The following is a 42,072-nucleotide window of genomic DNA, read 5'->3' on the forward strand; positions in this document are numbered from 1 at the left end:
AAAGCAGGAACAGTGGCCGAATGTCGCAGGAATCGCGGCCGGATGTGACAGGAATCCTGCCCGGATGTCACAGGATTAGTGCCCGGATACGGCGAGAGGGCTGGCCGGATGGCGCAGGAATACTCAAGATACTATTCGGACAATTTCACTTTCTACAAGAAACCGGCACCATAGTGCCAGTGCCGGAACTTCCGCTTCTCCCGGTCGTTTTAGAGACCTGCTGGAAGGACTGTGGAGAATACTGTTTCTGCGTCCGTGGACTTACCGGTGGATACACGTCCCCGGAGGTTGTAATTGGCTAGCCGTAACAACTCATGACAGCAAGAGGCGGCGACCGGCAATGCTCCGGTGGCCGCCTCTTGCCCTTGGCTTGTTGATATTAGAGTTCCTCTTTCTTTATTGTTCGACATAAGGTACCGTGGTGTTGGCGTTGGGCATGACCAGGATCTTGGCGTCCGGCCCCAGCTTTTGCAGCGCCTTGGCCACTGCTTCCTCCACCGTGGCGGCCGGTTGGAAGAAGCATTTTTTCACCGCTTCATCGGGCATGCCGGAGACTAAAATGCCTTCTTTTTCTTTCAGCACCTGGCAGATGACCACGGCCTTGTGGGCACCCAAGACGAATTTTTCCTGCACCCACCGGATAGGATCGTCAATGCTTTGCGCCCGGTTAATCCAATCCTCGAAAAGGGGTTCCCCGTAACCTTCCGGGCATTCCGCCACCAGGATGATGATGCCGCCCTTGCGCACGGCATAGCTGGCGTTTTCAAAACCTTTCTGGGCCTGGTACAAGTTGATGTCTTTCGGACTGCCGCCGCAGCTGGCAAGGACGATGTCCGCCGGCTGGGAAACGGGGCGCTTGTACATCTTGTCCACCCATTTAACCCCTTCCCGGTGGGCTTGAATGGGATGCCCGGCGACGGCTTTCACGATTTCCTTCTTGGAATTGAGGACCACGTTGACGATGAATTTCACGCCGGCCAGAGCCCCGGCTTCCTCAATATCCTCCCGCATAGGGTTGCCCTCCAGCCTTCCGGCTTCCGTACCGGGGAGAAGCATGGCCCGGTGATTAGCCTCAATGCTCTTTTGGCTGCAGGCGCCGGGGAAGAGGGCTTTGTTGCCGGCGGTATAGCCCGCATTGTAATGGAATTCGATGTTACCGGTGGCAATTAACAGGTCCGCTTCCGCTACCGGCCGGAAAACCTCTACCGGTGTTCCCCTGGAAGTATTGCCGATGTGGATGCAGTCATTACGGTCATGATCGATGCACTTCAACCGGGCAAACATCTCTTTCCCAACCAGCCGCTCCTGTTCCTCTTTGGTATGAGAGCGATGAAAGCCCAGGCCGAAAACCACGGTAATCTGGTCGTCTTGCACGCCGGCTTTATTCAATTCCTCGACGATGGGCGGCAGCATTTTATAGCTGGGCGAAGGGCGGGTGATGTCGCTCACCAGGATGACCACGTTCTTCTTGCCTTGAGCCATCACTGATAAAGGTTCGGCGCCGATGGGATTGGCCAAAGCCGCCCGGATTTCCGCCGGCTCGTCCGGCACACCAGGCAAATCCGCCGGCTCTAAGATCCCCATCAAATTCTCTTCCGGCAGTTTTACAGTTAAAGTGCTTGACCCGTACTTGAGAGAGATGTCCATAAGAATCCCATTCTCCTTTCTCTTTGTTTTTTTATTATCTCTTTTGGAGCCGCCGGTAAGTTGGGAAGAATTGTGCCAATATTCTGTCTGGCGTTCTTCTTATTAAATCATATCGCAATCATGGACATGTTGCACTGGGTTTTTGCATTTTGTTGCAGTTTGGGCGTTAGAAGCATGAAAACTTGTGCTTCACCAGGTTCACAACCCCCGGCCGGCGTTTTGGGTTCACCGCCGTGGGCCTTGGGAGTTCCGCCGGGGAAACAAACAGGCATGGTAGACAGTGTGTGCTACCATGCCTGATCCTCTTTTATTCAAATCCAGAAATAGTTTAAGGCAAAATAAGCGCTGAATACCAGTAAAAGGGTGAGCCCTTGAGCTTTAGTAACCACTTCTCTGCCCTGCCTGGTAAAGTGACGGAATAACAACAGGATAATAATTAATGTGGGAAACTGCAGTTGGTAGTAATTAGCAGGCACCGCTAACCCGTTGCCGGAGACGGCCGCTGCTCCTCCTATGACCAGCAGTACATTGAGAATATTGGCTCCGGTGACATTGCCGATGGCTAATTCCCCGTGTCCTTTGCGGACTGAGGTTATGGCCGTAACCAATTCCGGAACACTGGTGCCAAAAGCGATCAGAGTAGCGGCGATAATACTCTGGGGAATGCCTACCCTGATGGCTGTAAGTTCCACAGCCGGTACCAGGGTCCTTGAGGAAGCTACAACCAGCAGGATGCCCAGGGCCATTTTGACCGTGGCGCCGAGGGATGACCGCCAGGTCCTGTCGGTACAGCCGGTCTCTGTCCCGGACAGGCATACCCCGTCTTCTCTAGACCAGCGCAGGGAGAGAAAAACGTAGAGCAGGAGCAGGAACAAGAAAAAGAAGCCGGCGGCTTGACTGACTTTCCCCCCTGGCTCCGGGGATAGGAAAGGTAAGCTGAGGATGGTGACCAGTAAAGCGGTGGCAACCTGGATTTCTCCTTGCCGCTTCACTGCCTTTTGGTCAATCAGCAATCGCCCGACCACGGCTGTCAAACCGATAATCAAGCCGGTATTGACAATGATGGAGCCGATGGCATTGCCCAGTGCCAGATCCGCGCTTCCGTGGATGGCTGCCATCACTGACACGCTGGTTTCCGGTAACGTGGTGCCTAAGGAGACGATAGTGGCTCCAATAATCGTTTTGGGAATACCCCATAGCAATGATAAATTGACTGCTTCATCCACCAGCAAGTCGGCTCCTTTGCTTAGAACATACAAGGAAACCACGATTATGACGACCAGGGCCCAGGTTGAAAGGTTATGTAAATAGGCGAGCATGATCTCTGTCATGAGTTACCTCCCCGCCGACCAAAAATTAGGGAAAAAAGCAATGGAATGGTTGGCACAAACAACAATATAGCCAAGAACCAGAATTTTGTCAATCTATGCGGCAATTGAGAATAAGCTCTACCTGCATCAACAGGTATATGAGGGTGCCGGGGTGACGAAAAACTCGCCGGTTTCCGGAGGTCCGGTACCGGGAGATAGGACACTGGTTAGGGCTCGGGTGGGGAAGCCCGCGGGAGTATTCCGTTAGCCTGGTGATTGAGGGCAAAAGTGTCCGCTCTTACCTGACCGGGGGATTTGTTTTTTGTACACGAAAAAATGTCGGAAAAGATGTGTATGAAATTATCCGTGCCGGCAAACTTTACATAAAGGGAGAATACCGTTCCGTTGAAGCCGTGACGCCGGAACAATTTTTCGAAAACTTGCTGACTGATCAGGCAAATCATAATATAATATAGATTGTGACCGCAATCACGAATCGATCCTGATGGAAGAAAGGAAGGACGAGATGGAGAACACACTGCAAAAGAGGTATGGTTTGCCAACGGCCATTGCCATGGTAGTAGGAATTGTCATTGGTAGTGGGGTCTTCTTCAAAGCGGAGGCGGTGCTGAAGGCTACGGGGGGCAATATGCCCCTGGGGATTGCCGCCTGGGCTCTGGTGGGGCTGATCATGATTATCTGCGCCTATACTTTTGCTATCCTGGCCACCAGGTATGAAAAAGTGAACGGCATTGTGGATTACGCGGAAATGGGCGTAGGGGAAAAGTATGGCTATTATGTAGGCTGGTTCATGGCTACTATTTACAATCCAACCCTGACCTCCGTGCTGGCCTGGGTTTCGGCCCGCTATACCTGTGTCCTCCTGGGCTGGGACATTACCGGCGGAGCCTGCATGACCATCGCCGGTTTTTACCTGGTGGCCATTTTTGCCATGAATTCCTTATCTCCTATCATAGGGGGCAAGTTTCAGGTGACCACTACCGTGGTTAAACTGGTTCCCCTGGTCTTAATGGCCGTGGTGGGCATGGTGGTAGGTTTGTCTAACGGACTTATCGTACAGAATTTTACCCATGTTGTGGATGCCACCGTCAACACCGGCAGCGGCCTTTTTGCTTCCGTGGTGGCAGTAGCTTTTGCCTATGAGGGATGGATTATTGCCACTTCCATCAATGCCGAGCTGAAGGATGGCAAGAAGAACCTGCCGCGGGCACTGGTGCTGGGCTCATTGATTGTCGTGGCCGTTTATATTACCTACTATGTGGGCTTGACCGGGGCCGTGACCACCGAGACTCTGATGGAGAGCGGTGAGGCAGGGGCTAAGCTGGCCTTTCAAAACATTTTCGGCCAAATCTGGGGAACTTTGATTTTTGTGATCGTCATTATTTCCTGCCTAGGTACCCTGAACGGGCTTATGATGGGCTGCACCCGGGGCATTTATGCTTTGGCGGCGCGGAACCGGGGCCCGGTGCCGGCCGTATTCCGGCAGGTAGATGCGGCCACTAATATGCCTGCTAACTCTTCCATTATGGGATTATTGCTGTCCAGCTTCTGGCTCCTTTACTTCTTCGGGGCCAACCTCACAGACCCCTGGTTTGGTCCTTTCTGTTTCGATACTTCAGAGCTGCCGATCGTCACCCTCTACGGAGCTTATATCCCCATTTTCATTATGATGATGAAAAATGAAACTGACTTAAGCGTATTTAAGCGGCTGGTGATGCCGGCCCTGTCCGTGGTCGGCTGTGTATTCATGGTCATTGCCGCCTGGTTTGCCCACGGTATGGCTGTGTTCTATTATCTCATCGTATTTGCCGTGATCATGCTCATTGGTGCCCGCTTCCGGGGTAAGAATGAGGGCTATTCTTAAAGGCCTTCCTTGGGCCCTGGTGGGCACCGGTTTTTATCTTTCGGGTCGAGATCATTTTTTGGACCGTCCCGCACAAGACTTTTTCCCGGTCCAGGTGGTCCCGCGTCGTGGGGACCCCTGCTTACCAGGACATCACCATTTTAAACGCCAACACCACCAGGAAGCTGCTGTCCTTGGCATTACGGGAAGAGCAGGGGTATCGTTCCTCCTTATTCCCGGGAGCGGTTTCATCACCCATAGGTGCCGCGGGGATCATGGATTTCATGATCCGGGTGAACGGGGCAAAGCGTCACCTTAAATCCTTCTGAGGAATAATTATGATCGAAAATCATTCCTTAAGGGGAGAGCCTATGGGTTACCACGTGCAGGTACATGAGGTGAAAATCTACGTAGAGGATTTAAACCCGGCAGGAGCCGAGACCATCGTATTCTTACACGGCTGGCCGGGCAGTCACCGGCTCTTTGAGTACCAGTTTGACCGGCTGCCGCAGGTGGGTTACCGGTGTATCGGCATTGATACCCGGGGTTTTGGCGATTCCGATAAGCCTTTTGACGGGTATGATTACAACAGCTTATCCGATGATGTGAGAGGCGTGGTGGGGGCCCTGGGTTTGCAGGACTTTACTTTAGTGGGTCATTCCACCGGGGGAGCCATCGCCATTAGGTACATGGGACGTCATCAGGGCCACGGGGTCAAAAAGCTGGTGCTGGTGGCCGCGGCGGCCCCCAGTTTAATACGTCGTCCCGGTTTTCCTTACGGGGTGGAAAGGGAGAGTATTCTTAGGATCATCGAAGATACTTACCGGGACCGCCCCCAAATGCTGCGGGATTTCGGTAACCGGTTTTTCTTTCAACACACTTCCCGGGCCTTTCAGGACTGGTTCTTCCAGCTTGGCTTGCAGGCCGCCGGCTGGGCTACGGCCAAAGTGGCCCGGACCTGGCTTGACGAGGTCCTGTTTACAGACCTGGCGACCATTCAAGTGCCGACATTGATTATCCATGGCATTCACGACCAGGTGGTTCCTTTCCAACTGGGGGAGATCCAGCAGCGGATGGTGGGCCGGGCCGACCTGGCACCTTTCCGGTTTTCCGGGCATGGGGTCTTTTACGACCAAAAGGAAGAGTTTAACCAGGTGCTGGTGCAGTTTATCGAAGGCTGAGACCGGGGTTAGAAAAACGGTAACCTGGGGTTATTGGTAAAAAGAGAGAGAAATTTGGATGGGACAAAAAAGAGAGCCGTGGCGGGATGGCAATGGCTCTCTTTTTTACCGTTATGCAATTTGTTCCCTTTACTCCACAATTAATTTCCCCCGCAGCTTCGGGTGGGCCGGGCTGCAGACCACGCTGCAAACATAGCTGAATTCACCTTTTCGTTCCGGTACGAATTCAACGGTGACCGGTTTGCCGGGTTTAATGATGCCGGCATCAACGCCCAGTTCCCCGATGATAAAGCCGTGGGTGACATCTTCGCTGATGAGGCGAAGTCTTACCGGTTGGCCTTCTTTCACCCTGATGGTCTTACGTGAAAAACCGCCTGCTTCATACTGCCGGATGACGATATCGATGGTTTGGGGGTCTTTGAAAGCATTTTTGGCTAAGGTAGCCCCGACGGGAATGCCGATGACAAAGACAGCGATCAGCAGCGCGGCAACAAGTTCTTGTAGTTTACCCACTTCGCCACCTCCTTCTACATGTGCAGGTAAAGGAACAGGGCCGCTACCCCGATTAAGAACACCGTCACCGGGAGCAGCAGTCTCATCTTTTGCGCACCGGTTAAGGAGTACTTCGCCACCAGTTTGGCTCCTACCTTAGTGGAGTAGAACAAACCGGCCAGCAGAATGACGGCTTGGATGATGGGATAGACCGAGGAGGCCATGGGCTTCCAAGGTACGGATTTCAAGCCGATTAAATCCCAGTGCCAGCCGAAGGGATCGCTGAGCACGTGTACCACATAAACACCGTTGGTAAAGATGAAAGAGATGCTGAATGCCATCCAGCAGGCCAAGCCCATCGGTACCAAAACATAAGATAGGTTCACGAAGAGCTCGGAGAACGGGATACCTTGTTCCTTGTTTTCCGTCGCGGCTGCGGTTTCCGCGGCTGCACTGCCGGCGGTGGCTTGTTCTTTGGTGCCGAAGATCAGCCCTTTAGTGATGACCAACAGCTGCTGCACCGGGTAGAAGATATACTTAACCCCCGGGAATTGCTTTTCCGCCAATCCCTTGCCTACCCAAACGGCCAGGGAGAATAACACCGGTGTGACCACCAGGTTGGTCAGCAGGAATCCGATGGCATAGGCGAAGAAACCGGGCATTTCCAGGTTGGCCCAGGATTTCACGTCTCCCCAAGCGCTCAGGAAGACCAGCGAATAAACCAGCGAGCAGGTCAGCATGATAAAAGCTTTGTAAGCTTCATCCAATTTCTTGCCTTTGTCTACCAGCAAGTCATTGCCAAATCCGTGCCATACCAGCCGTACGTTGTTCTGGGAGCAGGTCTTGAAACATTCGGTACACAAACCGCAGTAAGCGTTGCGCCGGAGATTCCAGGGCACTTCCATCCAAGGGCATCCATAACCCTTGTCGCTGCCCATGATGCATTCTTTTTCTTTGTGAGCTCGGCAGACTCCCGCATCTTTAATTCTAACCCCGAAAGGAGCCAGCAGGGAGTACAAGCCGATAAAGCCGCCCACTGGGCAGACATAGCGGCAGAAAATGCGGCGACCGTAGATCAGGCTGAAAATGATCGCTAGAATAATAAATAGGGACAGGACTACCGCCGTGGCCAGGGGTCGCGTCAGGATGATGCCGCTGAACAGGGCCACCAGCAGGAAGGACCAGTTTTGCAGCCAGATATTCTGGAAGCGCTTCGGCCATTTCAAGGCCAGGTTACGCGGTCTTTCGCGGCCCTTCACGATAAAGGCGCGGTGGTCCAGCCATTCTCCCGGAGCCGGCAAGGGGCACATGGCGCACCAGATGCGGCCGCCGAGGGGCAGGAGGATTAAGATTAACAAAGCCCACCAGACGAACCAGACAAAAATAATGGCAAAGTTGGCATTACCTAAACTCGTACCTGCATAGCCGGCGAAGAGAATGATCACGAAGAATAAGGTGTTTACGGCAATCAAGGAAAACTGGAACCAGCGCTGCTTCAACAAGGTATAAAGCCAACCGAATTTAGAGGTGAGATCAACAGGTTGGGATGACTGAGTCCCTTGTTCCAGGAGCCGGTTTCTCTTCCGGTAGATATAGCCCAAACTGCCAAACCCTACAAAAACGGCCAGCGCCAGGCTGATTGGCGTCGTGGTATTGGGTTCCACCACCAGCCGGCCGACCATGAAAGGATGCATAGGGCCGCAAACTACACTACAACGGAAAGGAAAAGTGCCGGTTTTGTCAGCCACGAATTCCACCGTGGCGAATTCAGGGTCTTGCGGTTGGTCCTCCAGGAACAGGTCATATTCTTCGATATATAAACCGTGGGTTACGTCTTCCGCAATCAGGTTGATGCGGACCCGGTCACCCTGGCGCACCTTGATGACATTTGGTTCGTATTCAAATTGCCTGGCATGGATGTTGATTTCCACTACGTTGTCAGCTCTGGCTTCTTGACCGGTGACAAGAAAAAGGCCTACCACCAGTAGCACCGAGAGGACACAAGCAAGCAGTCGCTTCAATTATGTCACCGCCTTTTCGACATCCGTGTTTCTATATTCTCTATATTCTGTTGAACAAAGTCGCCTTAAAAAAGGCGACTTTGTTCAAAAATAAGGAGAGGGAAGCTCAAATTGAAGCTCAGATTAAGGTAAAGCAGGTTCTTCTACAATCGGCAGTGTGCCGCTGAGGGACTCTAAGAAAGCTACCAGATCAGCTTTTTCTTGGTCTGTTAAGTTCAGCGGCTGCAGCAGAGGACTCTTGTTCGGATGCTCGCCTCCGCCGTTGTTGAAGAAGTCAACTACTTCTTCCAGGGTCTTCAGGCTACCGTCATGCATGTAAGGCGCAGTATGTCCAATACCCCGCAGAGCCGGTGTCTTGAACTTATCGGTATCTTCAGGGTTCCCGGTGAATTCGGCTCTACCCCTGTCAATGGAGGGATCGTTAACGATACCGACGTTGTAGAAGTTGTTGTCCGTTAAGCTGGGTCCATTATGGCAGTTGACGCAGCCGGCTTTGCCCACGAACAGGTCCAATCCTCTCTTAGCTTCCGCGGAAAGGGCTGCATCATCACCGGCTAAGTACTTGTCGAAAGCGGAATCGTTAATGACGACGGTCCTTTCAAAAGCCGCAATGGCTTTGGCCACATTTTCGGGAGTAATGCTGTCGGGTCCGAAGACTTGCTCGAATCTTTCCACGTATTCGGGAATAGCGCTCAACTTAGCCACCAATTGATCCAGGGGCAAGTTCATTTCCACTTCGCTCTGAATCGGCCCTAAGGCTTGTTCTTCCAAAGTCATGGCCCTGCCGTCCCAGAACTGGCTGCTCAGGTAACCTGCGTTGATGATGGTCGGGGAGTTACGATGACCTTGATGCCCTTGGAAGCCCAAGAAAGTTCTCCGGTTGTCGCTCCATCCTTTCGCAGGTTCGTGGCAGGAAGCGCAGCTAATGGTATCGTCGCCGGATAAGCGCTTGTCAAAATAGAGCATTTTACCTAACTCAATTTTTTCGGGAGTCATCGGGTTGTCCACAGGAATCGGCATGTCTCCTAAAGGTCCGAACACCACTTTGGGATCGAGTTTCACCGCTGAGGTAGTGGCGGGCGGAGTTGTGGTGGTTGAGCCGCACGCAGTCACCAGTAGGGACAGGGCTAGAATCCCTACGGCCAAAATCAAACCCTTCTTTGACATGTTTCTGTTACCCCCCATAAATGCTCTTCTTTACTCTTCGACAATAAACTTCATCTTAATCCAGGGATGGATTGTACACGTAGGTTCGTACTCGCCCGGCGTGGTGGGAGCCGTCCATAATCTTCTCACCGTTTGTGACGGGTAGACGAGGATTTCGGGCAACCCGGATGCTGCATCCAAGAAATTGTGTTCACCGTCCGGGTCAGTATTCTTGATCACGAACAGGATCTTCTCGCCAGTCTTCATGGTCACTTCGTTAGGAATGATGGTCTGAGGCGTAAACTCCAGTTCGATGACCCGGGCATCTTCAGCACCTTCCGGCACCGGTTCATCTAACACGTAATCGACGCCGGCTTCGGGAGCATCAGCCACCTCGTCCTGATTCCCTCCCCCACAGGCAGTCATGGTCAAGGCTACCAGCAGGCACAGCAGGAGGACTAGAAGCCGCTTCATTTCCCCTCTCACCCCCTTTTTCAGTAATAATATTTGTAATAATTCCTGATAAGGATCATATCAGAATATTGTATTATGTGCAAGTTTTCTTTTAATGAATTTCGCTCCATAATAAATGCGCTTTTTCGCATGAATACTAGGCTTCCGCGGGTCTATAAAAAACGTTTTAGAATTGCTATAGATATCTTCTTAAGAAAAGTATTAAGAATTTTGTGATTATGATTGCCAGAGCAGTTAGGATGAGGTATAATGATAACCAGTATTAACAATTATTATTATTAAAGAGGCGGTTTTATGAAACGAATTTTATCTGTCGTTGTCATTCTTGGTTGCCTGTTTTTGTCGACTGCCTGCGGGACCAGGTCAGGGGGTGATGCCCCGCCGGTGCAGCAGCCTGTCCAGCTAACCAGTGAGAGAAGGCTCTATGTTTCCGCCATGTTTACTGATAAAGTAGTAGTCATTGATTTGGACAGTCTGGCGATTGAAGCGGAGCAAAGGGTGGGGGAAACCCCTTACGGTTTGGCTGTGGACCGGGCCGGAAACCAGCTGCTGGCGGCCTGCTCCCTATCGAATGAAGTCTGGTGCCTGGACTTGACCACTTTGGAGACGAAAGCGGTCATCGCCGTGGACAGACTGCCTGCTTACATAACTATCGATGAAGAAAAGCGGCGGGCTTATGTGGGCAACTCGGGCAGCGACACCGTATCGGTAATCGACCTGGATGCCCACCGGGAGATTGACAGGATCCAAGTGGGCAAAGCGCCGGTGAACCTGGCATTATTGCCGGACCGCCGCCTGGCGGTTACCCTGCATGACGAGGGAACCATGGCCATGATTGATCTGGATAACCTGGAGGTGGTGAGCCGGCATCCCATTGCGGGCAACGCGGTGGGGCTGGCTTTCGACAGCCGGCAGGAACTGATCTATACGGGAGGGCATGGCTTGCTGGAGGATAATAATATAGTACGTATTCATCCCTTGCGGGACCCGGATAACGTGGGGCAGCTTGAGACGCCGCTGATGCCTATTTACCTGGAGCTAACTCCGGATGGGTCCAAGCTACTGAGCTTGCACCACCGGATTAACCAGCTGTTCGTGATTGACCCGGCTACCGGTGTAATGCTAGGTGAAATGAATGCCGGTAAATCGCCTTTTTCCACAGCTATCTGGGACGACGGGCGGATGGCGGCGGTGGCTAATATGGATTCCAATGAGGTCCAGATTGTGGACTTGGAGCATTTTGACACCGTGAAGTTCATCAAAGTGCTGGAAGGACCGGCTTGTATGGTGGTATTGGATTGAGAAACCGTGTTGCCAGGCATGGTGTTGGCATTTATGACTACTCTACGAAAGGAAGGATATCATGGAAACCCGTTGGAAAACCATCAGTATTATTGCCCTGGTTATCGCCTTAGGGCTGGTGCTGGTACCTAAAGTGGTGCCGGTCTGTAGCGCTATGGTGGCTACGGCTTCCGGCGGGCAAATGCCCATGCGCTGCTTCTACACCTTTCGCGCCCAGTCTTTGTTTGCGGTGACGAGTGTGCTGGCTGCCGTAAGCTTGTTTGTGGTTCGCAGTCCCGACGGCCGCAAAACCGTTGGCGCCATGCTGGCGGTGTTAGGTATCATGATGGCCGTCCTGCCCCTGTCCGGCGTCATGGGGATCTGCATGCGCAGCGATATGCCCTGCCACACTACGGCCTTTTGGAATACTGTGCTGGCGGCGGCACAGATCCTCACCGGACTGGTGATTGTGTTTTCCAAGGTACCGGCTCAGGCACAATCCTCTGTGATTAAAGAGATGCCGCGGCCCACGGGAGAGAAGATAAAATGGTTAGATTGATCATCCAGAGCTTGAGGCGCCGGAAATTCCAGGCTTTTGCCAACTTGGTGGGTATCTCTGCCGGGGTTGCCGTTTTAATGGCGGTGGCTCTCTTTTATACCAGTATCGAGCAGGGCGTGGAACTGGGGCGGCAGCGCTTGGGAGCGGACCTCTTGGTCATTCCCAACAATGCCGGGCTGCCGCCGGAAACTGCCCTCTTTACCGGTGTACCGGCCAACTTTTACATGCCCGAGAGCTTGAAGGAACAGGTGGCAGCCGTGCCGGGGGTGAAACAAGTGGCCGCCCAGTTCTATACCCAGACCCTGGATGAAAGCTGCTGTTCCATCGGGGGACCTTACCGCCTCATCGGTTTTGATCCCAAGTCTGATTGGCTGGTGGCGGCCCTGTTAGGCGAAGAGGCGGCTCGCTCCCTGGGGGAGCGGGATATAATAGTCGGGGGCAACATCTCCGCCAGGGCCGGTCAGGAAATCGTGATCCTGGATGAATTATTTACCATTGCCCAGGTGCTGCCCCCGACCGGCACCGGATTGGATGAATCCATTTTGATGCCGATGGGATCAGCCAAGGCGCTGGCTAATACCAGTCCCAGTTTACAAGAAATCTGGCAAAAAGAAGGGCCGCCGGATGCGCTGATTTCAGCGCTGCTGGTGGTGACGGAGAGTGGAGCCGATCTGGAAGCCGTGGCGGCGGCGGTGGAATCTTTAGGTCGTTACCGCGTCGTGCCTACCCTGTCCCTTTTTGCCGCCACCAAGGAACAGTTTACCTTCTTGGTAGCGGTGGTGCTGTTGTGCGGGCTCCTGCTGGTGATCAGTTCTTTGCTGCAGTTGATTGCCAGGCTTTCCGCCATGGTTTGGGAAAGAAAGGCCGAATGGGGTCTTTACCGGGCCTTGGGAGCCAGCCGTTTACACCTCCTGCAACTCATCGCCGGGGAAGGATTGTTTCTCAGCCTGGGTGGTGCCGTCATTGGTCTTGCGGCGGGTGGGATTTTATATCAACTGGCCATAGCCTACTTGCTGTCGAAGCAAGCTTTCCCCCACGTGCCGCCGGATAAAGGTTTCGTCGCCTCTTGTGTGCTGCTGGTTTTGGGGTTTTTCGCCCTGGTCAGCGCAGCAGCCAGTGGGTTTTCTGCCAGGCAAGCCGCCGGTCTGGATCCGGCCGTTGCCATGGCTAAAGGGGACATTGACTAGAAGGGATGGTGCGCCCTGTGGCTTTGCTTGTGGCGGAACAATTGGAGAAGCGTTACGGCAGCGAAATTATTTTCCAAAACGTTTCCTTTGACTTGCATCCCGGGGAAGCGGTTTCAATTGTGGGTCCTTCCGGGAGCGGTAAAACTACGCTGCTCTTCTTGCTGGGTCTTTTGGCCCAGCCTTCCGGGGGGAAGCTGTGGTTGAACGGGATCTTGACCAATGCCCTTTCCGACCGGGAGAAATCCTCATTGCGGAATAAGAGAATCGGCTTTGTGTTACAAAACTCCCAACTGATCGGCACCTTGTCCGTGCTGGATAATGTCCTTTGTCCCGCGTTCTTTGCCAAGAAGTCTGCCGTCAGGGTGGCTAAAGCAAAGGAACTGCTGGCGTTAATGGGGTTGGAACACCGGATGCACCATTTGCCCAGCCAGCTGAGTCTGGGGCAAAGAAGAAGGGTGGCCCTGGCCAGGGCCTTAGTCATGGAGCCCCAGCTGGTCCTTGCCGATGAACCTACCAATGACTTGGACCCGGAACGGGCCGCCCAAGTGGCGGATTTCCTGTTCCGCTTGCCGGAACAAGGTATCTCTTTGGTGCTGGTGACCCATGATCCCGTGCTTGCGGCCAGGGCCCAGCGGGTTTATCAACTGGAGGATAGGATGCTGAAGCCGGCAAAGGAGAACCACGGCTGCCCGGCGCAGCGGGAACCTTAGGGAAACGGGAGGAGCTGCCCTTGGGAAACAAGCGGAGTAGCATGCTGTTCAATTTAATCGCCCCGGTCTACGGTTTGTTTTTTCATCACCAGCGGAAGCACTTTCTTGAGATTGTTGAGCAGGTTTCTCCCATCTTGGATTTATCCGAGTTCGACACCGTGATCGATATCGGCTGCGGCACAGGGGCGCTCTGTTCCGTGCTTAGCGGGAAAGGCTTGCAAGTGACCGGGGTTGACCTGGCGGCCAACATGCTGGCTATGGCTATGAAGCGACCGGAGAACCGCCGGGTCGAATTCTTGCAAGGGAATGTACTTGAGGGACTGCCCTTTGTGGACAAGAGCTTCGATATCGTCATTTCATCCCATGTGGCCCACGGGCTCAAAGCCGGTGACAGGAAGCGCATGTATGCGGAGATGCGCCGTTTGGCCAAGGCACATGTGATTATCCATGACTACAATGAGCGGCGATCCCTTTTGACTTCATTGGTGGAATGGCTGGAAGGAGGGGATTATTTCAATTTTATCCGCGAAGCCGAGGGAGAGATGAAAACCTGCTTTTCCGCGGTGGAGGTTATACAGGTAAGTGAAAGAGCCAATTGGTATATCTGTAAACCTTGAACTGTTCAGCGTTGCTGAGCAGTTTTTTTATAGGTGGCCAAAGTGGTAGCCTACAAATATGACAGTATAATATTGGTACTCTTGCAGGATTTTGCCTAAATTTGGAGAAATATAAAAAATCAGGTAAGTACTTGTAAGCATGGGAGGCTACCAACATGGACCCGCTTGGTTTACCAACCTGTTTATTCGTGTTCATTCCGGAACAAATCATGATCACGGCGCTGGGACTGATGCTGTTCGGCATCAGGTTGAAAGCCAGGTATCTGGTCTTCCTCGGAGTACTGCAGGGCGTCATATCTTATATGCTGGGCCGCCTGCCCCTGTTTTTCGGTTTAAATGTCATTGTCAAAGTGTTTTTAGTCGCCCTGGTAGTCGCCTTAATTCTGCAGTTGCCGTACCGGGTGACTTTGACGGCGATGATGGTCAGCGGGACCATATCGGTCATCATGGAGGCGGTTTTGGTTCCTTTGATGCTAATAATGACAGAATTGCCGTTAACAGAGATCCTGAATAGTGCCAAACTCCAGTTTCTCTGCTTTGTGCCGAAAGGACTGCTCATGTTCATCCTAGTCCTGTTGATCCATCGCCACAACATTAGGCTGTTGGACTTGCATGATTTAGGGATTGCCGGCAATGGGAGGTGGTGGCAGTCATGAACCGGGAAGCCACCTCTGGGACTCTTGCTCTTGTTTTCCAGCTTTTCAACCTGGCGATCCCCATTTTGGGTATTTACCTGGTAGGCAGGCTACTGGTCAAAGCCGGCAGCTGGTTTGCCGGGCGGCGTAAATATGAAGTAGAAGTTATCCGCAAGCCGGCTGAGTTGATTAGACTGCAGCACGGGTCTTTAGAAGATAAAAAGGGTACGTACAGGCGCGGGGGGAATATGGAACGGGTTTCCGGCCAAGAAAAGTACTGTGTTATTAAAACAGCCGCGAGCCATAGGAAAGGTGCTATGGCGCGGCTGTTTGAATTACCGCGAACTGCTGCACGGCGCCGGAGGACAGGGGCATCTGCTGCCGGGATTCAAGCGAGGATATCCCGGTCGGCGAGGTCGAGCATGGCCAGGAAATCCCTATCGGCTATGACGGGAATACCTTTTTCCCTGGCCTGGGCCAGTTTCTTGGGACCCGGGTCCAAGCCTGTCACCAGCAGGGTGGTCCCGGCAGTAATGTTGTTAACCACCCGGGCGCCGTTCTTGATAGCGATTTCCTGCATCGTATGGCGCGGGTACCGGCTGCTGCCGGTAAAACAGATCACCTCATCTTTAAGCCTATCGGTGGTGTCAATAGCTAAATCGATTTCATCCAGGGGCCTTGGCTTTATTCTCGGCATGTAGTATCTCAGGTCCCCGGTGCCAAGGGGGATCCAAGTCCTGGGTTGCACGATTTTAAGAATGCGGTAAAGGTTTTCAATATCAGACATGGCCGTGTGATCTGCTTGGCCGGCCACGTTAAAATACCTGACCAAGTAATCAAGGGCATAGCTGTCCAGGGAGCTGTCAGCGCCTTTGATGGCCTTGATGGAACAGTAAGCCGGGTAATCGGCAGGAAGCCATTCGTAGTAGACCAGGAATTTCCGGTCAAAGGAGCAGTTGTGGGCTACGATGGGATAAGGATACTTTTGCATAAACTCTTTGAACTTGTTTATATACAGGGCATCCCGGCTGATGTTATAAAAACCGAAGCCGTACTTTTTCCTGCCTTTATATCCCGGTATCTCCTTGGCCAGGTAAAGCCTGTCCACGATTTCATACTTTTCCACGGCCAGGCAGGCCACTTCATAAATGCCGGTTTGCACATGAAAATCCTGGGTCTCCAGGTCGATGAGCACCATTTTGTCCAACAGCTTTCACCTCGGCGGCCCGCGTGAAGATGGCGGGCTCATATCTTATGTGCGAACGGGAAAACGAGGGCAAGGCCCGGTTCCCGGTACCGATCATCTAAAGTATATCCCTGCCGGGGCGGTCCAGCAAGAGGTCATCTAAGGCCGCCTTCAATTCCGGGTAACGGAAGGAAAAACCCGCCCCCAGCATTTTGGCGGGTATGACCCGCTGGCCGTGGAGCAGCATTTCCGACATTTGCCCCAGAGCCGTTTTGAGCAAAAACTCCGGCACCGGCAACCAGGCGGGCCTGCGTAAGACCCGGCCGGTGAGCTTGGCGAATTCCCGCATGGTAACGGGATTGGGCGCCGTCCCGTTCACGGGCCCGTTGATTCCTTCCTGTGCCAGGATGAATCTTATCATCCGGATTAAGTCTTGCACATGGATCCAGGATATCCACTGGGTGCCCCTGCCTAAAGGGCCCCCCAGGAAAAAACGATATGGGAGTACCATCCTGGCCAGGGCGCCTTCTTTCCCTAGCACCACACCAATCCTGAGGGTGACCACCCTGGTAGCAGGGTTCTGCACCTGATAGGCTTCTGCCTCCCAGTGCCGGCAGACCTGGGCCAGGAAGTCCGGCCCGGCCGCCTCCTCTTCGGTGATTTTCTCATCGCCGCGGGGGCCGTAATAGCCGACGGCGGAGGCGTTTAATAGAATTCTTGGCTGCATGGTACCGCGGTTAATCGCCGTGACTAAAGCACGAGTGGCATTGACCCTGCTGTTTATAATCTCCTGCTTCACTGCTCCGGTCCACCGGCGGTTCCCGATGGACGCACCGGCTAGATTGACTACCCCTTCGATGTCCCGGAGCTTGTATCCGGCGGCCGGTGCTGCCAGCTCCTGCCATGGGATGAACTCGACCTGCCCGGGTAAAGTCTTGGCTGCCTGGGCAGGATTTCTGGTCATGACGGTAACACGCTGTCCTTCCGCCAGCAAGAACCCGGTCAGGTGCCTTCCCAGAAAACCTGTTCCTCCGGCAATCAGCACATGCATGGCTTGCACCCCAATGTGTTTTTTTGTTAGAGATTCTACGGGATTAGAGTGAAAACCTCTATACCTTTTTAGTAATAATTATTACTTAAAGTCGATTTCTGACGGATGGCGGGGATAATCGTGGAAAACAGGCGATGCCAGGTCTGTGACGGGATATGGACGAACCGCCGGAACATTGTCTCGTACGGCATTTTGTGCTAAAGTGGTTAATAAAGTATTATCAAAATACTGCCAAAGGCGAGAAGCTAGGAGGGATAGTCTTTGAAGCTCAACCGCCGGGAGTTTTTGAAACTTTCAGGCGCCGCGGGAGCGGGGTTGATGCTGGCGGAGTTGGGATTTGACGTGACTCCCGTTAAGGCATCAGCTGGCCAGTTCAAGTTGGACGGGGCCAGGGAGTTTAAATCCGTCTGCACTTTTTGTTCCTGCGGCTGCGGCATGATCTGCCATGAACGAAACGGCAAGCTGATCAATTTGGAAGGAGATCCCGATCACATTATTAATGAAGGTTCCTTGTGCAGCAAGGGTGCCTCCATGTCGGTCCTGCCCAACTCAGACCAGCGGGTGACCACGCCTCTCTACCGGGCGCCGGGCAGTGATCGCTGGGAAGAAATCACTTGGGAAGAGGCAATCGAAAAAATTGCTCAGAAAATTATCAATATTCGCAATAACCACTGGATTAGCGAGGAAACCATCGGAGGCCAGACGTACAAGGTCAACCGCACCGATGCCCTGGCTTTCGTGGGGGGTGCCCAGAATAACAATGAGGAATGCTACTTGTTCACCAAAATGGCCCGTCTCTTGGGCAGCCCTTATGTAGAACACCAGGCTCGTCTCTGACACAGTCCCACGGTTCCCAGTTTGGGAGCTTCCTTTGGTCGCGGTGCCATGACGAACCACTGGCTTGATTTGAAAAATGCTAAGGTGTTCTTAATTGAGGGCAGTAACTGTGCCGAAAACCATCCCATGTCCATGAAATGGATCATGCGGGCCAAGGAAAAGGGAGCCAAGATTATTCATGTGGATCCCCGTTTCACCAGGACTTCTAAAGTGGCGGACATCTTCGCCCAGATTCGCCCCGGCACTGATATTGCCTTCTTAGGGGCAATTATCAATTATGTGTTGGAAAACAAGCTTTATGATGAACAGTATGTTGTGGAGCATACGAATGCCTTGTTCCTCATCCGGGATGATTTTTCTTTTCATGAGGGATTGTTCTCCGGTTATGATGGGGCGGCATTCAAGTACGATACCTCTTCGTGGGGTTACGCTATGGATGCAGAGGGCAAACCCGTGAAGGCGGACAGCCTGGATGATCCCAGATGCGTCTTTAGCAAGTTAAAAGAATTTTTCAAACGTTATGATTTAAAAACAGCCTCATCCATTTGCGGTATTCCCGAAGAGACCATTCAATTAATTGCCGAGACTTATGCCAATAACCGGCCGGGCACCATCTTATACGCCTTGGGCATGACCCAGCACACCGTGGGTGTGCAGAATATCAGGTGTTTTGCCATTCTACAGTTGCTCCTGGGCAATATGGGGAAACCAGGCGGCGGGGTCAATGCCTTAAGGGGAGAGCCCAATGTGCAAGGGGCCACCGATATGGCGGTGCTCTTCCACATCCTGCCCGGTTACTTGAGCATGCCTAATCATGATGATCTGAATTTGGATATCTGGACTTCTAAATACGGCACTTTCCGCCGGACCTTTATGGTCAACCTGTTAAAAGGCTGGTTCGGCGAGCATGCCACACCGGAAAACGATTTCGGCTTCAACTTGCTGATGAAGAAAAACGGTACCGCCAACTACTCCATTTACCGCATTTTTGAGTCGGCATTAGAAGGCAAGATTAAAATGCTGTACGTCATGGGGCAGAACCCGGCGGTCAGTAACCCCAACTTGCATCTCGTGCACGAGGCCTTGGGCAAGTTGGATACGCTGGTGGTAGCGGACTTGTTCATTACGGAAACGGCCGCCTTCTGGGAAAGGCCCGGCGCGGATCCGTCCACCATTGACACGGAAGTCATCTTTTTACCGGCCAAGTCTTTCCTCGAAAAAGAAGGTTCCCTGACCAATTCCGGCCGGATGGTGCAGTGGCGCTATACCACCCTGGATACCCTGGGTCAGACCAGATCCGACTTGGAAATCATTGATATGATTTTCTGCCGGATCCGGGAACTGGTAGCCGGCTCCACCGATGAGAAAGATCAGCCGATTTTAAAGGCGAACTGGAATTACGTCAGGGATAAACACATGGCGGAACAAGTGTTGAAAGAAATCAACGGCTATCACGTGGCTACCGGTCAACCGGTGAACGGCATCGGTGAACTCAAAGCGGACGGTTCTACTTCCTCCGGGAACTGGATTTATGCGGGAGTGTTTGCCAACAATGTCAATTTGGCCAAGCGGGACGACGGGAAAAATGATCCGGGCGGTTTAGGCATTTATCCCAACTTCCGCTGGACCTGGCCCGGCAACATTCACATCCTGTACAACCGGGCTTCCTGCGATAAGGACGGGCGTCCCTATGATCCGGCCCAGAAACTGGTGTGGTGGGATCCCATCCTAGGCCGCTGGACCGGGTTTGACAATCCGGACGTGCCCAACGCTGCCCATGGGCCGGATACCCCCAACGGGCTGCGAGCTTTCCGGATGACCGGGGAAGGAGTGGGACGGCTCTTTGCAGCTCCTTACAAAGACCCGCAGCCGGATACCGTTTTGCCGCGGGATGCTTCCACCGTGCTGGCTGACGGGCCGCTACCGGAGTTTTATGAGCCCATAGAAAGCCCGACGGAAAACATCCTGCACCCGGCGGTACCTAACAATCCATGCTTGAAGTACCCGCGGGTGGCCAGCCTGCAGCCCATCGGCCATGCCCAGGAGTATCCTTACGTGCTGTGTACCGCCACCGTGTCCGAGCACTGGTGCGGTGGAGCTCTTACCAGGAACGTGCCGTGGTTGAATGAACTGGTCAAGGAGACTTACGTGGAAATCCCCGTGACCCTGGCTGCCAAGCTCAATATCAAGAACGGAGACAGCGTCAAGGTTTGGTCAGCCCGGGGAGAGGTACTGGCGAAAGCCATGGTAACCAACCGGATTCATACCTTGATCATTAACGGCAAAGAAGTGGAAACCATTTGGATGCCGTATAACTGGGGCTATAAAGGTTTAAGCCAAGCCGCCAGTACCAACTTAGTGACCATCGATGCCGGTGACCCGAATACATGGATTCAAGAAAGCAAGGTTTGCATGGTCAACATGGTTAAGGTTTAGACATGACAGCGAAGGGGATAGGACATGAAAGAACTGCGTGACGCTATCGAGGCATGGGTGGCTTTGCATCCACATCTGAAAGAAATCGGCCGGTTACAGCAGTTGGTGTTGTGGGTCTGGGATCAACATGCACCGGCAGGGGACTTGAAGGAGCCGGTAGTGAATTGGCATGAAGTGAAGCGGGAACTGCAAAGAGGAAAACCGGCCATCACGGTGGCGGCCTGGCACGAGGTCATGGTCCGGCAGGCCGCGGTACTGCTGCAGCAAATGACGGCGGCCTTTGCTGCAGCGGATTTGCCAGGGGAATTGCGCCGGCAAGCCCAGCGCCTGCAGGCGTTGTTTGAGGACCAACCGGAATTACCCGGCCGTCTCATCCAAGATGCTTTGGCGGATCAGGGGCCTGGCCTGGCTGAGCTGGAGCGGGCCGGAGTAAGTCCCGGCGTAGCCGTATTTTTCCTGTGGAGTGTGCTGCCGCGCCTCTTGCAGCCGCTGATCCAGCAAGTGGAAAGCTGGCAGCAGAGCGGCCAATGGGAAAGGGCCTATTGTCCCGTTTGCGGGCAGCTGCCGGCCATGGCCCACCTGGTGAGAACGGGTAAAGGCCGGGAACGGGAACTGGTTTGCGGTCGCTGCCAGACCCGGTGGCACTATAAACGGATGGGCTGCCCTTATTGTGAAAGCGATGATTACGGGGCCCTTAAAATCCTTGAACCCCATGGGGCCCCCGATTGGCGGATTGACACCTGCGACCACTGCCGGGGCTACCTCAAAACCTATACCGGTGAAGGTAACGAGGCAGTGGCGCTGGCGGACTGGTCCACGCTGCATTTTGATGTAATCGGGCAAAACCGTGGGTTTCAGCGGTTCGGTTTTCAGCGGTATCAAATTTAAAGGGCAGGGGATGATGGCAGTTGATTTATCTTGACAACGCAGCAACTTCTTTTCCGAAGCCTCAGGTGGTGAAAGCCGGCGTCCTGGAGTGGTTGGAAACCGGCTCCGGGTCACCGGGCCGCGGTAACCATGGAGCAGCTTTGCAAGCAGACCGGACGGTGATGGAAATACGCAAACAATTGGCGCGGTTTTTCGGCTTAAGGGACGAGTGGCGCCTGGTCTTCACCTACAGTGCCACGGATGCCCTGAACCTGGCAATTCAAGGCTTTGTCGAACCGGGAGATCATGTGATCATTTCAGGTATGGAGCACAACTCCGTTTTGCGTCCCTTACGCCATTTGGAAAAGGAGGGCATCATCACCCTCACCATCGTTCCCTGCGATGAAGCGGGATATATTAAGCTGCCTGAATTGCTGCAGGCTTTAAACAGCAACACCAGGCTGGTGGTGATCAGCCATGCTTCCAATGTGACCGGGACTATACAACCGGTGGCGGAAATCGGGCGCCAGGTGCGGGAGCACGGTGCTTATTTGCTGGTGGATGCCGCCCAAACGGCGGGGGTTGTACCGGTGGACATGGAGGCCATGCATGCGGACATGATTGCTTGTGCCGGGCACAAGGGACTGTTCGGATTGCCGGGGACCGGCCTGCTCGTGATTGGGCCCCGGGTGGAAAACATTCGGCCTTTGCGGCAGGGAGGCACCGGCTATAATTCGGAATCCGAATTCCAACCGGCCAACTGGCCGGAGGCCTTCGAGGCAGGCACTTTCAACATGCCCGGCATTATCTCCTTGGGTAAAGGCCTGCAGTTTATCGAGGAGCAGGGGCTGAACCAGATTGCCCGGCGGGAGCAGGAACTCTTGGAAATGCTGTGGGATGGGCTAACGCGCATTCCGAACATCCGCTTGTACGGTCCTAAACCCGGCGAACCCCGGGTGGCGGTGCTGTCTTTTAACATCCCGGGATGGGAAGCGGAGGATGTAGCCGCTATCCTGCAGCACAATTACGGGATCCAGGTGCGGGCAGGACTGCACTGTGCGCCCCTGGCCCACCGGACCATGGGGACCCATCCCGCCGGAACCGTCCGGGTGAGCCCCGGGTATTTTACGGAACCGCAGGAGATTGAACAACTCATCCAGGCCGTAAGGAATATCAGCTTCACGCAAGTGAACTGGATGTTAGCTTAAAAGGGTGGGAGAGAGGTCAAATTGTGTGACGGAGAGCGAGAGGAGGAGTCCGATGGAAATAGCCCTATTACAAGATGTTTCCAAGTGTACCGGGTGTCGCGCCTGCATGGTCGCCTGTAAACAATGGAAAGGACTTCCGGCAGATCCGACTCCCTTTACCGGTGCATACCAATCACATCCGGATCTCAGTGCGAAAACCTATACCTTGATCCGGATGACGGAACAGGTGGATAACGGTATCCTACGCTGGCATTTCGTCAAATTCCAGTGCATGCACTGCGCGGAAGCCGCCTGTGTCAAGGCGTGTCCCCAGAAGGCTCTCTACCATGCCGATAACGGTATCGTAGCCTTCGACCGGGATCGTTGTGTCGGCTGCGGCTATTGTGTCAACAACTGTCCCTTTGGCGTGCCCCATTTAGATAAGGCAGCCCACAAGAGCACGAAATGCAATTTCTGCGAAGACCGGATTGCCAAGGGAATGCCCCCCGCTTGCGCCAAAACGTGCCCCCCCGGCGCCCTGCAATTCGGTCCCAGGGACAAAATGGTGGCCGTAGCGGAAGCGAGGGTGCGGCAGCTGCAAGAAACTTTCCCCCGGGCCCAAACCTACGGCATTAATGAGCTGGGCGTGGGCGGCACCCACATGATCTATGTGCTGCAGGATGCGCCGGAAGTTTACGGGCTGCCGGCCAACCCCAGGGTGCCGGTGTCCCTGTACATCTGGAAAGATGTGGTCCAGCCGTTAGGCAAGCTGGCCATGGGAGGGGCTCTGGGCGTAGCCGCCATCAGCTACCTGTACCAGCGGTACCAGCTGGGCGCCCAGCGGCTTGAGGCCGGAGAAACCGGGGTCGATGAGAAGCAGAAAGGGGTGGGTGCCTGATGAAAGATAAGGTTTATCGTTTTTCCAAGACGGCCAGGTTTGTCCATTGGCTTTACGCGTGCTCCTATCTTATTCTGCTCTTCACCGGGCTGCTGTTGTTTACCGACTGGTTCGACTTTCTTGCTCCGGTGTTCGGCGGTTTTAGAGGCGCCCAAATAGTGCACCGGGTGGTGGCCATTATCTTCATCTTGCCGGCCGTAATCTTCATACTGTTTGACTTCAAGAATTTCAGGGGCTGGCTGAAGGAGAGTTTCACCTGGACCAAGGACGATTTCCGAGCCCTGCCCCTGTTGGTCAAGAACATCCTGGGCATGAAGGCGGACATCCCGCCCCAAGGATTTATTAACGCCGGGGAGAAGCTGAACTCTTTGATGGTCATGGTCTTTACGGTGGTGATTATTGTTTCCGGGTTCATCAAATGGTTCCCGGGGCATTTCGACATTAGCTTGGTGCGCTGGGCTTCAGCGGTGCACAGCGGTGCCGTGGCTTTAATGACTCCTATCGCCATCGTGCACATGTACCTGGGTTTGCTGAGCCCCAATTCAAAAGCCTCCCTGTCCGGCATGCTCTACGGCTGGGTGGACGCCACCTATGCCAAGGAGCACCATGAAAAATGGTACAACGAAGTCATGTCTATTAAGAAGTAGGAATTTGAAAGCCCGGTCACGGCATTTGGCCCGTGACCGGGCTTTCTTGGTTCCGGCGGCCTGTGTTTCTTTTGAAGCATACGGTGACAATGATATTCAATTCCATGTGAGCCGGGAAGGATTGTCCGGTGAGTACGATATCTACCTTAACATAGACAACTTGAGATATGATACCAAGTATTCCATAAAACTCTAAAGAGGTGGAAAACATGGCTCTCCAGAGCTTAAGTCCTGATGTTTTTATGGAAAAAGTTTATGAAGGAAGACCCGGCTTTTACCATGTGGATGTGGAAGCCCACCAGGGTTTGTTCCAGCATTTTTCGGCCTGAAAGGGGTGCCCCAAATCCTCTTTTTCCGTGAAGGCGCTTATCAAGGCAAACTGGCCGGGGAAACGAAAGAAGATGAATTGGGAGCGACAATAGCCGGGATCCCGGCGCAAGATTAGCGGGAGGGAGTGATCGGGGTGATAGGAAACTACGATTTAGTCATTATCGGCGGAGGCCCGGCGAAAAAAGGCTGAGGGGTAGCGGTGTGGCCTACTGTGCTATTTGTGATGCGAAATTTTGCGAGGGAGAAGATGCGGTGGTCATCGGCAGCGGGGATCATGCCATTGAAGAAGGCATGTACCTCACTAAGTTTGCTCGCAAAGTAACGGTTATTGTCCTGCACGACGAAGGAGTGTTAGACTGCAACAAGGTCAGCGCGGAAAAAGCCTTCCAAAACGAAAAAATGGAGTTTCTTTGGAACTTCACCATTGAGGCAGTGCTTGGAGAAGAGCAGGATGAAGAAGAAGCTGGCCCGGAAATATGGAGTGGTTCAAGCTCCGGCAGCGCTGGGGCTGGACAAAGGGGAAGTCATGAAACCCTTGGAGTGCATGATGGGAAAAGACCAAATCAAATCCCAGCTGGCTGCGGGGTATCAGGGAGTGTAGACTATCCCGGGTGAATGATGGTGTCCCTTAATGCCGGTCTTGCCGGTCTCCGGCCCCGGGTTTCAGCTGCGCAGCAAAAACTCCTCCCCTTTAGGAAAAGGACTGTCGATGGTCCTATTAGTTCTGGTATCATAGGAGTATAAGTTGATAAACGATGTGCCCAAGCTTGGGTAAAACTGGCGTAAAGGTGGCATGGAGGATGCGGCAGGAGCCGGAGTGGGAAGATAGACCGGATAGTGCCGGTGAACAGTTTACGCCGGAGGAAGAACTTGCACCGGATGGAGCTGGCAGATACCATCTATGGCTACGTTTGGCAGCCTTCATCACCGTGCTTGGCTTTACCGCCATGGTGGCGCTGCCGGTCTGGCAAGCATTTAAAGCCCGGGTTCCACCGGGAGAGCTCGTCGTGGATTCCTTGCGGTTGAAAGAGCAAATTGACCGGGAGCTGCTGGCTGCCGTGGCCAGGATACAAGTGACAACCAGTGAGTTTGAACCCGCTGGTGCTGCAGGGCAAAGATCAGGTACGGGCTTTAACGTCAGCGGCGATGGCGTCGTTATTACCAATTATCACGTTGTGGAGGATGCCCGCAGCATTACCATAACTTTTCCCGGCGGGGAAAACTATAAAGCAAGAAGTTGGGTGAGCGCCCCTGAGTATGACCTGGCCGTCATTAAGCTGGAAAAGACCGGCCTGCCGGCGGTCTCACTAAACCCGGGTATTCTGCCTCAACCTGGAGATACTTTAATGGTAATCGGAAACCCCCTGGGTTTGAATCAACTGGTGGTCGAAGGTACGTTGAGAGATTATGTCATGGTAAAGGATATGTCGGCAGCCTTGCTTTGCATTGATGCTCCCATTTTCCCCGGCAACAGCGGCAGCCCGGTGTTTAACGGTGAGGGGCAAGTGGTGGCGGTAGTCTTTGCCAGCCTGAGGCAGGATGAAGAGGGTAAGCAGAAATACTACGGGCTGGCAGTTCCCATCAAAGAAGTGCTTCGATTACTGGAGAATAGCCGGTAGCCGGTGGAAAAGCCGTCTGTGCCCGGTACCCCCGGCAAGAACTCTTGCAAAAGGAGCGGAGCTGGATGAGTAACGATCGGATCTACAAAATGAGTTTCGCTAAGGTTTATCCTCTTTACGTGGCCAAGGCGGAGAAAAAGGGGAGAACCAAAGCGGAAGTGGACGAAATCATCCGCTGGTTGACCGGGTACAGCCAGGAAAAACTGGAAGCCCAGCTGGAAAAACAGGTGGATTTTGAGACCTTCTTTGCGGAAGCTCCCCAATTGAACCCGGCGCGGAGCTTGATTGAAGGCGTGGTCTGCGGCGTTCGGGTAGAAGACATCACGGAGCCGTTGATGCGGGAAATCCGCTACTTGGACAAGCTGATTGATGAGTTGGCTAAAGGTAAAGCTATGGACAAGATATTGCGGAAACAGTGATGGTGGGACAAGGAACCTGTCCCCGTGTCCCGCCGTGTCCCGCGTGTCCCGCTTGTTATTGATAAGCTACACTTTTTTCGTATAGAACCTCTGGATCAAGATCAGCCTGATTGCACCATTCTATGCTATCAAAACTCACCCGCACAGTTCTGAATACCTTCTCATCCTGTAATTCTTTAAAAATACCTTTGTTTAAGTAGGGCTTCACATCGAATACTCTTTTCTCTCCGTTTTCAAAAGTCAACAAAAGTTTATAGTCCTCTAGAGGCTTAACATCCACTACAGATAAATACACGAGTCATTCCCCCTATCTTAAAGGCTCAATCTTAAACGGCAATTCTCCATTCATTGCCAATTTCCAGTTGGCCAATAATTCTTCCTGCCTTAATTCTGCCCAAGCTAGAACTAACCTAAGCTGTTTTCTAGGCAGGTACCCCTGAATTAATTCACAAGTGTTTATGTCAATGATTGCTTTAAATTCACCGTAATATGCATGAAAGTGCGGTGGATTATGTTCCTCTGGGGCACAATACATCCTGATTATGATTCCATAAAACATGCTAATGGTCGGCATCAAATCAACCGTAATTCTGGTTATAATTGCCCACATTTATTATAACAAAACCGGAGTTTTGTGAGGAAGACATTTTACAGATTCTTCTAGAGCGCCTGGGTGGGACCGGGAACCTGTCACCGTATCCCATCCTAACCCAAAAAGCCGGTTCCCTTGTGCTTGTGGGCGAAAAACAGGGAGAAAACATTGGGGAAACGGTGAGGACAAGAGTCACCGCCCGTGTCCCAAACCGGCCGGCAATGCCGGACCACGGGTGGGCGGCGGTTTCCTTCCTATGGTTGGAAGGCAAGAAGTTTCCCGCCGGTGCCTCTTCAGGGCCGGCCCTTGGCAATCGGCATTAAATAAGCCACAGGATGCGGTGTTGGAACCGCTTCCTGTGGCTTGTTTTCTGGCTCATTCCTGTTCCCAGATTTCTGTCTTAGAGCCGGGGCCGACCATGTGAATGTTCTTTAATTCCGTCACATAATCGTCGATCACCTGGACCTGCAGCATTTCCTTGCCGTGCATGAACCGGAAAATGCCGTTATTGAAATCGGTGCCGGTTTCCTTAAAGAAAATGCCTTCGAACACCACATCCTTGGTATGGTGGAAGGTTAAACGATAACGGTCTCCTTCCTGCACTAGGTAGGCCCGGATACCTTTTTCGTAGAAGTCATCGCCGTCTTCCAAGTACCTGGCTACCGCACAAATGTGGATGTCGACAAAAGGGAGTTCCCGCAGCAGCTGGTTGATGAGGGATCCCTTCGTAATCTCCTCCCAGCGGCTGTGGGCCGTCTGCCCGATGACGATTTGCGTGATGCCTTTTTGGCGGCATACTTCCCCGACGACCTTGACAAAAGGTCTTTTTTCATTATCAATTATTATATATTCCTCCGCCTGGAGTTCCTTGGCGAGTTTTTTCCACTGGTTAATATAATCTGTTTTCTCCGCATCAAATTGATCGATCGGCAGGGGATCCACCGTCAACAAGTATAAAGGGCAGTCGAGCATCGCTGCCAATCTCCCGCCCCTGCGAATGAGCCGCTCCCCGTTGGGACCATAAGAGATGCATACCAGTATTTTCTCGTCCATCCGGGTTTTCATGTTTCCCATTATCAGGTAACCTCCAATTTATTTCGTTCCCCGTGCAATTGGCGTTATTTTTGTTTTATAATGTATAGTATAATACTATCGCTGGGATTTGCAACCTATACCGGGTAGAACATAAAGTGGATTCTATCATTTTAATCATATGTGACAGAGGTGGTTGGGATTTGACGGTCTTGTGTCTGGTGATTCTTCTTCCTTTCTTGTATGCAGTCCTAGTTCCCTTTTTCTATAGACATGTCAAGCGGGTCCATACGGGCTGGTTTGTTTTGCCGGTGCCTCTCATCTTGTTTTTATACCTGGTTCGGAATCTGGGGCTTGCGCAAAACCCTTCTCTGGTGTCCTTGTCATGGATTCCTTCCTTACACATTAACATTACCCTGTATGCCGACGGTCTGGCCGTGCTGTTCGGGCTTTTGGTGACCGGGATCGGCTCCCTGGTGGTGTTGTATTCCGTCCATTACTTATCCAAGGAACGGGAAGAATTGCACAATTTTTATGTATATTTGCTGCTGTTTATGGGAGCCATGCTGGGGGTAGTCTTCAGTGACAATGTGATGGCCCTGTACCTGTTCTGGGAGCTGACCAGCATTGCTTCCTTCCTGCTCATCGGTTTCTGGTACCAGCGCCGGAAATCCAGAGCCGGTGCCCAAAAAGCCTTAATGATTACTGTTTTTGGCGGGCTGTCCTTATTTGCGGGTTTGTTGATCCTAACCAATATTACCGGTAGCTTTAGCATCCGGGAAATGATTGCCAGGGGGGACCAAATTGCGGCCCACCCGCTGTTCCTGCCTGCTCTGGTGCTGGTCCTGCTTGGAGCATTTACCAAGTCGGCGCAGGTTCCCTTTTTCATCTGGCTGCCCGATGCCATGGAGGCGCCTACCCCGATTAGTGCCTACCTTCACTCCGCCACCATGGTGAAAGCAGGCATCTACCTGATTGCTCGTTTGACGCCTATTTTCGGCGGGAGTTTTGCCTGGTTCTGGCTGGTGTCCGGCATAGGACTGGTGACTCTTTTGTGGGGCTCTTTTTCCGCTGTCAGGCAGACCGACTTAAAAGCCATGCTGGCTTACTCCACTATCAGCCAGTTGGGTATGATCATCTGCCTGCTGGGGCTTGGTTCCGTCGCTCTATACTATGGGCCCGGGGCGGCCGCCGTTCCTTTTACCGCGGCCGTTATGGCTGCGATCTTTCATCTATTTAATCACTCCATTTTCAAGTGCTGCCTGTTCATGGTGGTGGGTATCATCGACCACGAGACGGGTACCCGGGATGTGCGTAAACTGGGCGGTTTAATGAGCAGTATGCCTTTGACTTTTACCCTAGCTGTTATCGGCAGTTTCTCCATGGCCGGGCTTCCACCCTTCAGCGGCTTTCTCAGCAAGGAAATGTTTTTTGCGGCGGTGGTGGCGGTCACGGAGCAGCATGTTTTTAGCCTGGATACCATGGGGATCATTTTCCCGGTGGTAGCCTGGCTTGCCAGTATTTTTACCTTTGTTTACTGCATGATCCTGGCCCTTAAGCCGTTTCTCGGCAAACACTATCCTTTGAAATTGGAGAAAAAAGCCCATGAAGCGGTTTACGGTATGGTGGTTCCCCCTGGAATCCTGGCCGTTCTGGTGATTGCCTTGTTCTTTTATCCCAACCTGGCAGCGGAATACCTGTTCCTGCCGGTTCTCGCTTCCATCTTGCCGGATTTTGTGCCGGCGGGTTTTGGGCTGGAGCCCATCAGCGCCTGGCACGGCCTTACACCGGAGCTGGTCATGACCCTGGGGGTGGTAGCCGCCGGCACGTTATTATATCTCTCCGTCAGGAAATGGGCCAGGCTGTACGGTTACTTGCCCGGCCGCCTTAGTTTGAATAACCTTTACAACTACTTGTTAATCAAAATCGAGGAAGCCGCCGGGCGGATCACCGCCGGCTACATGACAGGCTCCCTGGTGGATTATCTGCGTTACATGTTTGCATTCTTTGTCCTGTTGGTGGGCGGCGTCACGCTGGCGCTTAAAGGGTTTGCTTTCGATTTTTCCGGGAACAGCCCGGTGAGCCTGTATGAGGCGGTCCTGGCCCTGGTGCTGGTGGGTGCGGCTTTCCTGGTCTTGTTTGCTACCAAGCGGCTGGTGGCCCTGGTGGGGCTTGGCATCATGGGCTACCTGGTGGCGGTGCTCTTTGTCGTGTTCCGGGCACCGGACCTGGCTTTAACCCAAGTGGTGGTAGAGACGGTCACCACCGTGATGCTGCTCCTGTGCCTCTATTTCCTGCCGGAGTTGAAGAAAGATATCGGGCCCTTGAAGGGGGATATCACGAACCTGGTCATTGCTGCCGGCGTGGGAGTCCTGGTGACGGTAATGGCCCTGTCGGCTTTCAGCCAGCGGCTCTTTGAGCCAATCTCCTGGTTTTATGAAGAGGCCTATATACGAGCGGGAGCCAAGAACATCGTCAATGCTATCTTAGTCGACTTCCGCGGTTTTGATACTATGTTTGAGATACTGGTGTTTACTATTGCCGGATTGGGTGTCTACACGCTGATTAAACTGCGCGGTGCCGGGAGGGAGAGATAAATGCGGTATAAGTCTGATGATATTATTTTACGGACGGTAACCAAGTTGGCGATATTCATCATCTTAGCTTTTGCCGTCTTCCTGTTCCTGGCCGGGCATCATAACCCGGGAGGCGGTTTCGTCGGGGGCCTGACGGTGGCCTCGGCAATTGTCCTCCTTCTCCTGGTCTTTGACATGAAAACGGTGAAAGATGGTTTGCCGGTGGATTACAAGGTGATGGCTTTTGCCGGGTTGCTCATCGCCGTGACCACCGGTTTGGGGGGCATGGTTTTCGGCCAGCCTTTCCTATCCCAAGCTTTCGGGCATATTGACCTGCCCTTGTTTGGTGATACTGAGTTTGCCACGGCGGTGATCTTCGATACCGGGGTGGCCCTGGCGGTGCTGGGGACGGCTCTGTCCATTATTTTCACGATAAGTGGTGATATACACACATGGAAACGTTGATGTCTGTGGTTATAGGTATCCTCTTTTTCATTGGCGTTTACCTGGTACTTTCAAAAAGCCTGCTGCGGATTATCCTGGGCGCTTCCATCATCTCCCACGGGGCCAATTTACTCATCATTACCATGGGAGGTTTAAAAACCGGCGGCCCGGCCCTCTTGGGGGAGAAAACCACGGTTTTCATGGACCCCATACCGCAGGCATTAATCCTGACAGCGATTGTGATTAACTTTGCCATGACGGCCTTTCTCATGGTGTTAGCTTATCGCTCCTACGACGATTTAGGCACAGACAATGTAGAAGAGTTGCGAGGTATCGGTGATGAGTAATAACGTGCTTATATTACCCCTGCTAATACCGCTGGTGACCGGTATTATCATGGGCATCGCCAGGAACCGTATCGGTTTCCAGCGGCTGCTCGGCCTGTTTTCCCTGGGGCTGACCTTTGCTGTATCCCTATACCTGGTGCGGTTGGTGTCGAAACAAGGTGTGCAAATCCTGGAGTTAGGCGGTTGGCAGGCTCCTTTCGGGATTGTGCTGGTGCTGGACATGCTGCCGGCGCTGCTGCTGGCAACCGCCAGCCTGGTGGGTTTTGCTTGTCTTTTGTATGCTGTCCATTCCATTGGGGAGGACAAGGAACGGCATTACTTTTATCCCTTGTTTAACTTCCTCCTGGTGGGGGTCAACGGTTCTTTTCTCACGGGGGACATGTTTAACTTGTTTGTTTTCTTTGAGGTTATGCTCTTTGCCTCCTATGTACTCCTGGTTCTGGGGGGCACCAAAATCCAGCTGCGGGAGACGATTAAATATGCTTTCATCAATACCTTGTCATCCACCTTGTTTCTGGTAGGTATCGCCTATCTCTACGCCGTGGCCGGAACCTTGAACATGGCTCACTTGTCCCTGCGCATTGCCGAGGCGGGGCAGACCGGTATCTTGACCGGTGTGGCCGTGGTGTTCTTGATCGTGTTCAGTGTGAAAGCCGGCTTGCTGCTGTATTTCTGGCTGCCCGGTTCCTACATGGCCCCGCCGGGGGCCGTGGGGGCGATTTTTGCCGCCCTTTTGACCAAAGTGGGTATCTACGTCATCCTGCGGGTGTACACCTTGATCTTCTATCACCAGCCTGAGGTGACCCATGGTCTCATGGCGGTGATGGCCGGTTTGACCATGCTGCTGGGAGGTTTCGGGGCCATTGCCCAGTGGGATATCCGGGGTATTCTGGTCTACAATGTCATCATCAGTGTCGGTTTCATCATCAGCGGCTTGGTCTACGGCACAGCCGGTGCCCTGACCGGCGCCGTGTACTATACCATCCACGACATGGTGATGAAGGCGCTGCTGTTTTTGCTGGGCGGGACGGTAATCGCTATTACCGGTACCAGTAAGCTGAAAGCAATGAGCGGTCTCATTAGAAACCATACCTTGTTAGGCTGGCTGTTTTTCGTCACGACTTTAGCTTTAGCCGGTATTCCGCCCCTCAGCGGCTTTGTCGGCAAGGTGCTGATCATCAAAGAAGGTTTAGCCCTGGGAACCGGCTATGGGGGCCTCTATGTCCTGGCGGGCATAGGCTTGCTGTCCAGCATGCTCGTGTTGTATTCCCTGCTGAAGATTTTCATCAACGGTTTTTGGGGTGAGACGGTTTTGAGTGAGGAGATGGAAAAGGGAACGGACCGGGGGCTTTTGCTGCCCTGCGTGCTTTTAACGGCGGTTAGCCTGTTTATCGGGCTGGGGGCCGAGTTTCTCTATCCCTATGTGGATCAGGCGGTGACTTCCTTGTTGCACCCAGGCATATACATCGAAGCCGTGTTAGGTGAGGTGTTTTAATTGTCTATTCAATTATGGCTCAATCTTTTTATCGCCTTCCTCTGGATGCAGATGAAGGATGAATGGAGTACCTTGAACTTCTTCTCCGGTTACCTGGTGGGCATGGGTTTGATCTTCATGTTCCGGCGCTTTTTTGCTCAACCCTTTTACCTAGGTAAGCTGTGGGCCGCTTTTAAGCTATTTATGATTTTTGTTAAGGAGCTGGTCTTGTCCGGCATCTTTGTCATCCAGCAAACCCTGATCCCGAAGCCCACCTATAAAGTCGGCATTGTACCCCTGCGGACGAAATTGGAAAGCGATGTGGAATTGACCTTGATTTCTCTCATGATTACTCTGACCCCAGGTTCTGTCGTGCTGGGGATCTCCCCGGACCGGACCACGTTGTACGTGCATGCCATGGGGGTGCCTGATGCCACCGATACGGTGATGAGAGCCAGGGATGCCTTTGAAGAGGCCATCATGGAGGTGACCAGGGGATGATGGAATGGATCTTGATGGCGTCGTTATTTGCTTTTTCCGTCTCCATTGCTGTTTTCCTGTACCGGGCCGTGAAGGGTCCCTCCATGCCGGACCGGATTATCGCCATGGATACCATCGGTGTCAATATCCTGGCGGTGATGGCCATCTTGTCGGTCCTGCTGCAGACTTATACCTTTTTTGAAGTGATCTTGCTGTTGGGTATTTTATCCTTTGTAGGTACCATTGCTTTTGCCAAGTTTATCGAGAAGGGAGTGCTGGTCGATGATGACAGCAGTAGGTGAGGTGCTGGCTACGGTCCTCATTGCTTTGGGCGGTATTGTCAGCTTGTTCAGCGCCCTGGGGGCCATCCGGTTCCCGGATATTTATACCCGGTCTCATGCGGCATCGAAAAGCACGGCCCTGGCCGTTTTGTTTGCCTTGCTGGGGGCTTTCTTGTATTTCCTCTTTGCCGACGGGCACCTGAGCATTCGCTTGCTGCTGGGTATTTTCTTCGTGTTCCTGACGGCGCCGGTGGGCTCCCATGTGGTATGCCGGGCGGCCTACCGCACGGGGGTCCACCTGGAGGAATTGGAACAAACTGCACCGGTGGAGTGATCCGAGGGGGTGTGGCCCCTCTTTTTTGTAATGCCACCGGCGCTCCGGGGTCTTACGGAACCCAGCCAGGATAAAGCCTGGAGGGGGGCGATGGTCCCTACAAGGTCACCAGGACTGTAGTGCCCGCCCCCAAAGCGCTGTCCACGGCGATGGAGCCGCCGTGGCGCTCAATGATTTGTTTGGCGATGGCCATGCCCAGCCCGGACCCTTGATGGTTCTCCTCGGTATTGGTGCCCCGGTAGTACCGTTCAAACAGCTTCTCCAGCTCTTCCGGGGGGATGCCTTTGCCGTTGTCTTGAATTCTCACCTGGATTCGGTCTTTTTGCGCGATGCTGATGTGGATTTCCGTATCTTCCCGGTTATGGACCAGGGCGTTGTAAATGAGGTTGGCAAAAGCCCGCTGCATGAGGGGTTTGTCCACCGGGAAAATAATGGTTTCTTGCTGTGGGTGGAAAAATATCTTGCGCTTCTCGTAGCGGGGATTATTTAAAACATCAATGGCAATTTCTCGCAGCAAAGCTACCAGGTCTTCCGGCCGGCGATGGAGGGGGACTAACCCCCTTTTTAATGTTTGGGTGAGTTTCAGGTCCTCCAGCAGCTCTTCCAGGTACTCGGCCTTTCTTTTGATGATGCCGGCGTAACTCTGAATCTCCCCGTCGGTGAACCGGTACCGCCCGTCGGCCAGCAGCTCTCCATAGCCCTTGATGGAAGCCAGAGGGGTTTTCAGGTCATGAGATAAATTCTGGATCCATTCTTCCCGCATTTGTTCCGTTTTTTGTCGTTCAATTTCGTTCTGTTTTAGGGTTTCCGCCAGGTGATTTAGGCTGCGGTAGACTTCCCGGTACACCCCTTTTTCCGGCCACCGCCGTTCGTACCGGCTCCGGGCCAGTTGCTGGATGCCGTCAATAATCTGCAATACCGGGTCACTCAGGCTCCGGCCGAAAATATATCCCATCACCAGGAAGACCAGGACCGGAACCACCAGGAAGGTAGCCAGCATTACCCAGAAATATGATCGTAAAGCTTGCGGCGAATAGACCAGCAGGTATTTAGCCACCATCTCTACGGGAAAGCCGATGATATAGCTCCATTGATACCCTTCCCGGATAGCGGTGCCGCAAAAGCTGGTGTAACCGTCGACGGCACCGGCATAGATATTGTAAAAAACCATCTCGCTGGGAGCATAGTGTTCCGGTACCCCCTGGGGCTTGTGCCAGCTGTAGATTTCATATCCTTCTTCGTCAAGAATCTGGATCCAGGCCCGGTGACGTTCCAGTATTTCCAGCCCGGCCGGGGCCACGGCAGGTTTTCCCCCGTCCAGCGTCACGTACCGGTGGAAATCCAAGACCAGCCTGGACGTTGTGCTCCACAGCCCGTAATCTGTAATTTTAAAGGTCAGGTAAGCGTTGATCAAAACCACCAGCACCACGGACAGGATGAGGATAGCTAAATATCTTAATAGAATTCTCCACTTCATGGCTGCTCCCCGGTTACCAGCTTGTAACCCAAGCCTTTAATGGTTAATAGGTAGCGCGGATGGGCGGGGTCGTCCTCCAGCTTTTGCCGCAGGTGCCGGATATGCACCATTAATGTGTTGTCGTAGCCTTCGTAATCGTAACCCCACACTTGTGCGATGATCTTGTCCTTGCTCAGGATCTTGTTGGCGTTTTCCGCCAGGTACAGGAGCAGGCTGTATTCCTTAGCGGTGAGTACCACGGCTTGGCCGTTTTTCCGGACTTCTCCTTTTTCTTGATCAATGACAATATCCCCGAAGCTTATCCTTCCTTTCTCCTGCTTGCTCTTTTCTAAAGCAAAGTACTCGCCGCGGCGGAAGTGGGCTTTAATCCGGAAGGCTACCTCCCGCGGGCTGAAAGGTTTGGTGACATAATCGTCCCCGCCCAGGCCTAACCCCAAGAGTTTATCCACATCTTCATCCCGGGCGGACAAGAAGATGATGGGAACATACGTAATCTCCCTGAGCTGCCGGCAGACCTGAAACCCGTCCATATCCGGCAGCATAATATCCAGGACGATGAGATCGGGCTGGCATTTCTTAGCCATTTCAATCGCTTCACGACCACCGGTGGCTTTGTAGATATGGATGAAGTTTTCTTTCCGGAGCACGGTCTCCAGCAATTGCAGAATGTCAGTTTCATCATCCACCAAAAGGATTTTCTTATCTCTGTATTCCACCGTTTCCTTCAGGAACAGGGGGACCACCTCCTGAAATACATCATACCAGGTCTCGGTTCCGAAAGCTCTTGAGCCCGTAAAAAAGAACGGTGATGCCGAGGACGAGGCTGGCCAGGTAGACCACGGGCCCCTTATCAAATACCTCCATGTCCCCGCCTAGGGCCGCCATGATTGGGTAGGTCCAGGGATAGATAAACCAGAGCTTGGAATTAGCCGCCAGGATGGCCGGCATGGTCAAGCCGATGCCCACTCCCAGGGGAACGGCGAGCTGGGTGTAGCGCAGGCTTAGCACATACAACACGGTCATCATGGGCAGGGCGGCCAGATAGGCAGCCAAAGGGCGGCCCAGTAGGAGCTGGTATGGTACCTTTTCTGCAACGCCGGTGAAAGGACCTGCTAAAAGCATGCTCAGAATTAACGCTATCACGTTTATGAACACAAGGCCGGCGGCGACGACAAATTTGCTGAGATAGGCTGTTTCTCTTTTCACCGGCAGGCTCAAATATTGTTTCCAGCCTTGATGAGCGTTTTCGATACGGGCCACGAAGGTCATGACCAGGCTGATGAGGACCGGCAGCAGGATCATGGCATAGAAAATCATGCATTGGGTGTACAACTGCTGCCAGGCATTTTGCCCCGCCCCGGTGAACAGGTCGTAGTAGCGCCGGAAGTTCATGATGCCTTGCATCACCATCAAGACCGGTGCCAGGATGACAACCCACAGGATCTTGGATCGTTTCAACTTCAGCAATTCCACAGCAATCATATCTTTCATGGTCTTCTTCCTTCCCCTTGAGCAGGCTAGAGCTAGGTATCAGGCACCTAGCAAATGTCCCTGCGTTGAAAAAACACCGTACCGGCCATAAGGAGAACTAATCCCAAGGCCGGGCCGTAGCCGAAAGCAATGGCGTTATTCACCGTCGGATCGGGTAAGGCGTAGATGGGGTGGGTGTAGGGAATGAACTTAGCCAGTGCTTCGGACTGGGCCAGGAACAGGGAAGAGGCTACCCCCACAAAGCCGGCGCCCAAAGCCAGGCTGGCGTTGGAAAAGGCGGCACTCAACCAGCACTGGAGCCCGGTGAGGCCGGCGACCGCCGCCACTTGATAGGCGGTGTAGGCGGTGAACAGCGGCAGGTCCGGCGCCTCCGGAAAACCCAAAATTTGCCCGGCTAGGAACAGGCAGAGGTTGTTGCCCAGAATCATGAGGGTGCTGAGCGTAAGGACGACAGTCCATTTAGCTGCATAGAGTTTTCCCCGGGAAACCGGTAGGGCCAGCACTTGTTTCCAACCGTTTGCTTTGTGTTCCAGGTAATGTACCTGGGCGGCCAAGACCGTGGCCACCAGGGACAGTAAAAAAGCCCACAGGAAGTGGTGCTGCAAGAGCAGGAATTGCCAGGAAGTAAGGCCCCGGTTAGCCTCCACACTCCTTAAATAATCATAGCGAAAGAAGAGATTGATGAAAGTGAGAAGTGTTCCCAGCACCGGAGTGGCGATTACCAGCGGCCAGGTAAAGCTCCTTTTTTGTTTGAGCCACTCTGCTTTCCATAAACGCATGTATTCCCCCATCAGCATGCCTCCCCTGTCAGCGACAAGAAAATATCTTCCAGGTTATTCAGGTTTTCACTTATGTGAGCCACTTCGAAGCCGTGCCAGATCAATTCCCGGGTGAGGGCTTCCGGATCGACGTTTTCGCCCGTTAAATAGATCATGCCCTTGTTGACGGTGACATCGTAGCCTGTCCTGATGAGAAACTCGGCGGCTTGGGGAATGGGATGGGCTTTGATCACGATTTCTTTTTTGCCGAGAGTTTTCAGCTGGTGTATGGGTCCCTGAAACAACAGTTTTCCCCGGTGGATGATGCCTATATGGTCCGCCACCAGTTCGATCTCGCTTAAAATATGGCTGCTGATTAAGACGGTGGCTCCCATCATTTCCGGCAGGCTTTTAATCAACTCCCGTATTTCCCGCACCCCGGCCGGGTCCAGCCCGTTGGTGGGCTCGTCCAAAAGGAGAAGTTCCCGGTCTCCCAGCAAAGCCTGGGCCAGGCCCAGCCTTTGCTTCATGCCTAAAGAGAAGTGTTTTACCTTTTTGTCTTTATAGGGTGAGAGTTTCACGATGTCCAGGGCTTTGTCGATTTCCTTTTTCGGCAGCTGCAGGATTTTCCTGGTGATTTCCAGGTTTTCATAGGCGGTTAGATGTTCGTAATAAGAGGGCGTTTCCACCAGTGATCCTACTTTCCTGAGAATTTCCAAGCGGTGCTGGGTGAGATCCAGGTTAAAGAGACGGATGGATCCCCTGGTAGGCTTGATTAATCCCAACAGCATTCGAATGGTGGTGGACTTGCCGGCGCCGTTAGGCCCGAGAAACCCGTACAAGGTTCCTCGGGGCACTTGCAGGTTAAGGTCCTCCACGGCGGTAAGATGGGAGAATTGTTTGGTTAATCCCATGGTTTCAATTACGTATGGCGTCAACGCGTTTCCCCTCCTTGATGTGGTTTTGTACGCAATTAAATGCTAGCAGGGGTACCTTAATCCTCCGTTTAGCCCAGCTTAATTTAACCTTAAGATGACCGCGTTCTTGCATAACTTTTCCAAGCGAGGTAAAGTATAATTAAGGAAAAATTGTACAAGGAGGCCGAGCTTATGAACGTGCTTGAAGCGTTGGAAGCCCGTCGCAGCATTAGAGCTTACAAACCCACACCGGTGGCGCCTGAAGTAATCAAGAGCATTATTGAGGCAGCGAACCGCGCCCCCTCCTGGGCCAACACCCAGCCTTGGGAAGTGTATGTGGCCAGCGGTACTCCGTTGGAGAACCTGCGGAAACGGTTCTTGGAAAATTTCCGGAAAGGAGTGGCACCCCATTTCGATATCCCCGGACCCCAGTCCTGGCCGGCGGCCCATCAAGAACGCATTAACCAAATGGGTGCCGCGAGATTTGCCACCCTGGGTATCCAGCGGGACGACCAGGAAGCAAGAAAGAAAGTACAGGAACTGAACTTCAATTTCTTCGGTGCACCCCATGTCCTGTTCTTATGCATGGATCGGAGTCTATCCGCCTGGTCATTATTCGATTTGGGATCTTTTTCCATGAGCCTGATGCTGGCGGCCCAGCACCACGGCCTCAGCACCATCCCGGCCATTATGATGGTGTCCTATCCGGAGCTCATCCGGGAAGAGCTGCATATTCCCGACGAGTTAGCCATCGCCATCGGCATTGCTTTGGGTTACGGGGATATGGACAGTATTTATAACCAGTACCGGACTACCAGGAAGTCCCTGGATGAATGCTTGAAGATGGTGGGTATGTAACGGGAGGGCGCAGCCGTGCGGGGCTGTGCCTGCCGGTTTTCCCGGCAGTACACTGCCGGCCGAACTAGAGGAAACATCTAACAAGGAGGAAGGCACATGGATGTCATTTTTGATCGGAGGAGCATTAGAAGATTTACCGGGGAAAAGGTGCCGGATGACTTGGTGAAGAGACTGCTGCAGGCCGCCATGGCAGCTCCCTCCGCCGGCAACCAGCAGCCCTGGGAGTTTATTGTGGTAAGAGACAAATCTACCTTTGAAAAGATCATGCAAATCCATCCCTATTCAAGCCCGCTGAAGGAAGCCAATGTGGCCATCGTAATCTGCGGCGACACCTCCAGGGAAAGACACCCGGGTTTCTGGGTGCAGGATTGCTCTGCCGCTACCCAGAACATCCTCCTGGAAGCCCAGTACCTGGGCCTTGGGGCGGTATGGCTCGGTGTGCACCCCGTGGAGGAAAGAGTGCGGGGTGTGAAGAACCTGTTCAAGTTACCACAGACGGTCATTCCGCTAGCCATAGTCGCCGTTGGGTATCCGGCGGAAAAGAAAGGCCGGGTTGACCGGTACGATGAAACCAAAGTTCGCTATGAAAAGTGGTGAGGCCAAGAGGTAAGGATCAAAGTTTTTCTTTCATGCTCAGGCACGAGGAATTAAGACGTTTACTCCCTACCACGGCAAGGAGTAGACGTCTTTCATTTTTGCCGGGCAGCTGTCAGGACTTTTACTGTGGTACAGGCCCTTTCTCCCTGTTTCCTGCACCGAGAGCCGCTTTTGTGTATGGTATCGAATCCGTTCCGGAGGCGATAGAGGATGCCGGGGCCAATGCTTTGGACCTTTCACCCCGTTCCATCGTCTACGTCTCCTGTGGCCCCGGCCACCCTGGCCATGGATTTGGGCCACTGGCAGAAGGTGGGCTACAGTGTAATCGAAGCCCAGCCGGTGGGCATGTTCCCGCAGACTCATCATGCTGAGTGTGTGGCATTGATGTGCCTCGATACTAGAGAGTGTAGTGCCGGAGAGTTATAATACTAACCTAAATGAAATGGACTAGTTTTTGATGAAATATTTATTAATAGATATTTGGAGGCGCTGGTAGGAATAAACGAGAGCTATATGATGCAAAGGAGGAAAAAATGAAAATTGCTGCATATCAATTTGCTGTTTCGGGTGATATTCGACGGAATTACAGTATTATCAAAAAAGCTATATATGAAGCCAGCCATCAAAGGTGTTAGTCTGTTAGTGTTTCCGGAATGTTGTTTGGCAGGATATCCGCCTTTGAGTATTCCAAACACCGATTCTGTTGATTTTGAGTTGGTGGATAATTTGCTTGTCAAACTGCAAACAATTTCTAATGAAACAGGGATAGGTTTAGTTATCGGTACGATATGTAGTGAGGGTAATTCTATTTTTAACAGAGCTGTAATTTTTCGTCCGGGAACGCCGATGACATCTTATGATAAACAGCCCTATGGGGTTGGGATAAAGAGAACTTTGAAAAAGGTAATAAGCACGGCGTTTTCAAAATCAATGGTATTACTGTAGGAATACGGATATGTTTTGAAGTGCGATTTCCCGAGTATTTCAGAGAATTGTATTGCCAAAATACAGATTTAAATGTTATTCTGTTTTACGATGTTTCTGATAATAACGATACTGACAGATATAATTTACTAAAAACACATTTGCAAACTAGAGCGGTAGAAAATATTTGTCCGATACTATCGGTAAGTTCAATTGCACCATTTCAGACAGCTTCCACGATGTTTGTTGGAAAATCCGGACAGATAATTATTGAGTGCAACAGAAATCATGAAAATTTAATGGTATGTAGTTTTTAATGGTATGTAGTTTTGAAAAAAACGAATTGGATTTTGGTGAAAAAGGCCGCCGTGCACTGACTGATGAATTATTGAGAATGGGCATGAATTAAGCAAAATTTTAAAACGAGAGATTCCTTTGCTTATCTAACATGGGTGATTTGCGTATAGGTAGAGGTGTATCCGTGAACTGAAATTTTTCAAAAAATGCCTAAAACTGATTGACATATTCCTACGAACAGATGCTGTAAAACACCTACAGAAATCAATTCTTGTGATATAAGCCATGTGAAAACGGTATACTTTTCCTACATACTAGAGAACCGCAGAGTAAAAGATGATAAAAGGCTAGTTAAATAAAATGATATATTAGCTAGGCTTAGAAAGGAGAAATGAGATGAAGGGGAAAATGATGGGAAAGCATAGAGAAGGTATTTTTATAGGGAAAGGGACATTAGCTATTATACTTGAGCCTTTTGCAAAAACGCTAGTCCTTATAAATCAATGTACTGGATAACAAAGAAAAGGACTTCACCCCAAATTGGAGAATCTTTCAAGTAATGACACAAAAAAGAAACCCAAGGAGTGAAGTC

The 42,072-nt window shown here is 52.5% G+C and carries 46 protein-coding genes and 2 pseudogenes; 32 read left to right on the top strand and 16 right to left on the bottom strand.

Features of this window, described 5'->3' with window-relative positions; genetic code table 11:
- Positions 1-396 precede the first annotated feature (396 nt).
- Together larA and GXX34_05030 are read right to left on the bottom strand one after the other, a co-directional pair.
- Positions 397-1,647 (bottom strand): nickel-dependent lactate racemase, encoded by a 1,251-nt coding sequence (larA, locus tag GXX34_05025; GenBank protein HHW06882.1) that lies wholly within the window; start codon positions 1,645-1,647, stop codon positions 397-399.
- Between the two features lie 311 nt (positions 1,648-1,958).
- A complete protein-coding gene (locus GXX34_05030; protein ID HHW06883.1) occupies positions 1,959-2,978 on the bottom strand; it encodes a sodium:calcium antiporter in 1,020 nt (339 codons plus the stop codon).
- Positions 2,979-3,229: 251 nt separating this feature from the next.
- Here GXX34_05030 and GXX34_05035 point away from each other — a divergent pair, with 251 nt between their 5' ends.
- The 4 genes from GXX34_05035 to GXX34_05050 all read left to right on the top strand — a co-directional run bounded on the left by GXX34_05035 (position 3,230) and on the right by GXX34_05050 (position 6,002).
- Positions 3,230-3,433, top strand: coding sequence for a hypothetical protein (locus tag GXX34_05035; protein HHW06884.1), 204 nt, complete (start codon positions 3,230-3,232; stop codon positions 3,431-3,433).
- Between the two features lie 50 nt (positions 3,434-3,483).
- On the top strand, positions 3,484-4,842 hold the full coding sequence (locus GXX34_05040) for an APC family permease (protein ID HHW06885.1): 1,359 nt from the start codon (positions 3,484-3,486) through the stop codon (positions 4,840-4,842).
- Positions 4,843-4,949: 107 nt separating this feature from the next.
- On the top strand, positions 4,950-5,150 hold the full coding sequence (locus GXX34_05045) for a hypothetical protein (protein ID HHW06886.1): 201 nt from the start codon (positions 4,950-4,952) through the stop codon (positions 5,148-5,150).
- Positions 5,151-5,192: 42 nt separating this feature from the next.
- The gene (locus GXX34_05050; GenBank protein HHW06887.1) at positions 5,193-6,002 is read left to right on the top strand and encodes an alpha/beta hydrolase; all 810 of its coding nucleotides are present in this window, start codon (positions 5,193-5,195) and stop codon (positions 6,000-6,002) included.
- A gap of 129 nt (positions 6,003-6,131) precedes the next feature.
- On the opposite strand, the gene GXX34_05055 is transcribed toward GXX34_05050, so the two are convergent.
- The 4 genes from GXX34_05055 to GXX34_05070 all read right to left on the bottom strand — a co-directional run bounded on the left by GXX34_05055 (position 6,132) and on the right by GXX34_05070 (position 10,135).
- Positions 6,132-6,515, bottom strand: coding sequence for a hypothetical protein (locus tag GXX34_05055; protein ID HHW06888.1), 384 nt, complete (start codon positions 6,513-6,515; stop codon positions 6,132-6,134).
- A 14-nt stretch (positions 6,516-6,529) separates the two neighbouring features.
- On the bottom strand, positions 6,530-8,515 hold the full coding sequence (locus GXX34_05060; protein HHW06889.1) for a 4Fe-4S binding protein: 1,986 nt from the start codon (positions 8,513-8,515) through the stop codon (positions 6,530-6,532).
- A 123-nt stretch (positions 8,516-8,638) separates the two neighbouring features.
- Positions 8,639-9,682 carry a c-type cytochrome gene (locus GXX34_05065; GenBank protein ID HHW06890.1) on the bottom strand — a complete coding sequence of 348 codons (1,044 nt, stop codon included), beginning with the start codon at positions 9,680-9,682 and terminating at the stop codon, positions 8,639-8,641.
- 30 nt (positions 9,683-9,712) lie between these two features.
- Positions 9,713-10,135: a hypothetical protein gene (locus GXX34_05070; protein ID HHW06891.1), complete on the bottom strand. Its 423-nt coding sequence runs from the start codon at positions 10,133-10,135 to the stop codon at positions 9,713-9,715.
- 294 nt (positions 10,136-10,429) lie between these two features.
- On the opposite strand from GXX34_05070, the gene GXX34_05075 reads away from it, so the two are divergent.
- From GXX34_05075 to GXX34_05100, 6 genes are all read left to right on the top strand, one after another.
- Entirely contained in the window at positions 10,430-11,437 is a 1,008-nt protein-coding gene (locus GXX34_05075; GenBank protein HHW06892.1) for a hypothetical protein, read from the top strand.
- 61 nt (positions 11,438-11,498) lie between these two features.
- Positions 11,499-11,975, top strand: coding sequence for a DUF4418 family protein (locus GXX34_05080; GenBank protein ID HHW06893.1), 477 nt, complete (start codon positions 11,499-11,501; stop codon positions 11,973-11,975).
- Entirely contained in the window at positions 11,963-13,162 is a 1,200-nt protein-coding gene (locus GXX34_05085; GenBank protein HHW06894.1) for an ABC transporter permease, read from the top strand. The genes GXX34_05080 and GXX34_05085 overlap by 13 nt, the downstream gene beginning before the upstream one ends.
- A 5-nt stretch (positions 13,163-13,167) precedes the next feature.
- Complete coding sequence (locus tag GXX34_05090; protein HHW06895.1) at positions 13,168-13,872, top strand: ABC transporter ATP-binding protein; 705 nt, start codon at positions 13,168-13,170, stop codon at positions 13,870-13,872.
- A gap of 20 nt (positions 13,873-13,892) precedes the next feature.
- Complete coding sequence (locus tag GXX34_05095; protein ID HHW06896.1) at positions 13,893-14,489, top strand: class I SAM-dependent methyltransferase; 597 nt, start codon at positions 13,893-13,895, stop codon at positions 14,487-14,489.
- Positions 14,490-14,644: 155 nt separating this feature from the next.
- A complete protein-coding gene (locus tag GXX34_05100) occupies positions 14,645-15,145 on the top strand; it encodes a hypothetical protein (protein HHW06897.1) in 501 nt (166 codons plus the stop codon).
- Between the two features lie 367 nt (positions 15,146-15,512).
- Here GXX34_05100 and GXX34_05105 read toward each other — a convergent pair whose 3' ends face one another.
- Both GXX34_05105 and GXX34_05110 read right to left on the bottom strand, forming a co-directional pair.
- Positions 15,513-16,331 (bottom strand): 3'-5' exonuclease, encoded by an 819-nt coding sequence (locus GXX34_05105; protein HHW06898.1) that lies wholly within the window; start codon positions 16,329-16,331, stop codon positions 15,513-15,515.
- A gap of 97 nt (positions 16,332-16,428) precedes the next feature.
- Positions 16,429-17,361: a TIGR01777 family protein gene (locus tag GXX34_05110; GenBank protein ID HHW06899.1), complete on the bottom strand. Its 933-nt coding sequence runs from the start codon at positions 17,359-17,361 to the stop codon at positions 16,429-16,431.
- A gap of 261 nt (positions 17,362-17,622) precedes the next feature.
- On the opposite strand from GXX34_05110, the gene fdnG reads away from it, so the two are divergent.
- The 10 genes and pseudogenes from fdnG to GXX34_05160 all read left to right on the top strand — a co-directional run bounded on the left by fdnG (position 17,623) and on the right by GXX34_05160 (position 26,601).
- Positions 17,623-20,634, top strand: a complete 3,012-nt coding sequence (gene fdnG, locus GXX34_05115; protein HHW06900.1) for a formate dehydrogenase-N subunit alpha — start codon at positions 17,623-17,625, stop codon at positions 20,632-20,634.
- Positions 20,635-20,658: 24 nt separating this feature from the next.
- Positions 20,659-21,522 carry a formate dehydrogenase accessory protein FdhE gene (locus GXX34_05120; GenBank protein HHW06901.1) on the top strand — a complete coding sequence of 288 codons (864 nt, stop codon included), beginning with the start codon at positions 20,659-20,661 and terminating at the stop codon, positions 21,520-21,522.
- 20 nt (positions 21,523-21,542) lie between these two features.
- On the top strand, positions 21,543-22,709 hold the full coding sequence (locus GXX34_05125) for an aminotransferase class V-fold PLP-dependent enzyme (GenBank protein HHW06902.1): 1,167 nt from the start codon (positions 21,543-21,545) through the stop codon (positions 22,707-22,709).
- Positions 22,710-22,761: 52 nt separating this feature from the next.
- Entirely contained in the window at positions 22,762-23,586 is an 825-nt protein-coding gene (locus GXX34_05130) for a 4Fe-4S dicluster domain-containing protein (GenBank protein HHW06903.1), read from the top strand.
- Positions 23,586-24,233 (top strand): formate dehydrogenase subunit gamma, encoded by a 648-nt coding sequence (locus GXX34_05135; protein HHW06904.1) that lies wholly within the window; start codon positions 23,586-23,588, stop codon positions 24,231-24,233. Before GXX34_05130 ends, GXX34_05135 begins: the two co-directional genes overlap by 1 nt.
- A gap of 4 nt (positions 24,234-24,237) precedes the next feature.
- Complete coding sequence (locus GXX34_05140) at positions 24,238-24,429, top strand: hypothetical protein (GenBank protein ID HHW06905.1); 192 nt, start codon at positions 24,238-24,240, stop codon at positions 24,427-24,429.
- A 13-nt stretch (positions 24,430-24,442) separates the two neighbouring features.
- Positions 24,443-24,678 (top strand): annotated as a pseudogene (locus tag GXX34_05145) (thioredoxin family protein).
- 56 nt (positions 24,679-24,734) lie between these two features.
- A pseudogene (locus GXX34_05150) lies at positions 24,735-25,010 on the top strand (NAD-binding protein).
- Between the two features lie 353 nt (positions 25,011-25,363).
- Complete coding sequence (locus GXX34_05155) at positions 25,364-26,182, top strand: serine protease (protein HHW06906.1); 819 nt, start codon at positions 25,364-25,366, stop codon at positions 26,180-26,182.
- Between the two features lie 65 nt (positions 26,183-26,247).
- Complete coding sequence (locus tag GXX34_05160) at positions 26,248-26,601, top strand: DUF2200 domain-containing protein (protein ID HHW06907.1); 354 nt, start codon at positions 26,248-26,250, stop codon at positions 26,599-26,601.
- 55 nt (positions 26,602-26,656) lie between these two features.
- Here the strand turns inward: GXX34_05160 and GXX34_05165 are convergent, their stop codons facing one another.
- The 3 genes from GXX34_05165 to GXX34_05175 all read right to left on the bottom strand — a co-directional run bounded on the left by GXX34_05165 (position 26,657) and on the right by GXX34_05175 (position 28,267).
- Entirely contained in the window at positions 26,657-26,896 is a 240-nt protein-coding gene (locus GXX34_05165; GenBank protein HHW06908.1) for a DUF2442 domain-containing protein, read from the bottom strand.
- Positions 26,897-26,908: 12 nt separating this feature from the next.
- The gene (locus GXX34_05170) at positions 26,909-27,175 is read right to left on the bottom strand and encodes a DUF4160 domain-containing protein (protein HHW06909.1); all 267 of its coding nucleotides are present in this window, start codon (positions 27,173-27,175) and stop codon (positions 26,909-26,911) included.
- Between the two features lie 393 nt (positions 27,176-27,568).
- Positions 27,569-28,267 carry a universal stress protein gene (locus GXX34_05175; GenBank protein ID HHW06910.1) on the bottom strand — a complete coding sequence of 233 codons (699 nt, stop codon included), beginning with the start codon at positions 28,265-28,267 and terminating at the stop codon, positions 27,569-27,571.
- A 161-nt stretch (positions 28,268-28,428) separates the two neighbouring features.
- Here GXX34_05175 and GXX34_05180 point away from each other — a divergent pair, with 161 nt between their 5' ends.
- Genes GXX34_05180 through GXX34_05210 form a run of 7 tightly spaced genes read left to right on the top strand, consistent with a single transcriptional unit; the run spans position 28,429 to position 34,161 of the window.
- Positions 28,429-30,822: a Na+/H+ antiporter subunit A gene (locus GXX34_05180; protein ID HHW06911.1), complete on the top strand. Its 2,394-nt coding sequence runs from the start codon at positions 28,429-28,431 to the stop codon at positions 30,820-30,822.
- Positions 30,823-31,266 carry a Na(+)/H(+) antiporter subunit B gene (locus tag GXX34_05185; protein ID HHW06912.1) on the top strand — a complete coding sequence of 148 codons (444 nt, stop codon included), beginning with the start codon at positions 30,823-30,825 and terminating at the stop codon, positions 31,264-31,266.
- Positions 31,254-31,592 (top strand): Na(+)/H(+) antiporter subunit C, encoded by a 339-nt coding sequence (locus tag GXX34_05190; protein ID HHW06913.1) that lies wholly within the window; start codon positions 31,254-31,256, stop codon positions 31,590-31,592. The genes GXX34_05185 and GXX34_05190 overlap by 13 nt, the downstream gene beginning before the upstream one ends.
- On the top strand, positions 31,585-33,087 hold the full coding sequence (locus tag GXX34_05195) for a Na+/H+ antiporter subunit D (GenBank protein ID HHW06914.1): 1,503 nt from the start codon (positions 31,585-31,587) through the stop codon (positions 33,085-33,087). The genes GXX34_05190 and GXX34_05195 overlap by 8 nt, the downstream gene beginning before the upstream one ends.
- Positions 33,088-33,567, top strand: a complete 480-nt coding sequence (locus GXX34_05200; protein ID HHW06915.1) for a Na+/H+ antiporter subunit E — start codon at positions 33,088-33,090, stop codon at positions 33,565-33,567.
- Complete coding sequence (locus GXX34_05205; GenBank protein HHW06916.1) at positions 33,564-33,848, top strand: Na(+)/H(+) antiporter subunit F1; 285 nt, start codon at positions 33,564-33,566, stop codon at positions 33,846-33,848. Before GXX34_05200 ends, GXX34_05205 begins: the two co-directional genes overlap by 4 nt.
- The gene (locus GXX34_05210; GenBank protein HHW06917.1) at positions 33,832-34,161 is read left to right on the top strand and encodes a Na+/H+ antiporter subunit G; all 330 of its coding nucleotides are present in this window, start codon (positions 33,832-33,834) and stop codon (positions 34,159-34,161) included. The genes GXX34_05205 and GXX34_05210 overlap by 17 nt, the downstream gene beginning before the upstream one ends.
- Positions 34,162-34,258: 97 nt before the next feature.
- Here the strand turns inward: GXX34_05210 and GXX34_05215 are convergent, their stop codons facing one another.
- Genes GXX34_05215 through GXX34_05235 form a run of 5 tightly spaced genes read right to left on the bottom strand, consistent with a single transcriptional unit; the run spans position 34,259 to position 38,801 of the window.
- Positions 34,259-35,638: a HAMP domain-containing histidine kinase gene (locus GXX34_05215; GenBank protein HHW06918.1), complete on the bottom strand. Its 1,380-nt coding sequence runs from the start codon at positions 35,636-35,638 to the stop codon at positions 34,259-34,261.
- Positions 35,635-36,354, bottom strand: a complete 720-nt coding sequence (locus GXX34_05220; GenBank protein HHW06919.1) for a response regulator transcription factor — start codon at positions 36,352-36,354, stop codon at positions 35,635-35,637. Before GXX34_05220 ends, GXX34_05215 begins: the two co-directional genes overlap by 4 nt.
- 40 nt (positions 36,355-36,394) lie before the next feature.
- Entirely contained in the window at positions 36,395-37,129 is a 735-nt protein-coding gene (locus tag GXX34_05225) for an ABC transporter permease subunit (protein HHW06920.1), read from the bottom strand.
- 47 nt (positions 37,130-37,176) lie between these two features.
- Positions 37,177-37,920, bottom strand: coding sequence for an ABC transporter permease subunit (locus GXX34_05230; GenBank protein HHW06921.1), 744 nt, complete (start codon positions 37,918-37,920; stop codon positions 37,177-37,179).
- Positions 37,920-38,801 (bottom strand): ATP-binding cassette domain-containing protein, encoded by an 882-nt coding sequence (locus GXX34_05235; protein ID HHW06922.1) that lies wholly within the window; start codon positions 38,799-38,801, stop codon positions 37,920-37,922. Before GXX34_05235 ends, GXX34_05230 begins: the two co-directional genes overlap by 1 nt.
- Positions 38,802-38,996: 195 nt before the next feature.
- Between GXX34_05235 and GXX34_05240 the strand changes: the two genes are divergently transcribed.
- From GXX34_05240 to GXX34_05260, 5 genes are all read left to right on the top strand, one after another.
- A complete protein-coding gene (locus tag GXX34_05240) occupies positions 38,997-39,662 on the top strand; it encodes a nitroreductase (protein ID HHW06923.1) in 666 nt (221 codons plus the stop codon).
- 96 nt (positions 39,663-39,758) lie between these two features.
- Positions 39,759-40,259 (top strand): nitroreductase family protein, encoded by a 501-nt coding sequence (locus tag GXX34_05245; GenBank protein HHW06924.1) that lies wholly within the window; start codon positions 39,759-39,761, stop codon positions 40,257-40,259.
- Positions 40,260-40,481: 222 nt separating this feature from the next.
- A complete protein-coding gene (locus GXX34_05250; protein HHW06925.1) occupies positions 40,482-40,685 on the top strand; it encodes a hypothetical protein in 204 nt (67 codons plus the stop codon).
- Between the two features lie 114 nt (positions 40,686-40,799).
- Positions 40,800-41,204, top strand: a complete 405-nt coding sequence (locus GXX34_05255; protein ID HHW06926.1) for a hypothetical protein — start codon at positions 40,800-40,802, stop codon at positions 41,202-41,204.
- Positions 41,186-41,500, top strand: a complete 315-nt coding sequence (locus GXX34_05260; GenBank protein ID HHW06927.1) for a hypothetical protein — start codon at positions 41,186-41,188, stop codon at positions 41,498-41,500. Before GXX34_05255 ends, GXX34_05260 begins: the two co-directional genes overlap by 19 nt.
- The last annotated feature ends 572 nt before the right edge of the window (positions 41,501-42,072 follow it).

Source organism: Clostridia bacterium (genome assembly GCA_012840125.1).
Classification (GTDB): Bacteria; Bacillota; DULZ01; order DULZ01; family DULZ01; genus DULZ01.

Coding starts and splice junctions, on each gene's coding strand:
- larA (HHW06882.1), bottom strand. CDS start 1,647: ATGGACATCTCTCTCAAGTACGGGTCAAGCACTTTAACTGTAAAACTG.
- GXX34_05030 (HHW06883.1), bottom strand. CDS start 2,978: ATGACAGAGATCATGCTCGCCTATTTACATAACCTTTCAACCTGGGCC.
- GXX34_05040 (HHW06885.1), top strand. CDS start 3,484: ATGGAGAACACACTGCAAAAGAGGTATGGTTTGCCAACGGCCATTGCC.
- GXX34_05050 (HHW06887.1), top strand. CDS start 5,193: ATGGGTTACCACGTGCAGGTACATGAGGTGAAAATCTACGTAGAGGAT.
- GXX34_05065 (HHW06890.1), bottom strand. CDS start 9,682: ATGTCAAAGAAGGGTTTGATTTTGGCCGTAGGGATTCTAGCCCTGTCC.
- GXX34_05070 (HHW06891.1), bottom strand. CDS start 10,135: ATGAAGCGGCTTCTAGTCCTCCTGCTGTGCCTGCTGGTAGCCTTGACC.
- GXX34_05075 (HHW06892.1), top strand. CDS start 10,430: ATGAAACGAATTTTATCTGTCGTTGTCATTCTTGGTTGCCTGTTTTTG.
- GXX34_05080 (HHW06893.1), top strand. CDS start 11,499: ATGGAAACCCGTTGGAAAACCATCAGTATTATTGCCCTGGTTATCGCC.
- GXX34_05085 (HHW06894.1), top strand. CDS start 11,963: ATGGTTAGATTGATCATCCAGAGCTTGAGGCGCCGGAAATTCCAGGCT.
- GXX34_05090 (HHW06895.1), top strand. CDS start 13,168: ATGGTGCGCCCTGTGGCTTTGCTTGTGGCGGAACAATTGGAGAAGCGT.
- GXX34_05100 (HHW06897.1), top strand. CDS start 14,645: ATGGACCCGCTTGGTTTACCAACCTGTTTATTCGTGTTCATTCCGGAA.
- GXX34_05110 (HHW06899.1), bottom strand. CDS start 17,361: ATGCATGTGCTGATTGCCGGAGGAACAGGTTTTCTGGGAAGGCACCTG.
- GXX34_05120 (HHW06901.1), top strand. CDS start 20,659: ATGAAAGAACTGCGTGACGCTATCGAGGCATGGGTGGCTTTGCATCCA.
- GXX34_05130 (HHW06903.1), top strand. CDS start 22,762: ATGGAAATAGCCCTATTACAAGATGTTTCCAAGTGTACCGGGTGTCGC.
- GXX34_05135 (HHW06904.1), top strand. CDS start 23,586: ATGAAAGATAAGGTTTATCGTTTTTCCAAGACGGCCAGGTTTGTCCAT.
- GXX34_05155 (HHW06906.1), top strand. CDS start 25,364: ATGCGGCAGGAGCCGGAGTGGGAAGATAGACCGGATAGTGCCGGTGAA.
- GXX34_05160 (HHW06907.1), top strand. CDS start 26,248: ATGAGTAACGATCGGATCTACAAAATGAGTTTCGCTAAGGTTTATCCT.
- GXX34_05170 (HHW06909.1), bottom strand. CDS start 27,175: ATGCCGACCATTAGCATGTTTTATGGAATCATAATCAGGATGTATTGT.
- GXX34_05175 (HHW06910.1), bottom strand. CDS start 28,267: ATGGGAAACATGAAAACCCGGATGGACGAGAAAATACTGGTATGCATC.
- GXX34_05185 (HHW06912.1), top strand. CDS start 30,823: ATGCGGTATAAGTCTGATGATATTATTTTACGGACGGTAACCAAGTTG.
- GXX34_05190 (HHW06913.1), top strand. CDS start 31,254: ATGGAAACGTTGATGTCTGTGGTTATAGGTATCCTCTTTTTCATTGGC.
- GXX34_05195 (HHW06914.1), top strand. CDS start 31,585: ATGAGTAATAACGTGCTTATATTACCCCTGCTAATACCGCTGGTGACC.
- GXX34_05205 (HHW06916.1), top strand. CDS start 33,564: ATGATGGAATGGATCTTGATGGCGTCGTTATTTGCTTTTTCCGTCTCC.
- GXX34_05210 (HHW06917.1), top strand. CDS start 33,832: ATGACAGCAGTAGGTGAGGTGCTGGCTACGGTCCTCATTGCTTTGGGC.
- GXX34_05215 (HHW06918.1), bottom strand. CDS start 35,638: ATGAAGTGGAGAATTCTATTAAGATATTTAGCTATCCTCATCCTGTCC.
- GXX34_05225 (HHW06920.1), bottom strand. CDS start 37,129: ATGAAAGATATGATTGCTGTGGAATTGCTGAAGTTGAAACGATCCAAG.
- GXX34_05230 (HHW06921.1), bottom strand. CDS start 37,920: ATGGGGGAATACATGCGTTTATGGAAAGCAGAGTGGCTCAAACAAAAA.
- GXX34_05235 (HHW06922.1), bottom strand. CDS start 38,801: ATGGGATTAACCAAACAATTCTCCCATCTTACCGCCGTGGAGGACCTT.
- GXX34_05240 (HHW06923.1), top strand. CDS start 38,997: ATGAACGTGCTTGAAGCGTTGGAAGCCCGTCGCAGCATTAGAGCTTAC.
- GXX34_05245 (HHW06924.1), top strand. CDS start 39,759: ATGGATGTCATTTTTGATCGGAGGAGCATTAGAAGATTTACCGGGGAA.
- GXX34_05250 (HHW06925.1), top strand. CDS start 40,482: ATGCTTTGGACCTTTCACCCCGTTCCATCGTCTACGTCTCCTGTGGCC.